50 protein-coding genes and 6 pseudogenes (2 of these 56 only partly in view) are annotated in these 56,963 nt (G+C 60.5%); 31 read left to right on the top strand and 25 right to left on the bottom strand.

Annotated elements, in window-relative coordinates; all coding sequences use genetic code 11:
- The 8 genes from C9E81_RS04475 to C9E81_RS04440 form a co-directional block, all read right to left on the bottom strand.
- A protein-coding gene (locus C9E81_RS04475) for an aldehyde dehydrogenase family protein (protein WP_208021087.1) crosses the window boundary here: on the bottom strand, window positions 1-780 show its 5' portion. The gene continues 771 nt to the left of window position 1, outside the view; the window shows 780 of its 1,551 coding nt (coding positions 1-780); it begins with the start codon at window positions 778-780; its stop codon lies beyond the left edge, outside the window.
- The gene (locus C9E81_RS04470) at window positions 773-1,717 is read right to left on the bottom strand and encodes an NAD(P)-dependent oxidoreductase (protein WP_279432702.1); all 945 of its coding nucleotides are present in this window, start codon (window positions 1,715-1,717) and stop codon (window positions 773-775) included. Before C9E81_RS04470 ends, C9E81_RS04475 begins: the two co-directional genes overlap by 8 nt.
- Before the next feature lie 67 nt (window positions 1,718-1,784).
- A complete protein-coding gene (locus tag C9E81_RS04465) occupies window positions 1,785-2,693 on the bottom strand; it encodes a LysR family transcriptional regulator (protein WP_122111057.1) in 909 nt (302 codons plus the stop codon).
- Window positions 2,693-3,832, bottom strand: coding sequence for a M20 aminoacylase family protein (locus C9E81_RS04460; RefSeq protein ID WP_122111056.1), 1,140 nt, complete (start codon window positions 3,830-3,832; stop codon window positions 2,693-2,695). The genes C9E81_RS04465 and C9E81_RS04460 overlap by 1 nt, the downstream gene beginning before the upstream one ends.
- 4 nt (window positions 3,833-3,836) lie before the next feature.
- Window positions 3,837-4,721: a VOC family protein gene (locus C9E81_RS04455; RefSeq protein WP_122111176.1), complete on the bottom strand. Its 885-nt coding sequence runs from the start codon at window positions 4,719-4,721 to the stop codon at window positions 3,837-3,839.
- Window positions 4,721-5,503, bottom strand: a complete 783-nt coding sequence (locus C9E81_RS23520) for a serine acetyltransferase domain-containing protein (protein WP_122111055.1) — start codon at window positions 5,501-5,503, stop codon at window positions 4,721-4,723. The genes C9E81_RS04455 and C9E81_RS23520 overlap by 1 nt, the downstream gene beginning before the upstream one ends.
- A gap of 113 nt (window positions 5,504-5,616) precedes the next feature.
- Window positions 5,617-6,324, bottom strand: a complete 708-nt coding sequence (locus C9E81_RS04445; RefSeq protein WP_208021085.1) for a DUF899 family protein — start codon at window positions 6,322-6,324, stop codon at window positions 5,617-5,619.
- A gap of 120 nt (window positions 6,325-6,444) precedes the next feature.
- Entirely contained in the window at window positions 6,445-6,885 is a 441-nt protein-coding gene (locus tag C9E81_RS04440; RefSeq protein WP_122111054.1) for a VOC family protein, read from the bottom strand.
- Window positions 6,886-6,992: 107 nt separating this feature from the next.
- Between C9E81_RS04440 and C9E81_RS04435 the strand changes: the two genes are divergently transcribed.
- Window positions 6,993-7,640 carry a winged helix-turn-helix transcriptional regulator gene (locus C9E81_RS04435; RefSeq protein WP_208021084.1) on the top strand — a complete coding sequence of 216 codons (648 nt, stop codon included), beginning with the start codon at window positions 6,993-6,995 and terminating at the stop codon, window positions 7,638-7,640.
- A 393-nt stretch (window positions 7,641-8,033) separates the two neighbouring features.
- Here C9E81_RS04435 and C9E81_RS04430 read toward each other — a convergent pair.
- From C9E81_RS04430 to C9E81_RS04420, 3 genes and pseudogenes are all read right to left on the bottom strand, one after another.
- Window positions 8,034-8,239 (bottom strand): annotated as a pseudogene (locus tag C9E81_RS04430) (transposase); the annotation flags it as partial.
- Between the two features lie 319 nt (window positions 8,240-8,558).
- Window positions 8,559-8,942: pseudogene (locus C9E81_RS04425) on the bottom strand (transposase); the annotation flags it as partial.
- A gap of 248 nt (window positions 8,943-9,190) precedes the next feature.
- The gene (locus C9E81_RS04420) at window positions 9,191-10,165 is read right to left on the bottom strand and encodes a sugar-binding transcriptional regulator (RefSeq protein WP_122111053.1); all 975 of its coding nucleotides are present in this window, start codon (window positions 10,163-10,165) and stop codon (window positions 9,191-9,193) included.
- A gap of 164 nt (window positions 10,166-10,329) precedes the next feature.
- Here C9E81_RS04420 and C9E81_RS04415 point away from each other — a divergent pair, with 164 nt between their 5' ends.
- The 10 genes from C9E81_RS04415 (at window position 10,330) to C9E81_RS04375 (ending at window position 20,482) form a co-directional block, all read left to right on the top strand.
- The gene (locus C9E81_RS04415) at window positions 10,330-11,271 is read left to right on the top strand and encodes a sugar ABC transporter substrate-binding protein (protein ID WP_122111052.1); all 942 of its coding nucleotides are present in this window, start codon (window positions 10,330-10,332) and stop codon (window positions 11,269-11,271) included.
- Window positions 11,272-11,338: 67 nt separating this feature from the next.
- Window positions 11,339-12,850, top strand: coding sequence for a sugar ABC transporter ATP-binding protein (locus C9E81_RS04410; RefSeq protein ID WP_122111051.1), 1,512 nt, complete (start codon window positions 11,339-11,341; stop codon window positions 12,848-12,850).
- A complete protein-coding gene (locus tag C9E81_RS04405) occupies window positions 12,847-13,830 on the top strand; it encodes an ABC transporter permease (RefSeq protein WP_122111050.1) in 984 nt (327 codons plus the stop codon). The genes C9E81_RS04410 and C9E81_RS04405 overlap by 4 nt, the downstream gene beginning before the upstream one ends.
- 8 nt (window positions 13,831-13,838) lie before the next feature.
- Window positions 13,839-14,894 carry a thiamine pyrophosphate-dependent dehydrogenase E1 component subunit alpha gene (locus C9E81_RS23105; protein ID WP_243698488.1) on the top strand — a complete coding sequence of 352 codons (1,056 nt, stop codon included), beginning with the start codon at window positions 13,839-13,841 and terminating at the stop codon, window positions 14,892-14,894.
- A 3-nt stretch (window positions 14,895-14,897) separates the two neighbouring features.
- Window positions 14,898-15,887 carry an alpha-ketoacid dehydrogenase subunit beta gene (locus C9E81_RS23100; RefSeq protein WP_208021083.1) on the top strand — a complete coding sequence of 330 codons (990 nt, stop codon included), beginning with the start codon at window positions 14,898-14,900 and terminating at the stop codon, window positions 15,885-15,887.
- The gene (locus tag C9E81_RS04395) at window positions 15,884-17,131 is read left to right on the top strand and encodes an alpha/beta fold hydrolase (RefSeq protein ID WP_122111049.1); all 1,248 of its coding nucleotides are present in this window, start codon (window positions 15,884-15,886) and stop codon (window positions 17,129-17,131) included. Before C9E81_RS23100 ends, C9E81_RS04395 begins: the two co-directional genes overlap by 4 nt.
- Window positions 17,124-17,456 carry a carboxymuconolactone decarboxylase family protein gene (locus C9E81_RS04390; protein WP_122111048.1) on the top strand — a complete coding sequence of 111 codons (333 nt, stop codon included), beginning with the start codon at window positions 17,124-17,126 and terminating at the stop codon, window positions 17,454-17,456. The genes C9E81_RS04395 and C9E81_RS04390 overlap by 8 nt, the downstream gene beginning before the upstream one ends.
- Before the next feature lie 36 nt (window positions 17,457-17,492).
- Window positions 17,493-18,980, top strand: coding sequence for an FGGY-family carbohydrate kinase (locus C9E81_RS04385; protein WP_122111047.1), 1,488 nt, complete (start codon window positions 17,493-17,495; stop codon window positions 18,978-18,980).
- Window positions 18,977-19,717, top strand: a complete 741-nt coding sequence (locus C9E81_RS04380) for an SDR family NAD(P)-dependent oxidoreductase (protein WP_122111046.1) — start codon at window positions 18,977-18,979, stop codon at window positions 19,715-19,717. The genes C9E81_RS04385 and C9E81_RS04380 overlap by 4 nt, the downstream gene beginning before the upstream one ends.
- A gap of 12 nt (window positions 19,718-19,729) precedes the next feature.
- Window positions 19,730-20,482, top strand: a complete 753-nt coding sequence (locus tag C9E81_RS04375) for an SDR family NAD(P)-dependent oxidoreductase (protein WP_122111045.1) — start codon at window positions 19,730-19,732, stop codon at window positions 20,480-20,482.
- Between the two features lie 234 nt (window positions 20,483-20,716).
- Here the strand turns inward: C9E81_RS04375 and C9E81_RS04370 are convergent, their stop codons facing one another.
- The 5 genes from C9E81_RS04370 to C9E81_RS04350 all read right to left on the bottom strand — a co-directional run bounded on the left by C9E81_RS04370 (window position 20,717) and on the right by C9E81_RS04350 (window position 26,294).
- Window positions 20,717-21,658, bottom strand: a complete 942-nt coding sequence (locus C9E81_RS04370) for a sugar-binding transcriptional regulator (RefSeq protein WP_243698487.1) — start codon at window positions 21,656-21,658, stop codon at window positions 20,717-20,719.
- A gap of 69 nt (window positions 21,659-21,727) precedes the next feature.
- The gene (locus C9E81_RS04365; RefSeq protein ID WP_122111044.1) at window positions 21,728-22,723 is read right to left on the bottom strand and encodes an ABC transporter permease; all 996 of its coding nucleotides are present in this window, start codon (window positions 22,721-22,723) and stop codon (window positions 21,728-21,730) included.
- Between the two features lie 14 nt (window positions 22,724-22,737).
- On the bottom strand, window positions 22,738-24,231 hold the full coding sequence (locus C9E81_RS04360; protein ID WP_122111043.1) for a sugar ABC transporter ATP-binding protein: 1,494 nt from the start codon (window positions 24,229-24,231) through the stop codon (window positions 22,738-22,740).
- A gap of 74 nt (window positions 24,232-24,305) precedes the next feature.
- Window positions 24,306-25,262, bottom strand: a complete 957-nt coding sequence (locus C9E81_RS04355; protein WP_243698486.1) for a substrate-binding domain-containing protein — start codon at window positions 25,260-25,262, stop codon at window positions 24,306-24,308.
- Between the two features lie 63 nt (window positions 25,263-25,325).
- Entirely contained in the window at window positions 25,326-26,294 is a 969-nt protein-coding gene (locus tag C9E81_RS04350; protein WP_122111042.1) for a carbohydrate kinase family protein, read from the bottom strand.
- Between the two features lie 210 nt (window positions 26,295-26,504).
- Here C9E81_RS04350 and C9E81_RS04345 point away from each other — a divergent pair, with 210 nt between their 5' ends.
- Together C9E81_RS04345 and C9E81_RS04340 are read left to right on the top strand one after the other, a co-directional pair.
- A complete protein-coding gene (locus C9E81_RS04345) occupies window positions 26,505-27,542 on the top strand; it encodes a zinc-dependent dehydrogenase (RefSeq protein ID WP_122111041.1) in 1,038 nt (345 codons plus the stop codon).
- Entirely contained in the window at window positions 27,535-29,199 is a 1,665-nt protein-coding gene (locus C9E81_RS04340) for a glycerol-3-phosphate dehydrogenase/oxidase (protein ID WP_122111040.1), read from the top strand. Before C9E81_RS04345 ends, C9E81_RS04340 begins: the two co-directional genes overlap by 8 nt.
- Here C9E81_RS04340 and C9E81_RS04335 read toward each other — a convergent pair.
- Together C9E81_RS04335 and C9E81_RS04330 are read right to left on the bottom strand one after the other, a co-directional pair.
- Window positions 29,141-29,758, bottom strand: a complete 618-nt coding sequence (locus C9E81_RS04335) for a hypothetical protein (protein WP_122111039.1) — start codon at window positions 29,756-29,758, stop codon at window positions 29,141-29,143. The two genes, C9E81_RS04340 and C9E81_RS04335, sit on opposite strands and share 59 nt — an antisense overlap.
- Window positions 29,751-30,428, bottom strand: coding sequence for a hypothetical protein (locus C9E81_RS04330; RefSeq protein ID WP_147457556.1), 678 nt, complete (start codon window positions 30,426-30,428; stop codon window positions 29,751-29,753). Before C9E81_RS04330 ends, C9E81_RS04335 begins: the two co-directional genes overlap by 8 nt.
- Before the next feature lie 227 nt (window positions 30,429-30,655).
- Here C9E81_RS04330 and C9E81_RS04325 point away from each other — a divergent pair, with 227 nt between their 5' ends.
- From C9E81_RS04325 to C9E81_RS04305, 5 genes are all read left to right on the top strand, one after another.
- Entirely contained in the window at window positions 30,656-31,981 is a 1,326-nt protein-coding gene (locus C9E81_RS04325) for an NAD(P)H-dependent oxidoreductase (RefSeq protein ID WP_122111037.1), read from the top strand.
- A 12-nt stretch (window positions 31,982-31,993) separates the two neighbouring features.
- A complete protein-coding gene (locus C9E81_RS04320; protein ID WP_122111036.1) occupies window positions 31,994-32,995 on the top strand; it encodes a thiamine pyrophosphate-dependent dehydrogenase E1 component subunit alpha in 1,002 nt (333 codons plus the stop codon).
- Window positions 32,992-34,011, top strand: coding sequence for an alpha-ketoacid dehydrogenase subunit beta (locus C9E81_RS04315; RefSeq protein WP_122111035.1), 1,020 nt, complete (start codon window positions 32,992-32,994; stop codon window positions 34,009-34,011). Before C9E81_RS04320 ends, C9E81_RS04315 begins: the two co-directional genes overlap by 4 nt.
- 1 nt (window position 34,012) lies before the next feature.
- Entirely contained in the window at window positions 34,013-35,404 is a 1,392-nt protein-coding gene (locus C9E81_RS04310; protein WP_122111034.1) for an acetoin dehydrogenase dihydrolipoyllysine-residue acetyltransferase subunit, read from the top strand.
- 104 nt (window positions 35,405-35,508) lie between these two features.
- Window positions 35,509-36,393: a sugar-binding transcriptional regulator gene (locus C9E81_RS04305; RefSeq protein ID WP_243698485.1), complete on the top strand. Its 885-nt coding sequence runs from the start codon at window positions 35,509-35,511 to the stop codon at window positions 36,391-36,393.
- Window position 36,394: 1 nt separating this feature from the next.
- Here the strand turns inward: C9E81_RS04305 and C9E81_RS04300 are convergent, their stop codons facing one another.
- Window positions 36,395-37,120: an HAD family hydrolase gene (locus C9E81_RS04300; RefSeq protein ID WP_208021082.1), complete on the bottom strand. Its 726-nt coding sequence runs from the start codon at window positions 37,118-37,120 to the stop codon at window positions 36,395-36,397.
- A 333-nt stretch (window positions 37,121-37,453) separates the two neighbouring features.
- Here C9E81_RS04300 and C9E81_RS04295 point away from each other — a divergent pair, with 333 nt between their 5' ends.
- The 5 genes from C9E81_RS04295 to ptsP all read left to right on the top strand — a co-directional run bounded on the left by C9E81_RS04295 (window position 37,454) and on the right by ptsP (window position 42,200).
- The gene (locus C9E81_RS04295) at window positions 37,454-37,870 is read left to right on the top strand and encodes a transcriptional regulator GutM (RefSeq protein ID WP_122111171.1); all 417 of its coding nucleotides are present in this window, start codon (window positions 37,454-37,456) and stop codon (window positions 37,868-37,870) included.
- 40 nt (window positions 37,871-37,910) lie between these two features.
- The gene (srlA, locus tag C9E81_RS04290; protein ID WP_243698484.1) at window positions 37,911-38,687 is read left to right on the top strand and encodes a PTS glucitol/sorbitol transporter subunit IIC; all 777 of its coding nucleotides are present in this window, start codon (window positions 37,911-37,913) and stop codon (window positions 38,685-38,687) included.
- 22 nt (window positions 38,688-38,709) lie between these two features.
- Window positions 38,710-39,723, top strand: a complete 1,014-nt coding sequence (gene srlE / locus C9E81_RS04285; RefSeq protein ID WP_122111031.1) for a PTS glucitol/sorbitol transporter subunit IIB — start codon at window positions 38,710-38,712, stop codon at window positions 39,721-39,723.
- Between the two features lie 103 nt (window positions 39,724-39,826).
- Window positions 39,827-40,207, top strand: coding sequence for a PTS glucitol/sorbitol transporter subunit IIA (locus tag C9E81_RS04280; protein WP_122111030.1), 381 nt, complete (start codon window positions 39,827-39,829; stop codon window positions 40,205-40,207).
- A 43-nt stretch (window positions 40,208-40,250) separates the two neighbouring features.
- Window positions 40,251-42,200, top strand: coding sequence for a phosphoenolpyruvate--protein phosphotransferase (ptsP, locus tag C9E81_RS04275; protein ID WP_208021081.1), 1,950 nt, complete (start codon window positions 40,251-40,253; stop codon window positions 42,198-42,200).
- A 438-nt stretch (window positions 42,201-42,638) separates the two neighbouring features.
- Here ptsP and C9E81_RS22655 read toward each other — a convergent pair whose 3' ends face one another.
- Window positions 42,639-42,851, bottom strand: coding sequence for a hypothetical protein (locus C9E81_RS22655; protein ID WP_147457555.1), 213 nt, complete (start codon window positions 42,849-42,851; stop codon window positions 42,639-42,641).
- A gap of 74 nt (window positions 42,852-42,925) precedes the next feature.
- Here C9E81_RS22655 and C9E81_RS04270 point away from each other — a divergent pair.
- Window positions 42,926-43,734, top strand: a pseudogene (locus tag C9E81_RS04270) (IS5 family transposase).
- A gap of 6 nt (window positions 43,735-43,740) precedes the next feature.
- On the opposite strand, the gene chrA reads toward C9E81_RS04270, so the two are convergent.
- The gene (gene chrA, locus C9E81_RS04265; protein WP_208021080.1) at window positions 43,741-45,114 is read right to left on the bottom strand and encodes a chromate efflux transporter; all 1,374 of its coding nucleotides are present in this window, start codon (window positions 45,112-45,114) and stop codon (window positions 43,741-43,743) included.
- Between the two features lies 1 nt (window position 45,115).
- The gene (locus tag C9E81_RS04260) at window positions 45,116-45,934 is read right to left on the bottom strand and encodes a chromate resistance protein ChrB domain-containing protein (RefSeq protein ID WP_122111027.1); all 819 of its coding nucleotides are present in this window, start codon (window positions 45,932-45,934) and stop codon (window positions 45,116-45,118) included.
- 388 nt (window positions 45,935-46,322) lie between these two features.
- Here C9E81_RS04260 and C9E81_RS23095 point away from each other — a divergent pair.
- Both C9E81_RS23095 and C9E81_RS04245 read left to right on the top strand, forming a co-directional pair.
- Window positions 46,323-46,582 (top strand): annotated as a pseudogene (locus C9E81_RS23095) (metal-sensing transcriptional repressor).
- 7 nt (window positions 46,583-46,589) lie between these two features.
- Window positions 46,590-47,909 (top strand): MFS transporter, encoded by a 1,320-nt coding sequence (locus C9E81_RS04245; protein WP_122111024.1) that lies wholly within the window; start codon window positions 46,590-46,592, stop codon window positions 47,907-47,909.
- Window positions 47,910-48,092: 183 nt separating this feature from the next.
- Here C9E81_RS04245 and C9E81_RS04240 read toward each other — a convergent pair.
- A pseudogene (locus C9E81_RS04240) lies at window positions 48,093-48,269 on the bottom strand (GntR family transcriptional regulator); the annotation flags it as partial.
- A 328-nt stretch (window positions 48,270-48,597) separates the two neighbouring features.
- Here C9E81_RS04240 and C9E81_RS04235 point away from each other — a divergent pair.
- The gene (locus tag C9E81_RS04235; protein ID WP_122111022.1) at window positions 48,598-49,626 is read left to right on the top strand and encodes a TerC family protein; all 1,029 of its coding nucleotides are present in this window, start codon (window positions 48,598-48,600) and stop codon (window positions 49,624-49,626) included.
- 357 nt (window positions 49,627-49,983) lie between these two features.
- A complete protein-coding gene (locus C9E81_RS04230) occupies window positions 49,984-52,197 on the top strand; it encodes a TonB-dependent receptor (RefSeq protein WP_122111021.1) in 2,214 nt (737 codons plus the stop codon).
- Window positions 52,198-52,246: 49 nt separating this feature from the next.
- Here C9E81_RS04230 and C9E81_RS04225 read toward each other — a convergent pair whose 3' ends face one another.
- A complete protein-coding gene (locus C9E81_RS04225) occupies window positions 52,247-53,161 on the bottom strand; it encodes an ABC transporter substrate-binding protein (RefSeq protein WP_243698483.1) in 915 nt (304 codons plus the stop codon).
- A gap of 139 nt (window positions 53,162-53,300) precedes the next feature.
- Here C9E81_RS04225 and C9E81_RS04220 point away from each other — a divergent pair, with 139 nt between their 5' ends.
- The 3 genes from C9E81_RS04220 to C9E81_RS04210 are packed head-to-tail and all read left to right on the top strand — an operon-like array spanning window position 53,301 to window position 56,105.
- Window positions 53,301-54,290: a FecCD family ABC transporter permease gene (locus C9E81_RS04220; protein ID WP_122111020.1), complete on the top strand. Its 990-nt coding sequence runs from the start codon at window positions 53,301-53,303 to the stop codon at window positions 54,288-54,290.
- A 5-nt stretch (window positions 54,291-54,295) separates the two neighbouring features.
- Window positions 54,296-55,309, top strand: a complete 1,014-nt coding sequence (locus C9E81_RS04215) for a FecCD family ABC transporter permease (protein ID WP_122111019.1) — start codon at window positions 54,296-54,298, stop codon at window positions 55,307-55,309.
- A complete protein-coding gene (locus C9E81_RS04210; RefSeq protein ID WP_122111018.1) occupies window positions 55,302-56,105 on the top strand; it encodes an ABC transporter ATP-binding protein in 804 nt (267 codons plus the stop codon). The genes C9E81_RS04215 and C9E81_RS04210 overlap by 8 nt, the downstream gene beginning before the upstream one ends.
- Before the next feature lie 245 nt (window positions 56,106-56,350).
- Here C9E81_RS04210 and C9E81_RS04205 read toward each other — a convergent pair.
- Window positions 56,351-56,963: pseudogene (locus C9E81_RS04205) on the bottom strand (IS21 family transposase) (its annotated part continues 102 nt past the right edge of the window); the annotation flags it as partial.

Below are 56,963 nucleotides of genomic sequence, written 5' to 3'. Positions count from 1 at the left end.
AGCGGCGGCAATCGCGGCTCCGCCCTGCGCCGAGCCGACAAAGACCACCAGCCCGGTGGCGGGATGGTCGATCATCTTCTGCCCGGCGGTCGGTCCGCGACCGGCAATCACGTTGACCAGCCCGGCAGGCACCCCGGCCTTTTCGCATAGCGCCGCGATCACCAGCGATGTCAGCGGCGTCAGTTCGGAGGGTTTCAGCATCACCGCGTTGCCTGCGCAGATTGCCGGGGCGACCTGCCAGCAGCAGGTGAACAGCGGGGCGTTCCAGGGCGTGATCTGGGTGACGACGCCGATGGGCTCGTGCCGCGTATAGTTCAGGTGGCTGCTGGGCACGGGGATCACATCTCCGGTGATCTTGTCGCACCAGCCCGCGTAATATTCGAACATCTCGGCCATGCGGGCCGGCTCTCCGCCGGTATCCCGGATCGGGCGTCCGGACGAGATCGCCTCCAGCCGCGCCAGCGGCTCGGCATGGGCGCGGATCTGACGGCCAATCTCGATCATGATCCGACCGCGTTCCGAGGCGGTTTTGGCCCACCATTGCCGCTGCGCGGTTTTCGCGGCATCGGCGGCCGCATCGACAACGGCTTGCCCGGCATCCGGGAATTCGGCAAACACCTTGCCCGTGGCTGGATCGGTCAGAGCCAGCATCTCGCCATCACCGGCCATCAGCCGGCCGCCGACATGGTTTTGGACCTGAGTCGAACCCAGCAGTTCCGTCAGCAGCCGGACAATCTCGGCCCTGGTGTCGATATGGACATGCGGCATGTCGTCAGCCATTGGTTTCCTCCTTCGGACGGGCATCGGGATCGCCCATCAGCATGAAATCGTCCGTGTCGCCCAGCCCCGAGCGGGCCTTTGACCACAGCTCCACCACCAGTTCCGAGACCGGCATCGCGCAGCCGGCATCTGTGGCCAGTTCAAGCGCAAGGCGGATATCCTTGCGCATCAATCCGGCGCTGAAGCCGCTGTCGAAACTGCGGGTCAGCACCCAGTTCGGGAAATGCACCTCGCTCAGCGCGCTGCGACCGGTGGCGCTGTTGATGACCCGTAAGGCGTCCCCGGCAGGTAGCCCCGCCGCTTCGGAAAGGCGCAGTGCCTCGGCGGTGGTCAGCATGTGGCAGGCGACCAGCATGTTGTTGACCAGCTTGGCAATATTGCCCGCGCCGCTGTCGCCGACATGGATCACCTTTGCGGCCATGGCATCCAGCACCGGCTGCGCCTTTGTAACCGAATTGGTATCGCCGCCGATCATCATCGACAGCGCCCCGTTCGCCGCCCCTTGCGGGCCGCCGCTGACCGGCGCATCCAGAAAACCGTGCCCAGCCTCGGCCAGTCGTGCTGCCAACCGCCGGCTGACCGCCGCCTCGGAGGTAGAGGTGTCGATAACCACCATCCCTTGCCGGTTGGCGAACATGCCTGCCGCGAAGCCTGCCTCGATGGTTTCTTCGACATGTCGGGCAAGGGGCAGTGATAGCACGATCGCATCGGTGGCTTGCATCACCTCGACGGGCGAGGTGGTGACAGTGATACCGGAAGCGCGGGCGCGTGCCATCGCGTCATGCGAGAGATCATAGGCCGAAACCGTAAACCCGGCGCGGAGCAGGCTTTGCGCCATGCCCATTCCCATAGCCCCCAATCCAATGATACCGACCGACTGACCCATGATGCCTCCGCTGCCTAACCGCTGCGCTCCGTTTGGCGTGCCGTCCGACAGTCGGATAATCTGGTGTTCCTGAATAGCCGATAATTATCGCACGTAGTGTTGCCATATTGGCAACGCCTTAGCCGCGAAACGCTACCATATGCGCGGCGAGATATTCGGCGGTGAGCGCTGTCGATGAGGGCAGCCGCCGCCTTGCGCGGACCATCAGATGGGCGCTGACATGCTGAAGCGATTCCTCGTCCAGATCGACGATCGCCACCTCTCCGCGTGCCGCCTGTATCGAGGCCGAAAAGCGCGGTAGAAAGGTTCCTCCCATCCCCGCGCCGACATAACGGATCAGCGCTGCGATCGAAGATGTCTCGACCTGCGGGCGCAGCGCCAGCCCCTGATCGCTTGCCGCGCGACCCACCAACGTCCTGATGGCGTGGCGGGTGTCCAGCATCGCGATTGGCCGCGCCAGCATCTCGGCCAGTGGGATTCGGTCATGCCGGGCCAAGGGCGACCCGGCTGGAACGATGGCGCAAAGCGGCTGCCGCGAGATGGCGAGCGAAGCCGTTCTTTCGGTAGGCACGGGGTTGTAGGCGATGCCGATATCCGCTTCGCCGTCGATCACCCGCCGTTGGATTTCCTCGGTTCCGGCAAGATCGGCGCGAAAGCGCAGTTGCGGCTGCGCAAGGCCCAAGGGCGCCAACCCGTTCTGCATCAGATCGGCGGCAAAGCCCTCGCCGACTGCGATGCGCACCGCATGGCCGCCGCTTTCCCGGAACCTGCCCAATTGATCCAGCAAGAAGGTCTGTTCGTCCTGCATATGCAGCGCGTGCTCACGGACCAGCCGCCCGGCATCGGTCAGGGTGATCCCCTGTGCACTGCGTTCCAGCAGCGTGACGCCCAGCCGCGCTTCGGCATCGGTCAGCTTTCGGCTGACCGCAGATGGCGCGATGTTCAGCCGCTCTGCCGCCCGGCGGATCGAGCCTTCCTGCGCCACGACCAGGAATTCCCGCAGGAACCGGTTGCTCAGCCCCTCCATCAATCGCCGGTGGCTTGGCGCGCCAGCCTGACCCAGAATTCCGCACCGGTAGGCAGAATCGCGTCGTTGAAATCGAACTTCGCCGAATGCAGCCCGGGATTGTCGCCGTCGCGCCCGGCACCCAGCCAGATATAGGCCCCGCGCCGCTCGTTCAACATGAAGGCGAAATCCTCGGACGCCATGCTGGGACCGGCCTCGGCAGTGTTCAGTCCCATCGTTCCGCCCAGTTGCCGGGCAAGTGCTGCCTCGGGGGCGCTGTTGATCGTCGCTGGATAGCGGCGCTGATAGTCGACCGTTGCCCGGCATCCATGCGCCGCCGCAATGCCCTGCGCCACCTCGGCCAGCCGCGCCTCCAGAACATCGCCCGCCTCTTGCGAGAACCACCGCGCGGTGCCCCGCAGGACGGCCCGGTCAGGGCAGATATTCCATGCCGACCCGGTATGGATCTGCGTCACCGAGACCACGCCGGGCACCAGTGGCGAGAGCCGCCGCGCCGGTAGTTCCTGCAATGCTCCAGTCATTCGGGAGGCCGCTGCGACCACACCATCGCTTTGCTCGGGCATCGCGGCATGGCCACCGCGCCCCTCGATAACGATTTCGAAGACGGCAAAGGCCGCCATCATCTCGGAATCGCGGGCGACCAGCCGGCCCGGAGGCAACCCCGGCCAGTTATGGATGCCGTAGACTACGTCGCAGGAGAATTCGCGGAACAGTCCTTCTTCTACCATCACCCGTGCACCGCCGTCGTTTTCCTCGGCGGGCTGAAAGATCAGCGTGACGGTTCCGCTCCGAACCCCGTCCGCCGCGATCTTCCGGGCGGCCAGCAGCAGCATCGCGGTATGCCCGTCATGGCCGCAGGCATGCATTTTTCCGGGATGGATCGAGGCGTAATCGAGCCCCGTCGCCTCTTCGATGGGCAGCGCATCGATATCGGCGCGCAACGCGATGAAGGGTCTGCCTTCGCCTAGCCGCGCCACGACTCCGGTCCGGGCGAGGCCTCGGTGGACCTGCCATCCCCAGCCTTCCAGCAACCCGGCAATCAGTTCGGATGTCCGGTTTTCCTGAAAGCCCAGCTCGGGATGGCGATGCAGGTCGTGCCGCCACGCGATGGCTTCGGAGATGTGCTCGTTGTCGAACATGCACTTATCCTTCCTGAAAACTCAGCAGAATGCCGCCCAGCCGGTCCACTTCGGTCAGCACCAGATAGCGACCGATCTCTCTATAGGCGAAATCGCCCGACTGCAGGAAGGGGTGGAGGCGGTTCAGATCGGTGACGCGCAGATCCAGCGACGCGACCGAGGGTGCGCCGTCCGGGGCCAGCATTTCGGGCACTGGCCCGAACAGCGCCTCGGCATCGCAGCGGCTGGCCACCCTCCACCAGCCGTTACCGGTGCGAACCCGAAAACCCCATGCGGCCGGCTCTGCCGTGACGCCATGCAGGCATTGCAGCCAGTCGCGGACCTGGTCCTGATCCTTTGGTTCGGCAAGGATGGTGGCCGAGGCAAAGCCGGTCGCGCCATTCGGATGGTCCATCCATTCCGGAAACTCGATCAGGTCGCGGCGGAATTGCTGGCAGGCGAACATCGACAGGCGCGGTAACCCCGGATGGGTAAAAACCTTCAGAACGGTCGAGGTGCGGTCGGCCGTGCCATCGGCCAGCATCACGTCGCGACCGAAGCGGATCGTCCCTTCGCAATGACCGCCCCGCGAAACCACCGCCGCCGCGTCGGCCTCGGCATCGTCGCTGTAAAGCGCGCTCAGCGCCACGCCCTCGCGCTGGGCCAGATGCGAGGCGACATGCCGACCAAAGCGGAACTCTCCGGCGGGATAGCTGTCCAGCAGCCCGTTGTTCCAGATACCGACAAGCTCCAGCAACTGCCGCCGGAAGATCACCAAAGCGGTCGAGGTGCCCCATGGATGCCGTCCCGGCGGCTTCATTGCGAAGCCCAGCGACCGGTAGGTTTCACGTGCCGTTTCCAGATCGCGAACGGTAACTAACGGGTGGTCGATGCCCAATGCCCCGGTCATCATTCTCTCCCGATCCGGTCTGCAGGTGCGAAGCCCTGAAACCCGCCGGGCCGCCTTTCGCGTGGTTCGGCCCTTGGTCCCGAGACCAGCCCGCCGGGGGGCACCGGGCGGGTGACGACCGCCCCGGCGGCGACAACGGCACCCGCACCGATCTCGATGCCGCCAAGGATCACCGCGCCCGCGCCAATGGTGGCGCCCCGGCGAAGCCACGGATGCCGCTGCTCGCCGCGATCGGCCAGGGTGGAACCGAGCGTGACCCCGTGCCAGAGGCTCACATCATCCTCGATCACTGCCGTCTGGCCGATCACCACGCCCAGCCCGTGATCCAGCCAGACTCCACGGCCGATCCGCGCCTGCGGCATGATATCGGCCCCAAGAGCGCGGGTGAACTGGCCCTTGACCGCCAGCGACAGGGAATGCCGTCCCCGCCGCCACAGCGCGTTGGTCAGGCGATAGGCCAGCAGGACATGATAACCATGGGCGAAATGCAGCGCTCCCGCCATGCCTCGGGGATCGATGTCGCGGGCAGTCGTCGCCGCCAGATCAGTCAGGGCGGCATCAACCGCCTGCGTATCGTCTCGAAACGCTTCTTCCGCCAATTTTCGAACCGACTGGCGGGCGGTGCCTTCGGGCAGGCAGGCAGACAGGACAGACGCGAACAGCCGGGGTATGTCGGACACGGAGGAGGGGTCATAGCCGAATAGCGGGGACAGGGCGGGTTCGGCGGCAAAGAGTTCCGCCGTGTCGTGGATCAATCGGGTGGATGTCTCAGTCGCTGTCATGGTTCATATGCCGCCTGTCGTGCCGACTGTCAGCATGAACCAATCGGCGATCCGATCAAGCCAGGATTTCAGCTCACTATGTTGCCGAAATGAGAACGCGCGGCTGCCGATGTTCAGTCGTCATATGCAAGTTTCGGATACCAATCGGTGCCCCGGCCTTCGGGAGTGGTGTCGAGCAGGATCCATAGCGGGTTCATATCGGGGGCATTATGCGGGTCCTGGCCGGGATCGGCCATTTTCGAACTACCCTCGGCGCTGTAGAAATGACGGATCCTGCCATTGTCGCGTTGAAAGACTGTGTAGGCAGGCATGTCGGCGTCTCGACCACCGACGAAATCCTCGGTGAAATCTCCGCTCGGATCGGAATAGAGCCTGAGATGCTTCCAGCCGCGTTCGCGCCCATAGGCGGCGATCCGTTCATAAGGCGAGCGCGCGACGACCGCGAGCGCGATCCGCTGTTCCAGATGCGGAACCTCCGGGTCCCACGAGCTTAGCTGTGCAGTGCACATCGGGCAGCCTTGCTTGCGTTGGGGGCCATACATCATGCTGTAGATGACGAGCGTATCGTGTGTGCGGAACAGGGCGTCGAGGCCAACCTCGCCATCCGGTCCGACAAAGCGATAATCCGTCGTGACCTCCCCGCCCGGCGGAAGCGCGCGCCGCATTTCCCCGACGCGCCAGATATGGCGACGAAGTTCGATCTCTTCGGCAAGCAATGCGTTGCGCGCCTTGCGATATTCGGCGGTTTCATTGGGGAAGCTGGCTTCGTTCAATCGCGCAAGCTCCGCTGCGGGTACGAGTTTTCCGGTATCGGTCATCATCCTGTCTCCTTCCCTTGTTGGCCGTCGAGCGGTCCTGCCGGATGCCCGGCGGCACTGATCAGTTCGTGAAAGACATCGTGTGTCTTGCCCTGTCGTTTCGATGACAGAGCTGGCAGGGCGTTACTGCGCCGCCGCCCCTTCGCTCCATGCCGCCATCGCCTTGTCGACATCCATCCACACCAATTCGAAGATGTGGCCGTCGGGATCCTCGAAGCTACGGCCATACATGTAATCGCCCATCTCCTGACGGGGCGTTGGATCGGCCTTTGCCCCCGCCGCGATAGCCTTTGCCAGAGTGGCATCGACTGCCTCGCGACTATCTTCGCTGAGACAGATCAGGGCTTCGGCCTGCGTCTTGGCGTCAACGATCTGCTTTGATGTGAAATCGGCAAAACGTCCGTGGCTCAGCAGCATGATTGTGATCGTTTCCGAGAAGACCATCATGGCCGCGGTGGCTTCGTGGCAAAAGCGCTCATCCTTGGTGGCGCCGATTGCCTGATAAAAGGCGGTGGATTTTTCTACATCGGCGACGGGCAAGTTTACAAAGATCATCCTGGGCATCTCGGCTCTCCCTGAATTTCGAGATTCGGTATTTGACGAGGATTCTCCATCAAGTTATAAAATACAACACAAAAGTTAATAATAATAACTAAAATGGTGAAGCAGCAATGAAACGCTGGTATGACGACGCATGTGGCACCGCATTCGCGATGGAACTGATCGGGGAGCGTTGGGCGCTGCTGGTGGTGCGTGAACTCATGTTCGGACCGCGCCGTTTTGGCGATCTTCGGGCCAGTCTCAACGGGATCAGCGCCAATGTGCTGACCCAGAGGCTGGCAGGGCTGGAGCAGGCCGGGATCGTGATCCGGCGCAAGCTACCGCCGCCTGCATCGGTGTGGGTCTACGAACTGACGCCCTGGGGTTATGAAAGCGAAGAAGCGATCAAGGCGCTTGGCCGATGGGCGACCAGATCGCCCGCGCATGACCCGACATTACCCCTGTCGGCGACGTCCTTGATGCTGTCCTTCCGGACGATGTATGCGGGTGGGATCGAGGCGGTGATCGGTTTCCGGCTGGAGGGGGAGGGGTTCGTCGCGTGTGCCACCCGAGACGAGATCGCCATTCGCCGGGACCAGCCGGAGGCAGTCGATGTGACATTCAGCGGATCCCCCATGGCGATTGCCTCAATCGTCTATGGCGGCCGTCCGATCGGCGCGGCACAAGACTCTGGCGATCTGCGGTTGGAGGGGAACCGTAGATTGGCAGAAGATTTCGTGAAGCTATTTCCTCTGCCGCAAAAAACAGACATGATGTGACCACCTGTTATATGGTCTGCACATGCGTCGGCGCTTCGAGATGATTGTAGGGAAGATGCTTGGATTGACGAGATGACCGAGAGCTGAAGTCACGCGGGGTGGGTAATGTCGCATACCGGTTCTGAAAGCGGCTTGACGGATACCAAATCTTGAAAAACTGCTCTCTGAAACTCGTTGGAAGTTCACCTCGCTTTTTTATACAGCTACTTGCAGGGAATGTCGGTATTGGTGGTTGCGAATTCCTCCGCAACCAAAATTTCCAGAACAAGGAACTCGCTAAACCGGTCGGTCGGCGGGATTTTGTTTTGAATTCCTTTTTATAATAATAAAAATCAATGACTTATGCCTAAGTGTTCGGATCGGGAGGCGTGTGCCTCGCAACCACACACATGCTGGAAGACCGGTCAGCAGCTTGATCATCAGGCAGATCTGGATGGCGGCATCCGAAAATACCGCTGGCCGCCCCGGATGATCTGCTTTGGCTGCAAGCCAGTGCATGTTCCTGTCCAGCCAGATCAGCAGAGAGCCGCGCTTGGGAAACGTAGCATTGTCGTAGACCAGTTCGTCCTGCGGTCGCGGGTGGGACAGAGCTTGAGTATACTCCACCTCTAAGATCATGGGGGCGCAATGTGAATCCCGGACCAGTTCGAGTTTTGCAACATATGTAACCGCCCCTGGCGCTGGAGGATTTTGAAGCTACTTTAACGCATCGTCGGGTGCTGACATATGTCCGGCCTCTTGATGTGGCGTCACATATCGCAGGGCCAGTATGATGTTTGCGGATCGGCTCCAAATCAACGCCGCGTGTTCGATGGCACTTAGTTACAGGCTGGTTTTTCCGATCCCGTCTCATGACCGCTGCTCCAGTCTGCTCTTTGCCCTCTTTATGCTCCGACGTCCTCGCGGCCGATGGCGGGCTTATCCTGTCACGGCCGGAGCTTGGTATTCTTCGCCTTTTGCCGTCAACGCCCAAACGATACTCGCCATCTTGTTGGCGAGTGCCACACGCACCAACATCGGTGGTTTGCGCGACAGCATTCCCGCCAGCCATGTTTCCGGCAAGACATGTTGCTTGATAATGGTACTGTTGGCGCCGATGATCGGCAATCGTCGCAAGGATCGTTCGCCCATCTTCGCCGTGGCTCCGAGCCGCTATTCGCCGCCCGTCGAATGCTGGCAGGGTGTGAGGCCCGGCCAGATTGCAAAATTCCGGGTCTTGCGGAACGCCTCGGGCGGCGGTGCAAGGGTGGCAATGGCCGTGACGATAAGGGGACCGATGCCCGACACGGTCATCAGGTGCCGAAAGCCGTGAGAGTATGCAAATGCCGGTTAAATGAAGTGTCGGCGCGACAAGCCTGACAGGTTTCAGCCAGCCCAAGTTGGCGAGGCAAGTTTGAGGACGGGGAGAGATTTGGTAAAGCTAATAAAATGAGCTGTTGCAAGTGGCTGTCGTTGGCGTTCGCAAGATTGCTGCCCGGCCCTCGTGGTTCAATGGTTTGCTGAGAGCTGTGGCAAAAACTGCCCACTTGCTTGCGTCCCATGGCACCAACTTACTCGTTGTCGCAGATCCGGCAGGCAGTGTCTCCGTCGATGACAAGCGTCTTGACTATGCCGCTGTTCAGAAGCGCCAGCGTTGCTTCTGCCTTTTCTACCCCACCGGACAGGAGCACCGTATGACTTTCGCGCAACTCGTCGAAGCCCACGGCAATTGTACGGTTGTTGAGCTCATGCTCGACTGGTCTGCCGATGTTGTCGAAGAATATGCCGTTTGTATCGCCAACCGCTCCTGCGCGATGAAGTTCGGCCAATTCCTGATCGTCGAGCATGCCGGTGCTGTGCAGCAGCGAGGTTTCGGTAAGCTCGCCCACGGAGATCAGCGCCATATCCGGCTTTCGGGCCATCTGGAGGACTTCTGACACGATCTTCTGTGAAATCAGTACCTCGCGGGCTTCGGGGCTGTCTGCAATGAAGGGAACGGGAAGGAAATAGCCTTCCCCACCGGTGATGCGCGATAGAGCCTGCACAACCTCGAAAGGATTGAAGGCGCTGTTTGCAGTCAGCGAGCCCATGAGGCTGACAAACCGAGCCTTGGGCGCGTTGAGTCCGGCGATCTGCCTGGTCATCTGATCCAAAGTCCTGCCCCAGCCGGTGCCAATTGTGGCTTCTGGGGCGGCTGCCAGGAAATCGCGCAATAGCCGCGCGGCGATAGAGCCTACGGCGCGGCGGGAAAACGCGCCGATTTCGGGAAGGCGTTCCGAAGCCGGGCCGAGGTCGAGGGCGGGCGAACAAATGCATCTCTCGAGGCCGAAGCGGCCGGCGATTCGGTCCTCGACCTCCATCAGGCCGTTATGCTTCGTGTCGATCGTAATGGAAACGATTCCCTCTTCGCGGGCAAGCTGAAGCAGCTTGTTTACCCGTGCGCGGGTCGTGCCAAGGCGCTCCGCCGTTTCCTCCTGGTTGAAGCCTCCGAGGTAGTAAAGCCAAGCAGCCCGGCTCATGAGCTGTGTTTCCGAGAATTCCGTCATGAAGGTGATTTAATCCTGTTCCGAAGCGGTTGGCGAGCACCAAAATCAGGCTGATTACACCAAGGATATTACAAATGTAATTCAACTTGACAATAGTAATTTTGCTGGTGATTATAGCGCCAGAGATGCCGGAGGATGCATCTGGGAATGACTGGGAGGTTTACATGAAAGCTGTATTTACAGCCGCTGCGGTTGTTGGGCTCGGTCTGGCCGCGACGACGGCATCCGCGCAAGAAGCGCTGAATATCGCCTGGGTTCACTCGAACGCGGCGGCGCAATCCGAACAGCGCGTTCGCGCGGGGTTCGAGGAATGGCTAGAGGCCGGGGGGTATGGCTGGAATGTCAGTTTCCTGGATTCCGGCGGCTCGGGTGAGGCGACGGCCAGCAACCTCCAGGATGCTGTTGCCCGTGGCGTCGACGCAATCATCATCACCATGTCCGATCTGAGGGCTTCGAAAGCCGCGATCGATGTCGCCATCGAGGCGGGCGTGCCGATTTTCTCGGTAGATAGCGGTTTCGTGGACGGCGTCATGGTGGATGTCACCACCAACAACTGGGCGATGTCCGCCGATGTCTCGCCTTATCTTCTGGATAGTCTAGGCGGCGAGGGCAATCTGATCTTCTTCCGCATGGCTGAACACCACGGCACGCGCAAGCGCGGCGATGTCATGGCACAGGTTCTCAAGGAATATGGTGACGTCAAGGTGCTGGCCGAGCACAATATCGACTACACTGCCTTTTTCGAAGATACGACGTCGAGCATGCAGGATTACGTCGCCCGCTTCGGCGAGGATATCGATGCAGTCTGGGCGCCGTGGGACGAACCGGCACAAGCGACCATCAACGTGATGAAGGCGGCGGGGCTTACGGATGTCAAGGTCATCGGCATCGACGGCCACCCGCAGGCGATCCAGGAGGTTTGCAAACCCGACAGCATGATGATCGCCACAGTCAGCCAGCCCTTCGAGGGCATGGGTGAGCAGGTCGGTGAATGGATCAACGCTATCGTCGTCGAAGGCAAGCCGCGCGAAGAGGTGATCCCCAGCGATATCGTCTATATGGATGCACCGCTGGTCACCAAGCAAAACTGCAAGGATTTCATGTAATTCATTGTTGGCGGCACGGATGCGCCGTGCCGCCTGTTCCTGAAACGGGTTTGACAGGAGGATACGCATGGCCGTAACCCTCTCGGATATCGTCATGGATTTTCCCGGCACCCGTGCGCTCGATCATGTCAGCGCCGAGTTCCGTTTTGATGAAGTGCACGGGCTGGTGGGCGAGAATGGTGCGGGCAAGAGCACCTTCGTCAACGTCCTCGGCGGCTCGTTGCGATCGACCGAAGGCCAGCTTGCCCTCGACGGGCAGCAGATACGGCTGGACAGCCCACATGACGCATTGTTGCGCGGCATTGCACATGTCAGCCAGGAGGGCAGCCTGGTCCCCACTTTGACCGGGGCGGAAAATATCATGCTGGGGGCCGAGCCACGCCTGCCCGGCGGGATCATGCGTCGCCGGGCCCTGCGCAGCTCTGCGCAGGAGGTCGCGAAAAAATGGTTCCCGCAGCTTGACCTGCCGCTTGATCGTCCGGTGATCGACCTGCCCATGGCCGAGCGTAAGGTGATCGAGATCCTGCGCGCCCTTCGCGGCAATATCCGCTTGCTTATCTTGGACGAACCCACCGCGACATTGGAGGCTCGGGAGAAGCGGCAGTTATGGGAGATTATCCGTAGCTTGCCGCAAAACGGGGTTGGCGTGGTCCTGATATCGCATTTCCTGTCGGAGGTGGTGGAACTGTCGGACCGTATCACCGTGTTGCGCGATGGACGTCAGGTCGCAACGCTGGACAGATCCGAGGTCAGCGAAGCGAAGCTGACCGATCTCATGCTGCGGCGCGAGGCAGGCATGGCTGCGAGTGATCAGCGGCCTGTGGCAGCGCCTGCAGAGACGGGTGAATGTGTTCTATCGTTGCGGAATTGGCAAGCCGGATCGGTCGTCATGCCGGAGTTCGATCTGCACTCCGGAGAGATCGTCGGGCTCATCGGGTTGACCGGTGCGGGGCATTTTGGCTTTGCGCGCTCGCTTTATACCCATCAGGGCGTGGCATCGGGCAGCATTTTCGTCGGCGGGCAGGCAGTTGCCGGCAAGGGAATCCGTGTCATGCAGCGGGCCGGAGTGGCCCTGGTTCCCGATCACAGGATGGAGAACGCGCTTGCGGGCGACGGATCCGTTGTCGAGAACCTGTCGATGGTGCATCCACAATTTGCTGCCAGTCGAGGGGTGATCAACCGGCGCCGCGAAAGGGCCGAAGCTGCACGGATCATTGGGCAGCTCAACGTCAAGACGCCGTCGCAAAACCAGTTGATCCGCAATCTTTCGGGCGGAAACAAGCAAAAGGTCTCGATCGGGAAATGGCTTTACGGAGCCGGGGATCGTTATCGCGTACTGATCTTCATTGAGCCGACCGAGGGTGTGGACATCGGGGCGAAACGAGAGATCTACACGCTAATGCGCCAACTCGCGGCCCGGGGGGCGGCGATTCTGATCGCCTCGTCGGATCTGGGTGAAATCGCTCAGGTCTGCCACCGCGCCATTCCATTTGTCCACGGCTCTCCGCAACCCGGCATTTCTGCCGGCGAGTTTTCCGAGAGCAGGTTCATTTCCGCCATATCAGGGGAAGCCGCATGACCGTCAATTCCGCAGCCCGGATTGGAGAAAGCAGCACCGGCAAGCGCTCGGATTTCCTGCAGCGCTATTCGACGCTTGTCGTTCTGGTGTTGATGTTTCTGGGGTTCTCAATCTTTGTCGACCGTTTTCTGACGCCGTTCAACCTGTCGAACATCTTTCAGCAGATCGCTATCCTGACCATCGTAGGTGCAGGGCTGACTTTCGGTTTCGCCGCTAAGGAGATCGACCTGTCGGTGGGTTATACCGTCGGTCTGGCAGGAATTCTGGCGCCCGTCCTGCTGGTCGATGGCTGGCCGCTGGCCGTGGTGCTGGTAGCGGTTCTGGCATCAGGAGTGCTGGTCGGGCTGGTCAACGGCTTTCTGGTGACGCGCATCGGTATTCCGTCGCTGATCGCCACGCTTGCCACCGGCTCGATTCTTTTCGGCATCAATTTCCTGCTGACCGAGGGGCGCGCGATCTATGGCGGGATACCCGCGTCTTACCTGGCGCTTGGGCAGGGGCGCATCGCCGGGATTCCGAACCTGGCCTTCTTCATGCTGGCCGCGGTCCTGATTGCCTGGTTCGTGATGGAGCGGACGGTGTTCGGACGTTACATCTATGCCGTCGGCGGCAACCAGAAAGCCGCCGAGCTCTCGGGTGTCCGGATCACATTCTACCGGATGGCAGCACTGGTTCTGGTATCGGTTTTCGCCGTTGTCGCCGGTGCCCTGCTAGCCGCGCGACTGGGGTCGGGTCAACCGAATGTGGGCGAGCGTTACCTGCTGGACGGGCTGGCCACGGTTTTCATCGGCATGACCATGTTCCGGCCCGGCACCGCCACGATTTTGGGTACGTTCTGCGGTGCGCTGTTTATTGGCGTCATCAATAACGGCCTCAACCTGATCGGAATGGACACTTACGTCCAGAATATCGTCAAGGGCGTCATCATCCTGATTGCCGTCGCCATTGTGTCGCGCACAACGAAACTCAACCTATTGTGAGAACAGCTATGACTCAGGACGTGAACATGGCCGCGCCCGCCGCAGCGGCGTCCGGATCGAATACCGAACTTCTGCCTATGTATCGGGATATGCGCCGGGTGCGCAGCTTTGAAGAGCGTGTGGGCGAGTTGTTCGTGCGCGGACAGTCGGCGGGCTCGATGTTGCACCTGTCGATTGGCGAGGAAAGTGCGGCGGTGGGCGTGGCGAGCCTGATGCGGAAGGGCGATACCTTCACCACCCATCACCGAGGGCATGGCATCTTCCTGGCGCGCGGAGCGGATCCCAATCGGATGATGGCCGAGATCGCTGGCAAGGAGAGCGGCTATTGTCATGGCAAGGGCGGCTCGATGCATATCGCGGATATGGGGCTTGGCCATCTTGGCGCCAATGCCATCGTTGGCGGCGGCATTCCTGCGGTGGTCGGCGCGGGGCTGGCTTCGAAACGCGCCGGGCGGGGGGATGTCTCGATTGCTTTTTTTGGCGACGGGGCGATGCAGCAGGGAATCCTTTACGAGAGCATGAATATGGCTGCCCTGTGGGATCTGCCGGTGATGTTTGTCTGCATCAACAACCAATACGGCATGGGCACGCGGATCGAACAGGCAACCAGGGGTGTCGAGTTGCATCAGCGAGCCCGTGCGCTCGGCCTGCGCGGCGAGACTGTGGACGGGCTGGATGTGCGAGACGTGCGGGAGGTCGCTCAGGACCTGATCGACGGAGGCCGGGCGGGAAATCCAGCGTTTCTTGCCATCGATTGCTACCGCTTTTTCGGCCATGCCCGCATGGATAAAAGCCCCTATCGCAGCGAAGAGGACGAGACACAGGGCCGGGCCAAGGATCCGGTGAAATTCGCGAGGCAGGCATTGCTCGATGGTGGTGCGGATGAGGCTGAACTCGCGGCTCTGGACGGCGAGATTTCCGCCGAAATGGATGCGACCATCGATTTCGCTGTCGCGGCGACGCCACCACCCCTGACATCGATGTTCCGCGACGTCTATGCGTCGGACCAGCCGGAACCCGAACCGGTTCGCACTCGCATCGACCGTATTCTGGCAGTGGAGTGAAGCATGGCCGAGATGACCTATAGAGATGCCCTGAAACAGGCATTGCGTGATGCCATGACCGAGGATGACAGCATCTTCGTAATGGGTGAGGAAGTCGGCCGTTATGGCGGAGCTTATGGTGTGACCAAGGGTCTCTACGAAGAATTTGGGGCTGACCGGCTTCTGGATACGCCGATTTCCGAACCGGCCATCGTCGGCGCGGCGGTTGGTGCGGCGATGTCCGGCATGCGCCCGGTCGCCGAACTCATGTATGTCGATTTTATCGGTATGACCATGGATCAGCTTGGCAATCAGGCTGCCAAAATCCGCTACATGTTCGGTGGCCAGATCGGCGTGCCGATGGTGTTGCGCACGCAGGGTGGTACGGGGCGTTCGGCCGGGGCGCAGCATTCGCAGTCGCTCGAAGCCTATGTGATGCACACGCCCGGTTTGCGCCTTGCCATGCCCGCCACGGTGGCGGATGCCTATCATCTGCTGCGCGCCGCCCTGCGCCAGCCCGACCCGGTGGTGTTTATCGAGCACAAGTCGCTTTACGCGATGAAGGAAGAGGTTAATCTGTCCGCTCCGGTTCCCGAATGGGGGAAAGCGGCGGTTCGTCGTGAGGGTGGCGATCTGGTGATCGTGACCTATTCGCGACAGGTTCATTACGCCATGCAGGCGGCGCAGGAGTTGTCTAAAAAGGGTGTCGAAGCGGCAGTGATCGACCTGCGCACGCTCAATCCGCTCGATTTCGAAACTATCCGCAGACATGTCGAGAAAACCGGCCGGGTCATGGTTGTGTCCGAAGCTGCGATGACAGCAGGGGTCGCGGCCGAACTCTCGGCCAGGATTCACGAGGAATGTTTCGACTACCTGGCCGAACCGGTCGTTCGGGTTGCCGGAGAGGATATCCCGATCTCGGTTTCCGTCGATCTCGAGGCGAACTCGGTTCCCACGCCGGGCCTGATCCGGGATGTGGCTGAACGGATGGTCGCAGTGAGGAGCGCGGCATGACCGTTACCCTGACCATGCCCCGACTGGGCGAGACGATGGAGGAAGGCACGGTCGCATCGTGGCTGATCGAACCGGGACAACGGTTCAAGCGGGGCGATGCCCTCGTCGAGTTCGAGACCGACAAGACGGCAGTCGAATATCCCGCACTCGGTCCCGGCCTGCTGGTCGAGGTTCTGGCGCAGCCGGGCGATGTCGTGCAACTGGGTGCTCCGATCGCGCGAATTGATCTTGAAGGAGCGGATGACTGGGTTACGGAAACTGTGCCGGAGGAGGGTGTCGCAGACGGCGAAACACCGGTCGCGGATGCAGAGAACGATCTTGCCGTATCTGTGGGCAACAGCGACGTCGTGGCGAAGGAGGCGGAAGGCGGTCCCGTCAGGGCGACGCCGCTGGCTCGACGGGCTGCGCGCAGGGCGGGGCTGGATATTACCCGGCTGCGTGGCACCGGTCGTCGCGGCCGGATTGAACTTTCCGACATTCAGGCGGCAGAGGGTCGGACCTCTGGTGGGTTGGCATCAAGCTATTGGGGGCCGGAGGGCGGCACTCCGGTGCTGCTCGTGCATGGTTTCGCGGGGGATCGCATAACCTTTGAACAGCTTGGGAAAGGGTTGGGACGGGCCGGGTTGCGTGCGAGGGCCGTTGACTTGCCTGGCCATGGCGAAACCGTTGACGAGGCCGCGGGATTCGACGATCTGGTTGCCGCCTTGCTGGCAGAGCTTACACCGGCCCGACCTGTGCATCTGATCGGGCATTCGCTGGGTGCGGCAGTTGCAGTTAGGGCAGCGAGGCAGGGCGGGGCGGCGTCACTGACGTTAATCGCGCCCGCCGGCTTGGGTCTTGGCATCGACCACGAATTCATAACCGGCATGGCCGAAGCTGCCAGTCCTGGGACCGTGAGTCATTTGCTGCGCCGGCTTTCTAACCGCGCTGCCGGTTTTTCCGAAGACATGATTTCCCGTATTCACGTTGATCTGTCTCGTGGAAGGCTGCGGGAACTGGCCGCGAATATCGCTCCGGAAGGCAGGCAGGGTGTCGATGTCGTGCCCGATCTGGCAGCACTGGCCGCTGAACTGCCTGTCCGGATCATTATCGGTCATCGCGATGCCATTCTGGACTGGCGCGATGCCGTGCAGGTATCGCCGCGTATTGCGGTTCATCACCTGCCTGCCGCCGGACATATGCCGCATTGGGATTCTCCGGCCGAGGTTCTGGATATTATCGTGAAGGGAGTGAGAGATGGTTGATACCGCCGCGCAACTGACATCCGCCAGGCGACGGATGGAAGAGTTCGCCAAATCCGCACCGGGATTGATGCAAGGGTTTGCGGCGGTCTCGAAAGCCGCGACCGCTTCGCACGGTCTTGATTCCGCCACACGCGAGCTGATCGCGGTGTCCATTGCCGTGGCGAAAGGCTGCGACGATTGCATCCTTTATCACATTGACGCTGCTAGAAAGCATGGCGCGTCGGAAGATGCCGTTATCGCCGCATTGGAGGTTGCCGTTGAAATGGGTGGGGGCCCCGCGGTGATGTATGCCGCAAAGGCGCTGGAGGCTTGGCGGGCCGCCTGATCCGGAGGCGGGAGGACGACGAAGGAGGAGGATCGGATGGCCTATTTTCTGACAGCCGATGGCGGCACCGAGAGTTTGCGCGCCCGGGTCTATGACGGGAATGGGAATTGCCTGGGCACCAAGGCGGTGCCTTACAGGACTCATTTCACGCCGGGCAGGGCTGAACAGGATCCGGTGGATTGGTGGCGCAATTTCGTCACTGCCTCGCGTGGAGCCATTACCGACGCGGGAGTGGAGCCGGCGCAGATTGAAGCGATTGCCTACGCCACCACTTGCTGCACGGTCGTGGCGCTGGACGAAAACGGCGGTGCGCTTCGTCCAGCGATCATGTGGATGGATGTGCGCGCCCATGAAGAGGCCGAAGAAGTTCTGGCCACGGGTGACGACGCCCTGAAACTGAACGGAGCCGGGCAGGGGCCGGTCTCTGCCGAGTGGATGATTCCGAAATCGCTGTGGCTGAAGCGAAACGAGCCTGAAATCTTTGGCCGGGCGCATCGCATCTGCGAATATCAGGATTTCCTGACCTTCAAACTGACCGGTGAATGGGCGGCGAGCCTCGATAATGCGGGGCTGAGATGGCACTACCGCTCGCGTGAAGGGGGGTGGGCGCGGGATATGCTGGCGGCGCTCGACCTGTCCGAACTGGAAGGCAAATGGCCGCAGCGCATGGTTCCCCCGGGCGAGGTTATCGGGACATTATGCCCCCGTGCGGCTGATGAACTGGGCTTGCTGCGCAGCGTCAGGGTCGTTCAGGGCGGCGCGGATGCGCTGATCGGAATGATCGGGCTTGGCGTGCATAAGCCGGGGCAGCTTGCGATGATCACCGGATCGTCGCACCTGCAGTTCGGCGTGACCGAAGCGCCGTTGAATGCGCCCGGGGTCTGGGGCAGCTATGCCGATATCGTTTATCCCGACCGCTGGATTGTCGAGGGTGGGCAGACATCCACCGGTTCGATCATTAACTGGCTGTCGAGGCTGACGGGCGGTCCGCTGGATTACGATATGCTGAACGCCCGTGCCGCGGAACTGCCGCCGGGCTCCGAAGGGCTGCTTGTGCAGGATCACTTCCAGGGCAATCGCACGCCGCATACCGACCCCCTGTCGCGCGGAGCGATTGTGGGGCTGACACTGGCGCATGAACCGCATCATATCTTTCGCGCCATCATGGAGGCGATTGGCTTTGGTACAAGAGCAATCCTCGATGCTTTCGCGCAGGCGGGATACCAGAGCAGCGAGATGACGGTTGGCGGGGGCGCCTCCGCCTCGCAGCTTTGGTTACAGATTCATGCCGACACGGCGGGGATCCCGGTCCGGGTTCCGGCCTCACCCGATGCACCTTCGACCGGATCGGCGGTGCTTGCCGGCGTCGGCGCCGGATATTTCGCCAGTATCGACGAGGGGATAGGTGCAATGGTGCATCCGGGCCGGGTGATCGAACCGATTGCAGATAATGTGCGGCGGTATCAGGAGATTTATCCCCGGTACGCCGCGCTTTATCCGGCATTGAAAGAGGTGCTGGCATGAGCCTGGAACGCTTTTCCCTTTCCGGTCGTACCGCCTTGGTCACGGGTGGAGCCAAGGGCATCGGTTTTGCCATCTGCGAGGCGTTACGGGATGCCGGGGCCGATCTGGTGATCGCGGATTACGATGCCGCCGCCGGAGCCGATGCTGCGGCAAGGCTGGGTGCGGGATTTGAGCAACTGGATGTCACCGACCATGCCGCCTGCATGAGGTTGGCCGAGCGGATTGCTCCGGAAATCGTCGTTGCCAATGCCGGAATCGTGCATAATGCCGAAACCGTCGTGCTCGATCCGGCAGACTGGCAGCGGGTGATCGATGTCAACTTGACGGGGGTGTTCAACACCATGCGCGCCTTCGGGCCGGAAATGGTGCGGCGGGGCAGGGGGGCAGCTGTCTGCACCTCATCCATCTGTGGCGAGGTTCCGGTCGTTCCACAGCCTCAGGTTGCCTATAACGCGGCCAAGGCCGGAGTAAACCTGATCGTCAAATCACTGGCGGTGGAGTGGGCGCAATCGGGCGTGCGGATCAACGCGGTTGCGCCGGGTTATACTGCGACCGAGCTGACTCTTGCCGGGCGTTCGAAGCCCGAATGGTTCGATGTCTGGATGGATCGCACCCCGATGGGCCGTCTGGGGGAGCCGCGCGAGATCGCGGATGCGGTGCATTTCCTTGTCTCCGACGCCGCGAGCTACATTACCGGAACGGTCCTGGCGGTGGATGGTGGATATACAGCAGTCTGAAAAGGATAGGTCATGAGCAGAAATCGCACAGTTCTCGTTACCGGTGCCAGCCGTGGCATAGGTGCCGCCATCGCCATCGGCATGGCAGAGCGTGGCTACGACGTCGCCCTGAACGATATCGAGCGGCAGAAAACCGATCTGGAAGATGTTGCGGCGAAGATCGCCGCCACCGGACAGCGAGCCGAGATTTTTTATTGCGATGTCAGCGACAAGGCATCAATCGAGGTCATGGCTCAAGCTGTGCTGACCGCGTTCGATGAACTCGACGCGGTTGTGAACAATGCCGGCATCCTGATTGCCGGAGAAGTCGATGGCTTGCCCGAACAGGTCTGGGACAAGGTCATGGATGTGAATGCCAAGGGCTCATTCATGGTCATTCAGGCGTTCTTGCCCGCCATGAAGCGCCGCAAATACGGCCGCATCGTCAATATCGCCTCGATCGGCGGCAAACACGGTGCACCGGAGCAGGCGCATTACTCGGCCTCGAAGGCCGCAGTCATGGGGTTTTCTCGCGTGCTGGCACAGGAGGTCGGCCCGCAAGGCATCACCGTGAACTGCATCTGCCCTGGGATCATCCTGACCGAGATGGGGCGGGTTAACCTCGAAGACCCCGAGATACGTAACGCCTGGCAGGCCAAAACCGCCATGGCTCGTATCGGCACCCCCGAGGATGTCGTGGGACCGGTTGCTTTCCTCGCGTCGGACGATGCGGCATTCGTTACGGGCCAGACATTGAACGTCGATGGCGGGATTGTTTTCTCGTAATTTCTCGAGGGTCGTCAGTTTCGGCATCCAGGTGGTGGAGCCAGGAGATCGCGATCGTGCTTGAAGTTATGTGCCAACACGTCGCCCGACCGCTTCCTGGATATGCTCCTGCACGTAAGCACAGGTAATCCACTCTCTTCTGATCACTTCCGCGACGATCGCATCTGGCCCTTGTTCAGGGTAGTGTAATTGAGAATACAGACAGTGCCACGACATATCGGAGCATTGCGATCCCTATCCGGCTGCAAGCCGTTCGGCGACAGTTTCGTCGGTGATCAGCACCGAGGGCGAAAGCATCTTCAATGCGGCGCGGATGATCGTGACTTTCTGCCAGCCGCCGGAGGCCAATACGGTTCGGCGTGCGGCGCGGAGATCGTCGGGATGGGCGGCGAGAACTCTGCGATTGACCGGGTGATCCACGATCTCGCCCTCGGCGTTGATAAAGCGGCATAGCACATCCCCCACCGCGCCCGCCTGTTCGAGCGAGGCGATTTCCTCGGTGCTCAGCAGCCCGTAGCGGACAAAGATGGAATGCGGCGTCAGGTCTCCGACCGAGAGGATCGCCATGTCGAGCCTGCCTGCCCGATGGAGGACCTCGGCGATACCGCTATGGGCGAGGAGCGCGTCACGTGTTGTCTCGTCGGGTGCGTAAACCGGGGCGGCCATCAGGTAGCATTCCGCCGAGAGACGATCGGCCACACGCCACGCGAATTCCGACGGGTTGACCAGGCTGACCTTCGTCAACCCGCCAAGCAGCGATATCACCTTCAGCCCGTTTTCGCTGCGCGGCTCGATGGCGGTGACGCCTGCTGTCAGCGTGCCGCCCCAGCCCAGGCCGATGCTCATGTCGGGGCCGACCGATTGCGAGAGAAATGTTCCCAGCTCACGCCCGATGATCCGGGGGATCATCGACTGATCCTTCGGGCGGGGGATGACGATGGCGCGTTGAAGGCCCCAGCGCTCTTCCAGGCGCCGTTCGAGCTCGACGCAACTGGAAATGCGGCTCGTGACCCGGATCTGGACGGTGCCGTCATTGCGGGCTGCCGCCAGAATTCGCAACACGCGGGTGCGGCTAAGGCCGACGACTTCGGCGACCTCGTCCTGGGTCATGCCCTCGACATGATAGAGCCATGCGATTCTCGTTTTCAGATCGTCTGTGATATCGGTCCCGTTCAAGGTCCAGCCCTTTTTGGCCTGCGGCTTTGGCGCATATGCCTGCGCCAAAGCACGATGTCTGTGCAGAGTTCAGGATTTTCTGCGCAGAAGGTCAACCAATACGGCGACGAGGACAACACCACCGACGATAACGCGTTGCCAGAAGCCGGACACATTCATCAGGACGGTTCCGTTCGCCAGGACTGCCAGCAACAAGGCGCCCATCACGGTTCCGATAATCGAGCCCTGCCCGCCGCGTAGCGACGTTCCGCCCAGGATGGCGGCGGTGATCGCGCCCATGAGCCAGCCTTCTCCGACCGAGGGCTGTCCCGAATCCATACGGCTCGCATACAGGATGCCGGCAAGTGCCGCGAACATGCCAGCCATGCCGAAAGCCAGGAATTCGATGGCCTTCACACGGATCCCGGCGAGAATGGCGGCGTCACGATTTCCCCCGACCGCGAATATGTTTCGGCCCAGCCGTGTCTGGCTCAGCATCCAGACGAGGAATATCGCGGCAAAGGCGAAGAACAGGACGGGCAGGGGGATGCCGAAGAACTCTCCCTGGCCGAATACGGTAAAAGCTTCGCCAAGCGGCCGGATGGGATAGCCCTTGGTGATGACCAGCGTCAGCCCGGCGAATATTTCCCATGTGGCAAGAGTGACGATGAACGGGTTCAGGCGTAAACCGGCCACGAAAACCCCGTTCAACGCGCCAAGTCCAAAGCCGAAAAGCATGGTGAAAGGGATGATCATCCAAGGGTGGATGCCCCATTGAGTCAGGGCAATCGAGCCGATGATCGCGGAAAGCCCCGCCGCGGCGCCGACCGAAAGATCGATACCGCCAACCAGCAGCACCAGCGTTTGCCCGAGTGCGACCAGCCCGACGAACGCGGCCTGCCGCGCGACGACGGACATGTTGTAGGACGACAGGAAATTATCGGTAGCCAGGGAAAGTGCCAGACCCAGAACGATCAGCGCCACGAGAATGCCGCTGGCCTCCCATTTCCAGAAGCGCGCCAGAATTGCCGTGACGCCATGATTGCCGCGATTATCTGCGGCGACGGTTTGGATATTGTTGGTCATTGGGCTTTCTCCCGTTAGCTCATCGCTAGTTCCAGCAGTTGTTCCTGTGTTGTGTCTTTGCGGTCCACGCATCCCTTTACCTCGCCCTCATGCATGACCAGGATCCGATCGGCGACATCCAGAAGCTCTTCCATTTCCGAGGAAATCAGGATGATGGACAGCCCGCGTTCTTCGGTGAGGCGGCGCAGGACGGTCTGGATTTCCAGCTTGGCGTTGACGTCGATGCCGCGCGTCGGCTCGTCCATAATCAGGACCTTTGCGTCACGCATCAGCCATCGGGCAATGATGAATTTCTGCTGATTGCCGCCCGACAGCGAGGTGATCGGATCGTCGAGGCGGCCGAATTTCGCTTTCATCTGGCGCGCGAGCGCGCCGACCTCGTCCAGCATTTCGCGATTGCGGATGCGCAGCCAGCCGCTGAACCGGTCGAGCGTTGGCAGCGCCGTGTTCTCGGCGATCGACAGCAGCGGGAAGATACCTTCCTGCTTGCGTTCCTCGGGAAGATAGATCAACCCCGCGCTGATGGCCTCCAGAGGTGTCCGAAAACGGGCCTGGCGTCCTTCCAGTTCGATTGTTCCGCTATCCGCCCTGGTGGCGCCGAAAAGGCATTTCGCCATTTCGCTGCGCCCCGATCCGATCAGGCCAGAGACGCCGAGTATCTCGCCCTTGCGAAGCGTGAACGAGATATTGCGGAACTCATTCCTGCGGCTCATATTCCGGACATCCAGAATGACCTGCGTGTCATCCAACTGCCGGATCGGCTGTTGGGCAGCTTTCGGGGGACGGCCCGCCATCAGCGAAACCATGCGTTCGCGTGTTGCCTCGTGAGGCGCGATGACTCCAACATTCACACCGTCGCGCAGGGCGGTGATTTGGTGCGACAATTCGCGCACCTCGTCCAGGCGGTGCGATATATAGAAAGCTGATCGGCCCTCGCCCGTGATCTTGCGGATATAGCGCATCAGTTTTTCGGTCTCGCGCCATGTCAGTGCTGCGGTTGGCTCGTCGAATATGATGATGCGCGCGCGCGTTGCCGCTGCCCGGGCGATCTGGATCAGTTGCTGTTGCGCTTTCGAAAGCTCGCGGACCGGCAGGCGCGGATCGATGCTGTCATCGACCTCGTGCAGATAGAACGACGCATCCTTACGCGTGGCTCGCCAGTCGATTGCCGCTGCGCGTCCACGATGCGCGCCGAGCAGGATGTTCTCTGCCACCGACAGGTGCGGTACCAGATTGATTTCCTGCGGAGCAATGGCAATGCCATGCATTTGGGCGTCCAGCGGTGAATGGAACACAACCGGCTGCCCATCGACGTGGATACTGCCGGAAGATGGCCTTATCTTGCCGCAGATGATGTTCATCAGCGTCGATTTACCGGCACCGTTCTCTCCGATGACCGAATGAACCTCGCCTTTCTCCAGAGTCATCGACACACCATTCAGCGCCTGAACAGGACCGAAGCTGCGCGAGATGCCGCGCACTTCGAAAAAGGGTGCTGCCTGTGTCATATTGCTTTGCCTTTACTGTCTGACGCTCATGGGGAGGCGGCGCGCAAGGCGTGGGAGGCCTGCACGCCTCGCGCTTACTTGCCGCAATCATCCTTGGTGATGAAGCGCGACCCGGTGTTGTGATCCATCGGCCAGGTGTGGTTCTGGTTCATCGCGACCATGTATTTGACCGCCCAGTAACCGATATCCCACTGCCGCTGCGCCTTCAGCGCGGTAATCGTGCCGTCGCAGACGAAATCCACGGCTTCGGGCAGGTCATCCATCCCGACAATCGCCACCTCGCCCGACTTCCCGGCATTTTTGACGGCCCTTGCCGCGCCGATGGGATTCGAGGCATTCGATCCGAAGAAACCGGCGATATCGGGATGCGCCTGAAGTGCGTTCTCGGTCAGGGCGACGGCTTCCTCGAGGATATCGTTGTCAGGCTGCTCGAAAACCACTTCCATTTCCGGATAGTCCTTCAGCGCGTCCTTGAAGCCCTTGATCCGTTCGACGTGATCCGTCGCCGTCAGCGACCCGGCCAGGATGCCGACCTTGCCTTTACCGCCCAGATGTTCGGCGAGATATTTGCCAAGGTCATAGCCGTCGCCATAGCTGTCGCGCTGACCGACAAAGGGAAATTCCTCGTCACAGAAGCTGTTGAAAGTATAGACGTTGATTCCCGCCTCTTTCGCTTCGCGCAGCAGTTGTGAATTGGTGGCCTGATCCAGACAGGCGACCGCGAGCCCGTCAGGTTGCCGTCCGATATTGGTTTCGATGCGCCGGTTCTGGTCGGCGACATCGGCCATGGGAGGTTGATCCCAGATCATCTCGACCTGGATGCCCGATTTGGCAAGCTCATCCACTGCGAATTGCCCGCCTTCACGAACGACGTCGTACCAGGGATGTATCACCTTGGGGATGAAGACGAATGTCAGTTTATCCTCAATCGGCTTGATCAGATCCGCCTGAGACTGGGCAGTTGCCGGAAGTGCCAGGCATAAGGTCGTCAGGGCAGCAATCATCGCCCCCTTGCATGAATGGGTGGTCATGTTTCTCTCCCTTTTGAGATATACCCGAAGGAAACCGGGCCGTTTGCGCCGTGGGTCGCTTGCCTAGCTTGCCCCGACGAGCCGTTCCGACGGTCGGGTCGGACGGGAACTCATGAATTGCTGCACTTGGGCGAGATCCCGGATACCCGCCTGAGAGCCCAGCCCCGTGGCGTTCAATGCCGAGCTGGCCTGGGCCAGCCTGACGGAGTCGCGGGCGTTCAGGCCATTCAGCAGACCTGTGGCGAAACCCGCATTGAATACGTCGCCGCAGCCGCAAGTGCATTTCACGTCGATCTCGAACGCGGGAACCGAGAAGGCCGTGCCGTCCCGATGGTGATAATATGCTCCGTGCTCACCCAGGGTAATGACACAGCATGCGGCTCCACGGTCGTGGAAAAACTTCACCATGCTGCGCAGATCCGAAACCCCGCTCAGGGCTTCGGCCTCTTCTACAGAGGGAATGAAGTAATCGGTGTAGGGCAGGACGGCCTCGACATCGGGCAGGTCGTCCTGGCTTCCCGCGAACACATCCACGGTCGTAATGCAGCCGCGTTCTTTCGCATGCTTCATTAGCGCCGCGTTCCGCTGGCCATCCATTGCGTCCATCAGGCCGACACCGCCCAGATGGAATACCTTGGCGTCGGTGACATGATCGAACCTGTCCTGGTCGACGATGAATGCGCCGGTCGCACCCTTGAGATGTAGTGCCGGTCGCGAACCATCCGCACGGGTCAGCACCAGAGAGCTTGAAGTCGGGACGCCGGGGCAGCGCTGCAGGCCGCCGGTATCAATGCCATAGGATGCTATCCGGTCGAGCACCCAATCTCCCATCATGTCTTCTCCGACGCCGCCGACTGCCAATGTGTCGAGGCCCATTTTCGCGCCGGCGATCGCAGCGGTGCCGGCTGCGCCGGAAACCGCCATCGTGATTTCGTCCACAAGGTAGGTGCCGCCACCCGGAGGGATGGCCGATACAGGCCAGCCAAGGCAATCGAACGTGTAGAATCCCATCGAAGAATAATCGTGCGGCATGGCTTCTCCTCCTCATCCTCGGCAGATTGAAGCGCACATTATTTATATAGTCAACACATATGTTAATAGAAATTCTCCAAAGTGATCGAGGAGCCATGGCTTCATGTGGCGTAACTGTATGGAATATAACAATAAAAATTTTTTGTTGATAACTTAAGGGCAGATGTTAGATCTATTTGTGTGAACAAATGATATAATGGAGAGACGATTGTGAAAGCCGCCCTTCTTACTGCTCCCAATGATCTCGTGCTGGCCGAACTACCTGTTCCGGCGCTCGAATCGGGGGATCTGCTGATTCGTGTGCGCGCGGCAACAATCTGTGGCACGGACATCAGGATATTCCGCGGTCGCAAGACGGCCGGCGTTCGGTATCCCTCTATCCTGGGGCATGAATTTGCGGGAGAGGTTGTTGATACGGGCGGCTGCTCGGGTTTGAGTTCGGGCGATCGGGTTGCGCTATGCCCTGCGATTTCGTGCGGTCACTGTCACCTGTGCAAGACCGGCCGCGAAAACCTGTGCACGAACGGACAGGCTGTGGGGTACGAGATCGACGGCGCCTTCGCAGAGTTCATCCGTATTCCCGCACAGGCCGTCGCGGCCGGTAATATCCGCAAGCTGCCCGACGGGACCGGTTTCGACGAGGCGGCACTGGCCGAACCGCTTGCCTGTGTGCTGAACGGGCAGGAAAAGGTCGGGGTATCCGCCGGGGACGTTGTTTTGATTCTGGGGGCGGGGCCGATTGGCCTCCTGCATGTATATCTTGCGCGGCTGAGGGGAGCGGCAAGGATCATCGTTTCCGATCCCAATGCCCATCGCAGGGAAGCGGCCATGACAGGAGGGGCAGACGCCACGATTGATCCGCGAAACGAAGATATTACGGTGCGCGTCCGCGAAGAGACGGCAGGGATGGGGGCGACGGTGGTGATCTGTGCCATCGGGGTTCCGGCGCTTGCGCGGCAGGCGAGCGATCTGACCGCGCATGGTGGACGGATCAGCCTGTTTGCGGGGTTTTCGAAGGGCGAGATGGCCGAGATGGATGTGAATGCCATTCATTACAATGAAATCACGGTGACGGGCGCTTTTGGTCTGTCGCGGCGTGATTATGACCGGGCTTTCGATATGATTGCCGGTCGCAGGATGGATGTGAGGGGACTGATCACACATCGATACGGGCTAGATTCGACTCTGGAGGCATTCGAGACCGCAGAGAGCGGCGAAGCGATCAAGGTGGCGATTCTCAATGACTGACGTTCAGGAAACGGAAGTGCTGATTCTTGGCGGCGGCATTAACGGATGCGGCGTGTTTCGTGATCTCTGTGTGCAAGGTGTCAGCTGCCTTCTGCTTGAGCGCAATGACTTCTGCGCGGGTGCCTCGGCTGCTTCGTCGCGGCTGATGCATGGCGGGCTGAAATACCTGGAAACCGGAGAGTTCAGGCTTGTTCGCGAGAGTGCCGAAGAGAGAAACCGGCTGCTCCGCAATGCTCCGCATTATGTCAGCCCGCTGCCATCGCTGGTGCCGGTTCGCAGCAGGTTCGGGGGGCTTTGGGCTGCGGCGGCAAGATTTGTCGGCGCGGATGCGAAAATGAACGATCGGGGCGGGCTGATTCTCGGTCTTGGGCTGATACTGTATGATCTTTATGGGCGGCGTTTCCGAGCGATGCCGCGGCATCGTATGCTGGGCCGCAAAAGGCTTGATGCCCTCGTGGCGGGGCTGTCGGGCGAGATCATCGGCGCCGGGCTGTATTACGAAGGACAGATCAGCCATGCCGAGAGGCTGGGCCTGGAATTGCTTTTGGACGGGGAGGAGATGCATCCCCGGTCGCGAGCGCTAAACCATGCTGAAATTCAGAGGGTCGAAGGCGGGGTGATCTCATTCATGCAGGGCGGTTCCGTGCATCGCGTCAAGCCGAAGGTCATCGTCAATGCGGGCGGGGCCTGGATCGACGAGGTGAATGATGTGCTGGGTATCCCGTCGCGGCTCATGGGCGGGTCGAAAGGGGCGCATCTGGTGGTGGAAAACCCGAAGCTGCTAAAGGCCCTGAACGGACATATGATTTACTTCGGTACTGCCGATGGCCGTGTGAATCTGTTGTATCCGTTCATGGGCCGGGTTCTCATCGGCTCGACCGATCATCGGATCGAACACCCCGACGATGCGATTTGTTCGGATGAGGAGGCGGAATATCTTTGCGCGGTGGTCGGCGAGATATTTCCCGGCATTCCGGTAACGCCATCGCAGATCCGCCATCGCTTCAGCGGGGTGCGTCCATTGCCCCGCGCGGATGGTGATATAGGGATGGTGACGCGCGATCACTCGATCGTGGAGCTTGAGCTGGGTTCCGGGACGCCGGTCCTGTGCCTGATCGGGGGCAAGTGGACGACGTTTCGCGGTTTTTCCGAGCAGGCGGCGGATCGTCTGCTTGATTTGCTGGGCAAGCGGCGGGTTCGAAAGACCGACGAAATGCAGATTGGTGGTGGGCGGGATTACCCGAGGGGTGACGCGCGCGAGACGTGGATTGGCGAGAGGGCGGAAAACTGCTCGCTCACGCCCGCACGGATCGGGGCGCTTCTTTCCCGATATGGCACCCGGCTGGACAGGATACTGCCCCAACTGAGGGGCGGCGAGACGCCACTGGTTCATTTGCCCGGCTATAGCAGGGAAGAGCTTGAGTGGTTGTGCCGGAACGAGCGGGTGGTCACCTTGGCGGATCTGTTGCAGCGCCGGACGGCCATTGCCATTTCAGGTGATCTGACCCCGGAGGTTGCGTGCGAGGTGGCCGAGATCCCGGCGCGGGTGTTCGAATGGGATGCTGCGAGAAAGCGGGCCGAAATCGACGCACTTTCACTCAGTTCAGCCGGGGAGCCGATGACGTCGGAGAAAGAAGCGTCGCGTCATTCGGGTTGAAGCTGTCCGGCATTTGCCAGTTGGGGGTTCCGCCGGTGAACAGCTTGAAGAATGCCACCGCGGTTGCGCCATTCTTGGTGGTGTTCTCCCGAAATGACCACCAGGTGCGCAGGTCGTGGATTTCTTCTCCCGACGCGGCCACTTCCCCGTATTCCTGCTGAATGGCCGCTGCGCGGACATTCATGCAATAAATGGTATAGCAATATCCCTCGGGCCAGAAATGCGCCGGATCGGCGGGGTCCGGCTCGGCCGGCTGTGACACTATTCGGCAGGGCTGCGCGTTGATCAGCTCACGCAGCATGAGGCCGGCGGCATGGTCAAAAAATCCGCGCCGGGTTTTTTCGGAATGCGGATTGAGGTGTTCGACCTTGCGCAGCCACGAGACAAAGCATTGGGCGAGAGCTGCTTCGTCGGTTTCGATTGTTGCGCCGATTTCGCGACCGACGCGGTCGACGACGGTTGCGAATGAGGCGCGAAACCATCGCATGCGCCGGACGGCAACACGAATCGGGTCCGGGCTGTCGGGAAGCTCGACGGTAAGGAACGACGATTCAGACATGGTCGCGAAATTCTTTCAGCAATGCGGCAATCGCCTCGCGGTCGCCTTGAGCGTTCAGTATATCGTCTCGCAGCGCAAGTGACAGGGCCGTTGCCGCATCGAGTACTTCTTGCGCATCGTCGGACGATTTGTCGGCCAGCATCCACAACATGAGGCCGAAATACGCGAGCTGCGCAGCCTCTTGTCCGGCAAGCGGAACGCCAGCATCCATTCGCGCCTCGGCAATGGCGCCATGGTCCCGCATCGAGATGGCCAGGGCGGTGGCGCGCTCGATGTCGCCCGTGCCGCGAACCGATTCGAAGGCCCGGGCCGATTTGACCTCGGACACCAGCCAGCTATGCGCGCCCAGATTCCGCAGAATATGGCCGAGAGCGGCATATGCGGCATGGGCGAAGGCCGAAGCGTTCAATGCGCCGGCCTGCAGGGCGGTCGCGGGGAGGCAGACCTTGCCGCTTTCCCCGAGCATCAGATGCGCGACCTCCTCGGCGCCATGGGCAAAGCGATCGACCTGGGCAATCGCGGCGCCTGCTATCTGTTCTACGGGCCTGCCGGCCTTGCTGGTGTTGTGCTGGACGACATCGCGTCCCTCACGGGCGACATGTCTGACGATGCGCAGTGCATCGCGAAGCAATAACGCGCCGGGAAGTCCTGGGTCGGAGTGTCGTGGCAATGTCTTCTCCGTCTTGATCGGGGTCCTGGCAGAGTTGCCGATATTACCTCAGGCATGCTGCAAACATTAGAGGTAATTATATGACATTTGTTCTTGCTCTGGAAAGCGAAGAATCGCGTGTCACTAAGCTTTTAACACCGTTTGGCCATGTTGATAGGATTGAACATAAGTATTGACAAAATATCATAAGTGCAAATATACCGGCCAGGAACTCAGGAGGAAGCACCATGCCAACCAATGTCGCCTTGACCGGACTTGCCCGTGACCTGCAGGAGCGCGGGGACAGTGGGAAACCCATTCGCGTCGGCCTTGTCGGTTCGGGTGAGATGGGCACCGATATCGTTGCGCGTGTCGCGCATATGCCCGGAATCGAGATCGGCGCGATCTCGGAACTGAACATTTTCGCGGCGGACCGTGCCGTCGAGATTGCCTATCAGGATGCTGGTCATGCGCAGCAGGTGAGCAGCCTCGATCAGCTCAATTCGACCATGGAGGCCGGAAAGGTCGCGACAACGGACAAGGTTGATCTGCTTCTGGAATCGGGGCTGATCGATGTCGTGGTCGACGCGACGGGTGTCCCTGCCGTCGGTGCCGAAATTGGCCTTCGTGCAATGGAACACGGCAAGCATCTCGTCATGATGAATGTCGAGGCGGATGTCACCATCGGCGCCTATTTGCGCGCAGAGGCCGAACGTCTTGGCGTGGTTTATACCCTCGGGGCCGGGGACGAGCCGTCTTCCTGCATGGAACTAATAGAATTCGTGTCGGCAATGGGGCACCGAATCGTTTCAGCCGGGAAAGGCAAGAACAACCCGCTGAATATCGACGCGGTCCCGGCAGACTACGAGGCGGAGGCGAAGCGCCGCAACATGAACCCCCGGATGCTGGTGGAGTTTGTGGACGGCTCGAAAACCATGGTCGAGATGGCCGCCATCGCCAATGCCACAGGGCTGATCCCCGACAAGCCGGGAATGCACGGTCCGGCCTGTTCGCGCGATGAATTGTCGAAGGTGCTCGTGCCCGAAAGCGACGGTGGACTGCTGTCTTCGGGGGCAGGGCGTGTGGACTACACCATCGGCAAGGGCGTGGCCCCCGGTGTGTTCGTGGTTGCCGAGATGGGGCATCCGCGCATTCGCGAGCGCATGGAAGATCTGAAGATGGGCGAGGGTCCCTATTTCACCTTTTTCCGCCCCTATCACCTGACATCGCTCGAGGTGCCGCTCAGCTGTGCCCGCGCAGTGCTCTACGGCAAGGCCGACATGGTGCCGATGGCGCGCCCGGTGGCCGAGGTCTGCGCCGTGGCCAAGCGGGATCTGCAACCCGGAGAGGCGCTCGACCAGATCGGCGAATATTGCTACCGCGCCTGGATCATGACCTCCGAGGACGCCCGCAAGGAGCAGGCAATTCCCTGTGGTCTGCTGACCGGCGCGGCCGTGACGGCGCCGATCCGCAAGGGCGAGCTGATTGCCTATGCCAACGCATCGGTCCCGGCCGGCAGCCGCATCGCGGCATTGCGCGCGCGCCAGGACGAGATGCTGCTGGCCACAGCCTGAGGATTTTGTCCAATGACCGATGATAATCGCCCCTTTGCGATCCGTAACTATGATCCGGCCAGGCTGCGCGACGCCTTGCGCAAGATGTATCTGATCCGGTTTTTCGAGGAAGGGGCCGAAGACAGCTACATGCGCGGCCTTATTCACGGCACCATGCACCTGTCCATCGGACAGGAGGCATCGGCGGTCGCGTCCTGCATGGGCCTGACCGACGAGGACAAGATCACCTCGACCCATCGGGGACATGGGCACTGCATTGCCAAGGGGGCCGAGGTTCGACGCATGTTCGCGGAGTTCTTCGGCAAGGAAGAGGGTTACTGCCACGGGCGCGGCGGTTCAATGCATATCGCCGATGTGACCAGGGGCAATCTTGGGGCGAATGGTATCGTCGGGGGCGGGCTGCCGATCGCAGTCGGGGCCGGGCTGACGGCCAAACGGCTGAACACGGGTGCGGTGGCCATATGCTTTTTCGGCGATGGAGCGAATAACGAAGGCGCGTTTCACGAGGCGCTGAACATGGCGGCGATCTGGAAGCTGCCGGTGGTGTTCATCTGCGAGAACAACAAATACGGCATGTCCACCTCGACCGAGCGCTCGACTGCCGTGAAGAATATTGCCGAACGCGCGGTGGCCTATGCGATGCCGGGTCATACCGTGGATGGCAATGATTTTTCCGCGGTGGCCGAAACCGTAGAGGCGGCGATTGCCCGTGCCCGCGCGGGAGAAGGGCCGAGCCTGATCGAGAACCTGACCTATCGCTGGCGCGGTCATTCGAAATCGGATCGCAACCGGTATCGCACCAAGCAGGAAATCGATGAATGGATGGCCAGAGACCCTATCCAGCGGTTCCGGGCGGAACTCATCGAGCATGGTGTCCTTGACGAAAGCGAGGCGGAAAAGGTCATCGCCGAGGCGCGACAGGAAGTTGAGGCCGGGATCGAGTTCGCCAAATCGGGCACCGCCCCGCGCATCTCCGACCTCGCCAAATATGTCTATGCGGAGGAGAACGCATGAACGCCCCAGCCAAACAGCTAGATGCAGATACCCGCGAAATCAGCTACTCCGAAGCGATCCGCGAAGCCATGGGGCTTGCCCTCGAACGCGACGAAAGGGTCGTGCTGATGGGCGAGGATATCGGCGTCTACGGGGGTGCCTTTCAGGTGACCGGCGATCTGGTCGAACGCTTTGGCACCGACCGGGTGATGGATACGCCCATCTCGGAACTGGGTGGGGCCGGCGTGGCTGTGGGGGCTGCGCTGACGGGCCTTCGCCCGATCTTCGAATTCCAGTTTTCGGATTTCGCCGCTTTGGCCATGGAGCAGATCGTCAATCAGGCCGCGAAGATGCGCTATATGCTGGGCGGCGAGGCATCCGTTCCGGTGGTATTCCGGATGCCCGCCGGCTCTGGCACCGGCGCGGCAGCGCAGCACAGCCAAAGCTTCGAGGCGTGGTTCGGCCATGTGCCGGGGCTGAAGGTCGTCCAGCCCTCGACTCCCGAGGATGCCAAGGGGCTGTTGCTGGCGGCGCTGGAGGACCCGGATCCGGTCGTCATGTTCGAGCACAAGCTACTTTACAAGATGAAAGGCCATGTGCCCGAAGGTTGGTATACGACGCCCATCGGCAAGGCCGCGATCCGGCGCGACGGCAAGGATGTGACGATCGTCGCTTCGGCGATCATGGTCCACCGGGCATTGGCCGCAGCAGAGAAGCTTGCCGAAGAAGGCATCGAAGCGGAAGTCATTGACCTGCGCTCGGTCCGCCCAATCGACCGCGACACGATCATCGGCAGCGTCAGGAAAACCGGCAAGCTGCTTTGTGTGTACGAAGGCGTGCGCACGCTCGGAGTCGGGGCCGAGATTTCCGCCATGATCGCCGAAAGCGAGGCCTTCGATTATCTGGATGCGCCGATTCAACGGCTTGGCGGGGCGGAGGCGCCGATCCCCTACAATCCCGATCTCGAAAAGGCCGCTGTTCCCCAGACACCTGACATCGAGGTCGCTGCCCGCCGTCTTGCCCGTCGGGAGGTCTGATATGCCTGTAGAAGTCATCCTGCCCAAAGTGGACATGGATATGGAAGCCGGCTTGCTGGCGCAGTGGCATGTCTCGGTGGGCGATAAGGTCGACAAAGGGGCGGCCCTTTTCGATATCGAGACCGACAAGGCCGCGATGGAGGTTGAGGCACCGGCCTCGGGAATCGTCGGTCACATCGTGGCAGAGGCGGGAAGCCGGATTCCCGTCGGTCAGGTCGTGGCCTGGATCTATACGGGAAACGAAGACATTCCCGGGACGCCTCCGGGCGCGGCATTTATCGGAAATGGGGATACCGCCGAGACGGAAGACGAGGGCAGGGAGGTCGTGGACGAGGCGCGGCCGGTGGTGGCCACCACCGGGCAAGCTAATGAGCTTGTTTTGGCTGAAAGTTCCGAACCTTCGCGCCCTCGGGCAACTCCGGCGGCGAGGGCTTTCGCACGAAAGAATGGGATAGATCTTGGTTCCGTGACCGGTTCTGGGCCCAACGGGCGCATACAGGCCGATGACGTGTCGCGATGGCAGGGGGAGCAGCAGACATTTGTTGCTGAACCTGCCGTGGCCGAAGCGAACCTTGCCACGCCGGCGCCGACGGACTGGCAGGAAGATCATCGCCCGCTCTCGCTGACCCGCAGGAAGGGTAGGGGGGGCGGACTACCGGTTCTGCTGATCCACGGTTTCGCGGCCGATGCCGCCGGATGGGTTCCGCTTGAAAAGGCGCTGGGGAACGAACGGGAGATCATCCGCATAGAGTTGCCCTGTCACGGGCGCTCACCACGTGTCAGGGTCGACTCGTTCCGCGAGTTTACGCGTATGGTCGTCAAGACTTTCGACGATCTGGATGCCGAACGCCTGCACCTGGTCGGCCATTCACTGGGTGGCGCGGTCGCCACTGCGATTGCGGATATCCGGCCGCGTCGGATCGCCAGCCTTTCGCTGATTTCGCCAGCAGGACTTGGACCGGAAATAGACGCCGCCGCGCTGTACGGCATTGCCCGCGCGTCAAGGACCGACAGTCTTGTCCCGTGGCTCAAGCGTTTGGGCGCGCGGTCTGATGCAATCAGCCATGATTTCGCGAAGGCTGCGATGATGTCCCGGATGGAGCCGGAACTGCGGGCTGCACAATTGGAGCTGGCCGAAATTCTATTCCCCGATGGAACACAGTCCTTCGATCTTTCGGCAGCGATGGAGCGTGTCGAAGCTCCTTTCAAGATCGTTTGGGGCAGGCAGGACCGGATACTGCCGTGGGAGCATGCCTTGCGCGCACCCGATGCCGCGGGGCTGCATTTGCTGGACAAGGCGGGGCATATTCCGCATATAGAACGCCCAGAAGCCGTTGCCCTTCCGTTGCTGGAGAACTTTCGGACGGGAGAGATTTCAGCGTATCAGAGATGAGAATGGCACAGAACAGAACCGCGCGCGCAGCTCAGACGGCAGGAAGGACATCCGAACTTGACCGGCTGCGCTCGCGGGCGGTCTGGCTCTACTACGCCGAGGGGATGAAGCAGTCCGAAATCGCAGATGTTCTTGGCCTCACGCGTGTGAGCATTGTCAGGCTGCTTGCCGATGCCCGGCGTCGAAACGAAGTGCGTATCACCATATCCTCGCCGCTGGCCGAGTTCGCCCAGGCCGAAATGGAGTTGCGGGAACGTTACAGTATTGGGGAGGTCATTCTTGCGCCGGTTCACGAGGAAGATGCCGATCCGACACTGGCGATTGCCGCGACTGCGGGCGCATTCATTTCGTCTCGCGTAGGCGACGGTATGTCCGTGGGCGTTGGCTGGGGGCGGACCCTGCACTCCACCTTGCCATTCATCGAGGGACGCACGGTCGAGAATCTCAAGGTGATTTCGCTTCTGGGCGGAATTTCACAGGCCCGGCGCTTCAATCCTGCCGAATTTGCCTGGCAGTTTGCCGAACTGTTTCAGGGGGAAGGCTACCTGATTCCTGCACCGGCCCTGGTTGATAGCCCTGAGACGCGCCATGCGCTGCTGGAGCGTTGCGGTCTGGCATCGATATTCGAGATGGCCGACAAGCTTGATCTCGCGTTGCTGTCAACCGGAGGTATTGCGCAACTGGAGACATCTTACCGGACCGGGCATTTGTCCGAAGCCGACCGTCAAAGTCTGATCGAGCACGGCGCGGTTGGCGATGTGCTGTACAATTTTATCGATAGTGACGGAAACACCATCGATCATCCGGTCAACAACCGCGCGATATCCGCCAAGGTGGAAAGGCTGAGAAATGCGCGCGAGCGGGTTTTGCTTTCCGGCGGTCGCGACAAGTATCGGGTCATGAGAGCGGCGATCAAGGCGCTGAACCCAACTGTTCTCATCACGGATGAATTCACTGCGCAATCGCTTCTTTCCGATCCGGCTGACTAGATTACGACTGCGGCCGTGTTTCGCGCTTCAGGAATTGACCGGCTGCGCGCCAATCCGGAACGATATCCGCAGCGCCTGCGGCGCGCAGTTTGGCTTCGTGCTCAGGTGGTAAATGATCTCCGCCAATATAGCCGACAGGCGTCATTCCGGCGGCCACTGCCGCTGTGACTCCGGCAGCCGAATCCTCGAATACAATGCAGTCGCAGGGTTCGACGCCCAGTTTTTCCGCTGCCAGCAGAAACAGGTCGGGTGCGGGTTTTCCGTTGGCGACCATGCTGGACGAGAAGATGCGGCCTTCGAACCGGTCGAGAATTCCCGCGGTATCGAGTGACAGTCGAATCCTCGGCACATCCGAGGATGATGCAACACAATAGGGCTGATCCAGCTGATCGAGGAACTGCGGTAAACCGGGTGTGTGTCGGACCAGTTGCCCGAGCAGGGAAAGGATTTCACTGGTCAACTCGCCTTCGGCTTCAGCAGGAAGAAGTTCACCTTCCACGCCGCGTAGAGACGCCAGAATATCGGCTTGTTTCATCCCGAGCATTGCCGAAAAGGCCTCGGGAGTGATTGTGAGACCGTATCGCGCATAAACGTTTTTATATGCAATTGCAGAAAGAGTCTCACTGTTAACCAAAACCCCGTCGCAATCGAAAATTACGGCTTTCATAAGATATTTATAGCCTTTCTGGTGCGGGTTCGTTCTTGTGCCAAAGATGGCATGAGTCATTCGCAGCACGAGCTAAAAATCGCGCAAGGCGATCGGATGAATGAACTTATGATTAATCAATATATCATATGTTAGCCCCATGGCAATACCTATCGTGTTGTTTCATGCCCTGGCGCATGTTCCCTGAACGATGAGGTAATACCGAAACTACGGAAAATCTTCCAAATCAAGTGCCTATGGCCGCGAATGGCTCAGACGGGATCATCCCTGGCTACAGTTCGACAGATGAGATGCAATGTCGGGCTGCGGGATGTTTTGGCTGATTCAATGATCAGAACTTATTGACTTTATAAATTACATATGTTCAGCTGTGCCGAAATGGAGGAGGTGCAAGTGGAAATCTGGAAGATAGCTCTGGTTTTGCTGGTCGTCGTTTGGGGGCTTCAATCGGTGGGAATGTGGTTCCAAATGCGGCACTACCGATCTGTGATGGCTGCGATTACCGACAAATGGTCCGATGGTCATCTAGGTGCCGGAAACGCGCGGGGTCGATTTGGTAAAGGCGTCATCGCGATGGTCGTGGTCGACGAGAATGCCGTGATCCGCAAACTGATGGTGATGGAAGGGCGAAGTGTATTCGCGAAGTTTCGTCCCATAAGCGAATATGAGGGGCGTCGGCTTTCCGAGATCAAGACGGAGTTCGCAGAGCTCTCGGCGCAGGGTGGGCGCGCCCGCGCGATCTCGCAGGCAATTGATCAGCTTGAGCGGGTGAGAGAGCCGGCAGCGCAGAACTTCGCGCAAGCGGCCTGAAGCATCAACAAGATACTCAATATCAGGAGGAGGGGGAAAGTTGGCTTACTCCGAATTGACGATACATGCGACCGAGCTTGCGCCACAGTATTTCGACTGGGTTGCCGCTCACGCCGAAGGATTACTGGTTGCGGTAAAGGCGACTGCCGAAAGCGGTGCCGGTGCAGATGGCCAAGAACTGGTACGTTTTGCCCAAGCGGCGACGGGCACAGCGACAGATGCATCCAGCTATGCCGAACAGGTGCAGAACGTCGCTCAGGAAGAGCAGCTTTCGTGGCTGACCACGCTTGGGAAGCACTTCATCGGTGTGTTCCAGAAAGGCGGCGAGACCTTCGCCGGATTCGTCACGGGGATCATCCCGACGCTGATCGTGCTCATGACCGCTTTCTATGCGCTGACCGAACTGGTCGGCGAGCAGCGGGTGCATGGTTTTGCGCGGTTCGCCGGCCGTGTCGCGCTGACCCGTTACACGGTGCTACCGGTGCTGGCGATGTTTTTTCTGACAAACCCGATGGCCTATACTTTCGGCACTTTCCTCGAGGAAAAGCACAAGCCGGCATTCTACGACTCGGCCGTCTCTTTCTGCCATCCGATCCTCGGCCTGTTTCCTCACGCCAATCCGGGCGAGTATTTTGTCTGGGGCGGGATTCTGGTCGCCCTGCAGGAACTGGAGCGTAACGGCACCCTCCCACCCAACTACCATATCCGGCTGGCGATTTTCTATTTCGGGGTTGGCGTGGTGGTGATCCTTCTCCGCGGCATGCTGACCGAACGCATCACGCGTTTCATGGCAACTCGCCAGAAAGTCGAACTTTGATCGCGGGCCGGGAGGAACAGTAATGAGCGATAAATTCAAGGCGGTTCGTATCGAACGCGGTTCCAACGGTTGGGGTGGACCGCTGGTCATCAAGCCTACCGCGCAGCGCGACAAGATCGTCGCCGTCACTGGTGGGGGAATCCCGCCATTGGCAAAGAAGATCGCCGAGATGACCGGCGGAACGGCTGTCGACGGGTTTCGTTCTCCGCCTGTTGAGGGCGAGATAGCCGCGGTGGTCATCGATTGCGGTGGAACGGCGCGCTGTGGGGTTTATCCACGCAAGCGCATCCCGACAATCAACCTGACGCCTGTCGGCCAGTCCGGTCCGCTGGCGCAGTTCATTACCGAAGATATCTATGTCTCGGATGTGAAACCGGATTGCCTGTCGTTTGCAGATGGGGAAGCGGTGCAGCCTGCCCAGGCGGCAGGCGCAGCGGTGCCGCAGAATGCTTCGAATGCCAGGGCTGCAGCGGCAACGCTTGATGACCAGGACGAGGAACAGGGAGGCTTCATAAACGCGATCACCTCCGTCGGTCGAGTCATGGGCAAGGCGGTTGGCGTGTTTTTCAACGCGGGCCGGCGTAGTATCGATCAGGTCATCCGTAACGTTCTGCCCTTCATGGCCTTCGTTACCATGTTGATAGGGATTATCCTCTATACCGGGATCGGTGACCTGCTGGCTGCTCCGATGGGGCCTTTGGCCAACAATATCCTCGGTCTTCTGGTGATATCGGGCATATGTTCGCTACCATTCCTGTCTCCGATTCTTGGTCCGGGCGCGGTCATCGCGCAAGTGATCGGCATGGCGATCATCGGCCCCCAGATCGCGAATGGAACGATTTCACCCGCAATGGCGCTACCGGCGCTGTTCGCCTATGATTCCCAAGTCGGATGCGATTTCGTGCCTGTCGGCCTTGCCTTGGGAGAGGCCAAGCCGAAGACGATCGAGATCGGAGTCCCGGCCGTGCTCTTGAGCCGGCAGATCATGGGGCCTGTCGCCGTGCTCATTGCCTGGGTGGCCAGCTTCGCGCTCTGAACCTCGTCGGGGCGGAGTTATTCCGCCCGGCACCCCCTGCCGGCTCGGTCCCTCTATTCGGCACCGGGGCAGGATAATGCAGCATACCGCATGGAGAGAAAGCATGAAAACCTATCTGCGCACGGAGATTACCGCGGTTGGTAACGATGCCCCGGATTTGATCGAGGGGGGCGTTCTGATCCTCTTTGCCGAAGGAGCGCCGGAGGAATTGGCAGAGGTGTCGGTCCTGCATCGCGTGGCCGAGGGGCCGCTGGACGAGGCGCCGGCGCCGGGGGCGGAAATCCTGGTCGGCGAAGTGTCGGCTATTTTGACTGGCATGGGTGAGTTGGCCTGGAACAAGATCCGGGACATCGGCCATGTCGTCATCAATTTCAACGACAGCGATACGCCCGACAGACCGGGCGAAATCTGCGCCAGCGCGGTGAATTCCGAGGCTTTGGTGCAAGCCATATCTGCGGGCAAGGAAATCGTGATCCGCTCCTGAACCGGATCGGAGAATATCGGACAATTCGGGGGAGAAGAAACCGATGATGGAACGGACCTTCGCGGTCAGGGTTCGGGACGGGTTGCATGCCCGTCCGGCGACGCAATTCGTGAAGCTGGCAAAAAGCTTCGCCTCGGACATCACGATCATTTGCAACGGGCAAACGGCAAGCGCCAAGAGTGCGGTCAAGCTGATGTTGCTGGGGATCAAGGAAAATGACGAAGCGACGCTGCGGGTAAATGGGGACGACGCGCCGGATGCGCTTTCGGCGTTGTCCACCTTCCTGCAGAACCCGAGCGCCGGCGAGGTGGTTCTACCAAAGGCGGAAGCGGCTGCTGCGCCCGCGCCTCCGGGTGCTCCCAAGGCGTCCGATCAGAAAGCAGATGACGGTGTGACCGGCATCGCCGCGAGCGAGGGAACCGGGCTTGGCCCATCCTTTGCATTCTTTCCGCCTGTTCTGAAAATCGAGCGTCAGGTTGCTTCCGATACCGAAGCCGAGATATCACGCTATCGGGACGCCGTGTCGAGCGTCACGACCGCCTTTGCCCGAAACAAGGAACGTTCCGGGGCCGAAAGCGATACGATCGCCATCATCGATGCGCTGATCGATGTCGCGCAGGATGCGGAGTTCGCGGAGGAGATCGAGGCCGCAATTCGCGGAGGGCAGGATGCCGCCAGTGCGACCATGTCGGTGGGAACGCGTCTGACCGAGAATTTCGAGGCCATGGATGATCCTTATATTCGCGCTCGCGGCGAGGATATGCGCAGTGTTACCCGGCAGATCGTCCTGGCGCTGATCGGGCAATCGGACGTCTCGCTTGCGGACGTGACGTCGGGTTCGGTCGTTGTCGCCGATGAGGTCACGGCCTGGGATCTGGCAAAGGCCAATATGTCGGATATTGCTGGGATCGTTTGCCGTAAGGGTGCCGCGACTTCGCATGTCGCGATCATGGCGCGCGCCTACGGCATTCCTGCGGTTCTCGGGGTGCCGGTTTCGGCCGAACAACTGGCGGCATCGAAAGCGGTCGGGCTGGATGGTGCGACGGGGCGGGTTTTCCTTGATCCCGACGGGGTGGTTCGTTCGCGTCTCGAAGAAGCGATCACGCGAGAGAACCAAGAAAGCAAGGCGCTAGAGGCGTATCGCAAGGTCGAGCCCGTCACTTCAGCAGGTGTCCGTGTCGAAGTTGCGGCAAATCTGGGTAGCCTCGCCGAAATTCCGTCGGCACTGGAAGCCGGAGCAATGGGAGTCGGCCTGTTCCGGACCGAATTTCTGTTCATGGAACGCAAGACGCTGCCGAGCGAGGATGAGCAGGCCGATGTATATACGCGCCTCGCCGAGGCTTTCGCCCCCTATCCGGTCGTGATCCGCACCCTGGATATCGGTGGCGACAAGCCGATCTCGGGCGTGGATTTCGAACATGAGGACAACCCGTTCCTGGGATGGCGCGGGGTTCGCATGTGCCTGGAGCGCCCGGATATCTTCAAGCCGCAACTCCGCGCCTTGCTGCGCGCCTCGGTCATCGGCAATGTCAAAGTGCTTGTTCCGATGATTGCGGACGGTTCGGAGGTTCAGGAGGTTCGCAATCTATTCGCGGAATGCCAGGATGAATTGCAACAGGAAGGCGTTGCCTTCGGTACGTTCGAGCTTGGCGTGATGATCGAAACGCCCGCAGCGGTTTTTCTTGCCGCCGAACTGGCGCGGCAGGTCGATTTCTTTTCGATCGGCACCAATGATCTGACGCAATATGTGATGGCCGCGGACCGTCTGAATCCGAAGGTTGCCAGCCTCAATCGTACCGAACATCCCGCCGTGCTGAATGCTATTGCATCCGCTTGCAATGCCGCGACCGCCGCGGGGATCTGGATAGGTGTCTGTGGTGAAGCCGCTGCGCGTCAGGATCTCATAGGGTTTTTCATTAAGAATGGGGTGACCGAGTTATCCATGAGTCCTACATCGATCCCCCGCGCCAAGCGGGCGATTACAGAACTCTAGCGAGGCGCTGAATGGTCGTGGTAATTGTCCAGATATAGCAAGGGCTTGTGTGGATGCCTGACTTATCTGAACCGATTGCGGTTCTGGTTCGAAGTAAGCGTTACATCCGCATTTTTATTGCTGCCCCTGCAAGGCTATTCCATGACATGTTAGCTGTGCTACCAAGTAAGGGCGGGAGATCGGCATGTCAGAGTACGAGATCTGAGGATGCACAATAGAAACCTCTCTGCCGAGCAAATGGCTCTGGCGGAAGAAACTCAAATTTGAAGCCACCCGGCGTATTCGCGAAGATGGCATATCGCCCGCGGAATCGCCGCTGAACTCTGCGCCCATTGAATGCCCGATCCAAGAAATGGTGCCATTCGCTCAGTTCGCCCGGAAGATGGGGAACGGGACAGAGCGGACGTTCCCTACGGATACGAGGATGCGCAAATGTAGTCATCCTCCGGTGATATGGCATAGCGGCGGGCGCGGCTTACCCTTGCCTGAGAGGCTTGCGCCTTTATATCCGTATACCGCCATTGCTATGGTTGCTCGAACCAATGGTGAAATCATGGCTCGATCCATGTCGTCTTCTTCATCGATGTCTTCGCCCACAAGGCGGCTGGCCGGCGGGGGTACGACCTCGACGACAGCCATCTTCTGGCTCAATGTTCCGTTCCTGGGTCATGTTGACAAAATGGGTTCACATGGGACGGCAGCCATGATTCAAGCTGGTATCCGCGATGCAGACCAGCTTGGCACGAGACTTGATGTCGGACGTGGAGTGGGCTCTCTGAGCGTTTCATCCTAGCTGTCCGCGCCCAGAATGGACGCAAATCTACCAGCCACTGCCTTGTTTTGGATGGAATTTTCTGGAGTGAGGCACGAGCCGCCGCCGGTTCAAGGGGACCGGGGCTCCATGGCGTGACCTGCCATAAGAGTTCGGCAAATGGTCAAGTGTTTATCGCCGGTTCCGGCGATGGACACCGGCCGGGCTGTGGGAGGAAATCCTGGACATGCTCAACCAAGCCGAGGCCGTTCCGGACAGGCTCCAGATGATCGGCAGCACCGGGATCAGAGCCCATCACCATGCGGCTGGCGCAAAAGGGGGACTCCGAACGAGGCTCCCGGCCGTTCAAGAGGTGGTTTTACGACCAGGATCCATCTCCGCCTCAATGGTGCCGGCCTCCCGATGAGGACCGATATCACGCCGGGACAGGATTGAGACTATACCGGCTACGATTTGGTAATGGATGACAATCTTCCACAGCCGGGCGTTCTAGTCCCCCACAAGAGCTATGACTCTGGTGAAATCAGGAAAAATGTCGAAAGCCGCAACGCCATTTCGATGATTTCCATGCGCAAGAACCGTAAGGTTCGAAAAACCGTGGATCTGACTGTCTACACCCTGCGTAACATGGTCGAGCGCTCCTTCAGCAAGCTCAAGAACACCCGCAGGATCACCACGCGTTTCGACTAGATCGCCAGCAGTTTCCTGGGCTTTGTCGACATCGCAAGCATCAGGCTATGGCTACGACATTTGTCAACATAACCTAATTCAGATGCCGCCGAAGCCGAACAGGTAAAGCAGGATTCCGACAGCAGCACTGCCGATCAGCACCTTGAACATGCCGACCCGGAAACGGAGCATCGCCACCAGGGCCGCGAGCGTCAGCAAGGCCGATGCGGGGTTGATCGTGCCAAGGATCGGGATGTTGATTTGCATGCCAAGCCCAGTGAAAACGCGCACCTCCCCGAAGACCACATGCAGCCCGAACCAGACCGCAAGGTTCAGGATCACGCCGACGACTGCGGCGGTGATCGCCGTCAGGGCGGCGGTCAGCTGGTGATTGTCCCGCAGCCGCTCGATGAAGGGCGCGCCAAGGAAGATCCACAGGAAACACGGGGTGAAGGTGACCCAGGTGGTCAGAAGCCCGCCCAGGGTTCCGGCCAGCAGCGGCGGCAAGCCGCCCGCCTCGCGCAGGGCGCCCATGAAGCCCACGAATTGCGTGACCATGATCAGCGGTCCCGGCGTGGTTTCGGCCATGCCCAGCCCGTCCAGCATCTCTCCCGGGGCCAGCCAGCCATAGTGCTGCACCGCTTCCTGCGCCACATAGGCCAGAACCGCATAGGCGCCGCCGAAGGTCACCACCGCCATGGTGCTGAAGAAGCCCGCGATCTGGCTGAACACATTCGCGGGACCAAGCACAAGAAAGAGCAATGCGACCGGGACAAGCCACATGCCGAGCAGCACGGCCGAGACGCGCAACGCCCAGCCCCGGTTGACACGGGTATGTTCCGGCGATTCCTCGCCCAGCAGCGTATCTGCATCGGCGACTTGTACCGAGCCGACCTTTCCATGTCCGCCGCCCTCGCGAAACGCCGGAATATCCGCGCGCGCCCCGGCAAACCCGATCAACCCGGCGACAAGGATGATCAGTGGAAAGGGCACCCCGAAGGCAAAGATCGCGATGAATGCCGCCGCGGCGATGGCCAGCATCGCTGCATTCTTTAGCGCCCGCCTGCCGATGCGGATCACCGCCTGCACCACGATGGCAAGAACCGCAGCCTTCAGGCCGAAAAACAGGGCCTCGACGGCTCCGACATTGCCCCAGATGGCATAGATCCAGCTTAAGCCCATGATCGCGACGACACCGGGCAGGACGAACAGTACGCCGGCGATGATCCCGCCAAGCGTGCGATGCATCAGCCAGCCGATATAGACCGCCAATTGCTGCGCCTCCGGTCCCGGCAGTAGCATGCAGTAGTTCAGCGCGTGCAGGAACCGTTTCTCGCCCAGCCATTTCTGCTCTTCGACAAGGATGCGGTGCATCATCGCGATCTGTCCGGCAGGACCGCCGAAACTCAGCAGGCCGACGCGCGCCCAGATCCGGGCTGCCTCCATTAATGTCGGGTAACCGGGCTTGTTCATCTCACACCTTCGGTTTGTTGGTCGGCCAGTTATGGGTCTCGTCGCTCGCATCCCGTGCCCAACGATAAAAGGCGTCATATAGCAGCATGCCGGCCTCGAGCTGTTCCAGATCGTCGGAATACATGCGCGACAGGCCAAGCGAGGCGGCCAGCAGTCCCGCCGCCTCGGGTGCGAGATCTAGCCGCGCCGTATCCGCACCGCGGATCATGTTGGCAAGCCGGTCAAGCGCCGGGACCGACAGGCCGAACTCGGCCAGCATGACGTCGAAAGTGCACAGCTCCCCTCGATGGCTCCAGAACACGTTCTCGATATCAAAGGGGGCCGCGTCATACCGCTCGGCCACGCCGAGCACCTCGGAAGGCGCGACGAACAGGATCACGGTGCGCGGATCGACAAAGCGGCGGATCAGCCAGGGGCAGGCGATACGGTCGATCTTGGGACGCGACCGTGTCACCCAGACCGTGCGGCCCCGCGCATCACGCGGTGGTAGCTTGTCCGGACTGATCAGCGGCAGGTCAGCAGCTTTCCAAGCCTCGAAACCGCCTTCCAGATATTCCGCCGGGCAGCCGTCGGCCCGCAGCCAGGCCGCCGCTCCTTGGCTGCGCTTGTGACCGGCCTGGCAGATCACAACGGCGGTGCTGCCGGTCAGATGCGGCACAAGTTCTGACAAAGCCTGATCATCTATTCTGCTTGCCCCCGGTATGAGCCGGGAATCGGCCGCAAAATCTTCCGTGGAGCGGACATCCAGAAGCAGTGGCACACGCGGGGTGCCGATGATCTTTGCAAGCTTGTCGCTGGAAATGGAATTGGGCGCAGGCATATGCGTTCCTCCCTTGACAGGATCTTGTGTTGGAACGCGAACTTCAGCTGGCGCCTCGTGGGGAGCTCGCCATCCCCATGCATTGAGATAACGACAATGCGGCGCGGTGGTCAAGGGTGGCGCAGGATTGCCCGAAACACGAAATCGGGTGACTTATATAAATGCGGCACGTTTCCGTTTTGGCCCCGAACGATTTTCCGTTGCGGTGATATAGCCTTGAAGAGCACAGATTGCCCTGCCTTGACGAACCGCATGGCCAGTGAAAGCGATTGGTCCATTTTCCGCAGTGCCTGCATGGTTTCCTGAAACGCTGCACTGTGATCTGACGTCGGCAGGGAGTTCGAACGGTTTTATTGTATTATCCTCCCGGGGAGGATACCTCATTCACATGACAAATCAGCATCGTCATGCAACTCACCCAAGCTCGTTGCCCGGCTGAAACGCGCCGAGGGACATCTGCGCTCGGTGATCGGGATGATCGAGGCGGAACACCCTTGTCTTGATATTGCGCAGCAGCTTCAGGCTGTCGAAAGTGCGATCAGGAATGCGAAGCAGGCGTTGATCCACGATCATATGGACCATTGCCTGGATGCGAAGGGTTCCGAACAGGACCGGGTCGAACTGAAGGCAATCGCTCGCTATCTCTGAGGCCGCCATGCTGGATATCCTCGCCGACCGCACCTATCGACATCTCTTCCTGGCCCAGATCACCGCTCTTCTGGGGACCGGGCTCGCGACTGTCGCGCTCGGATTGCTGGCCTATGATCTGGCCGGAGACGGGGCCGCAATGGTGTTGGGAACCGTGTTCACCATCAAGATGGTCGCCTATGTCGGGATCGCGCCGATCGCGGGCGCCTTCGCCGAACGGGTGAACCGTCGCCGCCTTCTGGTTTCGCTTGATCTTGTGCGGGCAGTATCGGCACTGGCACTACCTCTCGTAACCGAGATCTGGCAGGTCTATGTGCTGATCTTCCTGCTGCAATCGGCCTCGGCGGGGTTCACGCCGACCTTTCAGGCGACGATCCCGGATGTGCTGCCCGAGGAGGATCGCTATACCCGTGCATTGTCGCTTTCGCGGTTGGCCTACGATCTGGAGAACATCGTCAGCCCGACACTCGCGGCGCTCCTGCTGGCGGTGATGAGCTACAACTCGTTGTTTCTGGGCACGGTCGCAGGGTTCCTCGGTTCTGCACTGCTCGTTCTCTCTGTGCTGCTGCCAAGCCCGAAAGCACCCAAGCCACGCGGGATTTATGATCGGACCACACGTGGAATCCGCATTTACATGGCAACCCCACGTCTGCGCGGCCTTCTGGCGCTCAACCTCTCAGTATCGGCGGCGGGGGCGATGGTTCTGGTCAATTCCGTGGTTGCCGTGCGGGGGCTTCTGGGCCTCTCTGACAGCGCTCTTGCCTGGACGATGTTTGCCTTCGGTGCGGGTTCCATGATGGCCGCGCTCTTGCTACCGCGATTGTTGGACAGGATTCCGGACCGCCCCGTCATGCTCGCGGGAGCGATGCTGATGGTTGTCACCCTGCTTGGCCTGGCCGGGGTGACAGCAATCACAGGATTGCATTGGAACATACTGCTCACTGCATGGTTTCTCGTCGGCCTCGGCTATTCGTCGGTGCTCACGCCCTCGGGGCGCCTGCTGCGCCGCTCGGCCCATCCGGAGGATCGGCCAGCACTCTTCGCTGCGCAATTCGCCCTGAGCCATGCCTGCTGGTTGATTACCTACCCGCTCTCGGGCTGGCTGATGACGCGGTTCGGTATAATCCCGGCTCTGTTGGCACTTGCCGGCCTTTCCGGGATTGGTATCGCGATCAGCCGGGTGCAATGGCCCGCCAGGGAAAGCGGGGAGATCGAACATACCCATGAGAATCTACCGCTGGATCACCCGCATCTGAAAGGGTGCCGGACACATAGCCATGAGCTTGTGATCGACGACCTCCACCCCCGTTGGGCGAACCAGTTTTGACGGTCGAAAAAGTTGAAGCGGATGACAACAATGGCCCGAAGCTGCTGATTTCCGTATCCGCACGATGCCATGGTGGATCGTCGGCATTATGTCGATGATGCGGAGGGCGCGGAGGAACCGCCATGACCGTCGATAATGCCCGCCATCCCCGGCCAATTGCATGTCGAATCATCTGTCTTGGGGCCCCCGCGTCTGTAACTCGCGAAATGCCTCGCACACCGGCACATGGCTGGTTCCGAATTCGCTGGCGATATGGTTCTGCCGCAAGTGCAGACCGGGAGATATCTCGCCCGAAATGATACAGTCGGCCAGAATGCACGCAATGCGCTCCAATTGGGTTTCCTCATTAGCGGCTCTCATGAATTATGGATAGTTCATGAGATACGATCTATGGCTCATGAAAATTGAGGCGGGAGCGAATGGCTGTATGTGGCGGGAAGCGGAACGGCGGCTTTCTGTGAGATGGTCCACGGAAACTGATCTCTTAGCCGACATGAAAACCAAGTGGAGCAGTTGAACTTGCCACACTCGCTTGCTATTTGACATTCGCGGACCGGGCCCCTCTGGCGGGATGATTTACCCGTGATGTCGGCCGCATCGGAGCGATCCGATGCCGTAATGGTCCTACACTTGTAGCCATTTCCGGGTCGTTCCGATCGATATCAGTGATCGAGAGGAGCACATACCCATGGAATTTCTCTTTGCCGACTGGCTCGGCACCCCTGCTTGGTTCTGGCTGGCTTTCATCGGGCTGGTCGTTGCACTAACCGCCTTTGACCTTGGTATCCTCCACAAGGAGGATCGCGAGATGGGAATCGCGGAAAGCCTGAAGCTTTCCGCCTTCTACATCGGCATTGCGCTGCTGTTTGGCATGTGGATCTGGCTTGCCCGCGGGTCCGAGCCCGCCATGCAGTATTATACAGGCTTCTTCATCGAAAAGGCGCTGTCGATCGACAACGTATTCGTGATCAGCCTCATCTTCTCGTATTTCGCAATTCCTGCAAAATACCAGTACAGGGCGTTGCTCTGGGGCATCATGGCGGTCATCGTTCTGCGCGGTATCATGATCGCCGGCGGTGCCGCGCTCGTGAATGAAGCCTATTGGGTGCTCTATCTCTTCGCGGCCTTCCTTATCTACACGGGCGTGAAGATGTTCTTTGCCGGTGATGAGCCGATGGACGTGGCCAACAACCCGGCTGTCCGCTTCATTTCGCGGCACATGCCGGTGACGCCCGAGCAGCATGGCCAACGCTTCTTCGTGCGGACAACCAATCCCAAAACAGGCAAGCTGGTGATGGCGGCTACTCCGCTGTTTCTGGCTCTCGTGGTGATCAATGTGGCTGATCTGGTTTTCGCAATAGACAGCGTGCCGGCCATCTTCGCGATCACGACGGACACGTTCATTGTCTACACGTCTAACATCATGGCGATCCTGGGGTTGCGCGCGCTCTACTTCGCGCTTGCGGCCATGGTTCACCGCTTCCACTACTTGAAATATGCGCTTGCCGCTGTGCTGGTGTTCATCGGCACGAAAATCTTCGTCGCGGATTTCCTGCTGGGCGGCGGCAAGTTTCCACCCGCGTTGAGTCTCGGCGTCACCTTCGGGTTGATAACAGCCGGCATAGTCTACTCGCTGTGGAAGACCACAGGTGCCGGAGAGGCCAATTCGCCTGCGGGCACGGACGAAGCCGACCCGGCCCGCAACAACCCGGACTGATTGTCCTCAAGCGGCTCTTGGAAAAGCAGGAATGAGCACCGGAAGGATGTGACGGCCTGACTTGTTTGGCGGGTTGCCCGCAGGTGGCAACCCGCAGTCTGCATAGTGACGTCGAGGCGTGGTGCCAAGCGTCGGCCTGCGCGGCAGGCGAGCGGATCTGCTGCCGGGAATGACCCCCGGCCCCATATACTATTTCAACAGCTTGTAGCGCCTATCGACGTCTGGACCTCGCGCTAATTCCCTCACTGTGGGCTTTGCGTAACACAATGGGATTGACGTAAGGTCATCCTGTTGATCGGAGTGATCTCCCCGTTTATCCGATTTAAACACTCGGAATTATTCACTCGAAAGATCAGCATGAAACACGCAAAGCCCGCATTTTCCATGTTCAACACCTCCCAAGGCAATTTCGGGCGGGCGGTCATGCATGGTCTGTTTGCTTCCGCCTCAATCTGGGCCCTGTCGACCGGCATGGCCGCCGCACAAGATGCGGGCGCCCCGATCGTTCTTGACCCGATCATTCTGACCGCGTCACGCGAAGGGGCGTTGGACACGATGTCCCGATATGTCACGGTCATCGAGCGCGATGAAATCAGCCGGCAACAGGAAACGGTCGGCTCGACCGCCGAACTGCTTGAGCGCATGGTTCCGGGGATGGCGACGGCCAGCCAGACGCTGACGAATTACGGCCAGACATTGCGTGGCCGGAATGTGCAGGTGATCATCGATGGCGTGCCGATGGGAACAAGCCGCGACGTGTCGCGCGATCTGTTCAACATCTCGCCCTCGGATATCGAGAGCATCGAGGTCGTGCATGGCGGCAGCGCCATCTATGGCGGCGGCGCGGCTGGCGGGATCATCTATATCAATACCCTGCAGGCCAGCGACAAGCCCCTGGAGTTCGAGACGACAATCGGTGCCGCGACCAGCCTGTCGAATTTCGGAAGCGACGCGCTGTCGGGGCGGATCACCCAGAAGGTCAGCGGGACGCGGGGCAACATGGATTACGTCCTGTCCTTCTCGCGCGAGCAGACGCGGGGCTTTTTCGACGGCGACGGGGACCGGATCCCGCCCGAGCCAAGCCAAGGCGATCTGTCGGATACCGGGACAGTCGATCTGATGGGCAAGCTCGGCTATAATTTCGGCGATCAGCGGCTGCAGTTTTCGGTCAATTACCTGGATGCCGAGCAGGATACGGATTTCATCTCGGACCCGGCCGTGGATGCTCTGCCGCCGGGCGACGCCAAGGCGCGCGCGCTCGAAGGGCTGGAACTGGCCGACCAGACCAGCCGCGAGAACCTGGTTCTCAACCTGAGCTACAGCAAGGAAGACCTATGGGGCAGCAAGGTCGATGCGAGGCTTTACTATCGCGATTACAGCACCCGTTTCGCGCCATTCGACGGACGACCCTATGGCGGTTGGAACGCGCTTGCCCAGACTTTCCTTGAATCCGAAACCTATGGCGGTCAGGTCACGTTCAATACCCCTCTCAACGGGCTGGCGGCACATGGTGCCAATCTCATCTGGGGCGCCGATATCAGGAACGAAAAGACCAGCATGCCGGTGACTGTCTTTGACGGTGCGGCTTACGATGCCTCGGGCGGCAGGCGGTTCGTGGTCCTCGATCCCGAACGCACCTTCATGCCCGAGCTTACGACGAAATCCGCGGGCATCTTCGGCCAGATGGAGCTGTTCCCGACCGAGAAACTAACCCTGCGGGCGGGGGTCCGGCATGACTGGGCGACCGCCTCTTACGGTGATTTCACCACATTGGGTCAGGGTGACGCCATCGAAGGTGGAGAGATCGATTATTCCGAGACGACCTTCAACCTTGGTGCGGTTTACGCTGCCACGCAGAATGTCGATCTTTACGCAAGCTATTCGCAGGCCTTCGAACTGCCCGATATTGGCGTGCAACTGCGCCAGGCAGAAGAGGGGTTCAATGTTGACGACTCCAACCTGGCGCCTCGAATAACCGATACCTATGAAATCGGTATGCGCGGCAACTGGAGCAAGCTGAGTGCCGATATCGCGGCATTTTACAGCAAATCCGACTTGGGAGGTGTTCTGGTCGAAAACTTCTCGCTTGTGCAGGACCGGACGAAAGAGAAAATCTATGGGATCGAGGGTGGATTGCATTATGCCGTCGATGATCGGCTGCGCCTCGGCGGCACCTTTACCCTGCAGGAAGGCACGAGCGAGGATCCCGAGACCGGCGACAGCATCGCGCTGAACAGTTATCGCATCTCTCCGCTCAAGCTGACGGCTTATGTGGAATACAGCCCGAAACCCTGGTGGGATATGCGGCTTCAGGCGCTCTATTCCGCCGGGCGGGATTCGGCCTTCGAGGATGGTGTTCCGTTTGGCGGCCGCGAGGTCGAGGATTACGCCGTTCTGGATCTCTACAATCGCTTCGAGCTGGAAAGAGGCACGCTCAGCGTCGGGATCGAGAACCTTCTCAACAACCAGTACCACACGGTATTCGGGCAGCTTCTGCGCAACAACGCCAATAGCAGCCATGTCGCCGCACAGGGCGCCATGGCGCGCGTGACTTACAGCGTCACCTGGTGAGTGCGATCGTCATCCCTGCCATGGACCGGCTCATGGCGGGAATGACCTGTTACTGATCCACCCCGTAGATCCGGGCGATATCCGCCAGCATGAGGCGGGCCGCCAGGATCCCTCCGGCAGTGTTCCAGATGGCATCGCTGACGGCATGGACCCGGCCCGAAGAGACCGCCGACAGGGACTGCCAGAGCGGGTTGGACATGATGTCCCGCGCCATGTCCGGCCCATCGCCGTTCCCGGTATCCCAGGTGAAGTGAAATATCCGGTCGCCATCCATGTCGGGAATGCTTTCCGTGCCGACCTGGATCGAGAATTCCTCGACATTCTGATTCTCGGGGCGCTGGAAGCCGAGTTGCTTCAACACGACGCCGGAAAAACTGTCCAGCTGATAGATGCGGATATGGCCCGGCATGAAGCGGATGACCGAGACCTTCTCTTGCAGATGATCGCCAAGGAGCTGGCGCAGATCGGCGACTTCGGCGTCATAATCACTGATCTCGCGCTGTGCCTTTTCGGTTTTCCCCAGTGCTTCGGCATAAAGGCGGAAATTCTCCTTCCAGTCGCCGCGCAGGCGTTCGGACACGACTGTCGGTGCGATAGCACTCAGCTGAGGGTAGATCGCCTCGTGCCGGAGCCGGGTTGCCAGGATGAGATCGGGTTGCAATGCGGCGACCATTTCCAGGTTGACCGCGCTTTCATTACCAAGTGGCGTGACATCGGTCATCCGATCCTCGATATGATCCCACCAGGGATCGCCATTCCAGGAATTCGCCGCGCCTATCGGGGTTACGCCCAGGGCAAGAAGTGCCTCTGTCCCCTCGTTGGTCAGAACGACGACCCGTCGGGGATCGTCCGGCACCTCAACCGTCCCCAAGCTATGGGTCACCTCGCGCGCCATGGCCATGTTCCCGATGGGCAAGATGCTCAGTGCGATCGCGCAGCAGAGCCATTTCACGGGTTTCATCATGCCTGTGCCCTTCATTGCTTGTGCCCATAAGTATCGCTTGCGAATCCAGCAACACTTGCAGTTGACAAAATAACTTGGTTATTGAGCCCGGCATCGGGCGAATGATCCCGAATGTCAACGGGGCCGGGATCACCACGGAATGACACGTTCGCTATTGCTTCTTATCGTGGCCCTGGTGGTGGCGCTGATCGCGAGCCTGCATCTGGGGCTGCGTCTCTATGGACCCGGGGAGGTGCTGGCGGCTCTTGCGGATCATGGTGAGGGCACGGATGCGGTCATCATCCGATCATTGCGCCTGCCCCGCACGCTGATCGCGGTGGTCGCGGGCGCGGCATTTGCGCTTTCCGGGCTGATGATCCAGATCGTTACCCGCAATCCGCTGGCAGAGCCGGGGCTGATTGGTATCAATGCGGGCGCCGGGCTGGCGGTCGCACTGGGGATCAGCGTATTCGGAGGCATCGGATTGCCGCAGATCGGCCTGCTGGCATTCACCGGCGCATTGGCAGCGACGGGGCTGGTCTTCGGCGTGACTGCCACCTCTGGCGGGGCGACCCGCAACGATACCACGCTACTGGCGGGGGTGACGATCGCCGCACTTCTGTCCTCAATGACCCAGGTCATTCTCCTGCTGGACGAAACAGCGCTTGAAACATTGCTGTTCTGGCTGTCAGGAGGGTTCGCGGATCGCGATCTCGGCCTTCTCGGGATCGGTCTTCCGGCATTGATCCTAGGATATGCAGCCTGCGCAGCCCTTGCGCAATCGCTGGATGCGCTGCGATTGAACGACCAGACAGCGGAAGCGCTTGGGGTTTCCGTGTCGCGCGTTCGCGCGGCCTCGCTTGTCACGGCCGCCGGCTTGGCGGCGGGAGCCGTGGCCATGTCCGGCCCGATCATATTCCTGGGGCTGATCGCGCCGCATCTGGCCAGGCGGCTGATCGGTGATGCGGCCCCGACCCTGCGCCTGGCGCTGTTCACCTGCTTGATCGGGGGCCTGATTGCCGTGCTTGCCGATATCGCCGCCCGGCTGATCGTGGCGCCCGGTGAAGCGCCGGTCGGCTCGGTGCTGGCACTGGTCGGTGTTCCGATCCTGATCGGCCTTCTGCGCCGCAAGCGGACATTGGCGCGATGAGGTATATGCGTCTTCATACGGGGCCGGTGCGGCTCGGGTTCGGATTGCTGATACTGGCCGTGGTCGCCACGGGCACCGGCTCGTCCTTTATCCCGCCCGTCCGGGTGCTTGCGGCATTGTTCGGACAGGGTAGCGGTCCGGATGCGATCATCATCACGACGCTGCGCCTGCCTCGTGTCCTGGTGGCAATGTTTGCCGGGATGGCTCTTGCCATTGCCGGGGCGATCCTGCAACGGGTCGCCCGCAATCCGATGGCATCGCCCTCCATCCTCGGGATCACCGACGGGGCGGCCTTGGGTGTGATGACCTTTCTGTGGCTGTTTTCGGATCCGGCCAGCAACCTGGCCGTGTCGATCCACTGGCAGCCTGCTGCTGCTGCGACAGGGGCATTGGCATTTGCCATTCTGGTCGCCCTGCTGACACGTCTCGATCCCAAGGGCACGCAGGAGCCCATACGGATGATCCTTTACGGCATCTCTCTTGCCGCACTGGCCAAGGCGGCTGTCGTGCTGATGATGATCCTTGGACCGGTCCATCGCGCGGCACAGGCTATGACCTGGCTGATCGGCAGCGTCAGTGCCGCGCATTGGAGCGATGTCGTCACGCTGTTTCTGGGACTATGCGCGATGGTTCCCGTGCTGATCCTGCTCCGTCTTCCGCTCAGGCAGCTTGCCCTTGACCCGCAGAGCGCCGCTTCAACCGGGCTGCATCTGGCCCGCGCGCAAGCCGTGCTGCTGGCAGTTGCGGTTCTGTTGACGGCGCTGGCGGTCTCGCATGTCGGCGCCATGGGATATGTCGGACTGATCGCCCCGCATATCGCGCGCAGGCTTTATGGGCAGTTCACGCCGGGATACCTGTTTGCTTCAGCCATTTGCGGGGCGATCCTGCTGGTTGGAGCGGATATGCTGTCCCGCCTGCTGGCCCAACCAGTGGAGATTCCCGCAGGTGCGGTAACGGCAACCATCGGAACGCCGCTTTTCCTGTATCTGCTGATGAAGGGACGGGGCGCACATGTCTGACATTCTGGCGCGGTTGCGTGGCCTGACAGCCGATTATGACGGGTATCCGGCATTGAACGGCATTGACCTGGAACTGCCCGAGGGCAAGATCATCGCCTTTTGCGGTCCCAATGGCAGCGGAAAATCGACGGCGCTTCGCGTGATGCGGGGGCTGCATCGCGTCGGCTCCGGCATGGCCGAGATCGCAGGCAGACCCGTCGCCTCCTGGTCGAAGAAAGACCTGGCGCGTGAAATCGCGATGCTCGGGCAATCCCCAAGCGCTCCGGATGCGCTGACGGTCCGGGAACTGGTGATGCTGGGCCGTTTCGCTTATCGGAACCGGTTTTCCGGCCCTTCCGCCGCAGATCACAAAGCCTGCGATCAGGCGCTCGATGCGACCGAGATCACCCATCTCGCCGATCACCCGATCGGGAACCTGTCGGGCGGACAGTCGCAACGCGCTTGGATCGCGATGACGCTGGCGCAGGACGCCCCGCGGATTTTCCTTGATGAGCCGACCAATCATCTGGACATCTCGCATGCGCTTGAACTCCTCGAACTCATTCATCGACTGAACCGGGAGAATGCCCGAAGCTTCGTGATCGTGCTGCATGATCTCAACCTGGTCATGCGCTATGCCGATCATGTGGTTCTCTTCGACAGGGGACGGGTTGTCGCGCAAGGAGAGAGAAGCGTCACCCTTACGCAGGAACGCATCGCGCAGGTATTCGGGGTTGAATGCAGGATGGTCACTATCGATGGCCTCGATAACCCGGTTATCGTGCCGTTGCCCGTGGCACGCGGATATGGAAGCTGATCACGCCCGATACGGCCCGACATGCTGTTTATGCCGATGGGAAATCTCTGTGGATTCGAGCGTTCCGGTAAAAGCCCGGTCGGTTCCGGCGTATGATAATCGGCGAGGAAATCACCGGGCGCAAGCAAAGGCGGGTGTTCAGCTACCAGCGTTATCTGGCGATCCTCGGCGAGGGAGCCGGTCCATTGCCTGGCCGCCACCTGAGATTTTCCATCGGCCGCCCCAACTCTCATTGGGTTTGTTTCCTACGCTGCTGTGCGAAATAATCTTCCAAGGAGCGCTGTATCCATCTGGAGCAGCATGGGGTGAGGCAACGTGAGCAGCTTGAGTGCCTTGAGGTGATGGGAGAGCAGGATTTCCGGGGGTGTCGCTCGTGCCGTATCTTCCGCCAGCAACTGCAAGTGAGAACGCGCCTCGGTCTTCTCGACCGTTGCCTTGGGCAGATAGGGATAGCAATCCAGATCCAGCCTGGGCGGTATGCACTCCACCCGGGACAACAGGAGCTGCTTCACGGCGTCGAAGCCGATTGCACCCACGTGGAACGCCTGCTTCACGGCGACCTGGAGCCCGGCCAGACTGCGTTGCAACTGCGCACCGACGGTATCGTTTTTGCCACGCAGGACATCAAGCTGGCGGCGCTCGCATTGCTCCCCCAGCCAGAGGTTGAATGCCTCCCAGGTTGCAAACCGGGGGCGGCACCATGAAGTAGCGCCGGGAATAGCCGACCTACCCCTCGATCTTCCCCTTGTCACTGCCCTTGCCTAGGCGGCCATAGCGATCCCGGATCGGGTAGCGCGACAGAAACCCGCTGAACAAGGACACGCGCTTGCATGCGCCGTCCAGCAGGATCCTCGCCGC

Source organism: Paracoccus alkanivorans, assembly GCF_003697785.1.
Classification (GTDB): domain Bacteria; phylum Pseudomonadota; class Alphaproteobacteria; order Rhodobacterales; family Rhodobacteraceae; genus Paracoccus; species Paracoccus alkanivorans.
The sequence above is the reverse complement of the archived record's forward strand: the minus strand, read 5'-3'. Positions and strand labels throughout refer to the sequence as shown.

Excerpts from the sequence above, each read along its gene's own strand:
- C9E81_RS04410 (WP_122111051.1), top strand. The coding sequence starts at position 11,339 with ATGGCCGTAACCCTCTCGGATATCGTCATGGATTTTCCCGGCACCCGT.
- C9E81_RS04280 (WP_122111030.1), top strand. The coding sequence starts at position 39,827 with ATGAAAACCTATCTGCGCACGGAGATTACCGCGGTTGGTAACGATGCC.
- C9E81_RS04390 (WP_122111048.1), top strand. The coding sequence starts at position 17,124 with ATGGTTGATACCGCCGCGCAACTGACATCCGCCAGGCGACGGATGGAA.
- C9E81_RS04375 (WP_122111045.1), top strand. The coding sequence starts at position 19,730 with ATGAGCAGAAATCGCACAGTTCTCGTTACCGGTGCCAGCCGTGGCATA.
- C9E81_RS04335 (WP_122111039.1), bottom strand. The coding sequence starts at position 29,758 with ATGTCTGAATCGTCGTTCCTTACCGTCGAGCTTCCCGACAGCCCGGAC.
- ptsP (WP_208021081.1), top strand. The coding sequence starts at position 40,251 with ATGATGGAACGGACCTTCGCGGTCAGGGTTCGGGACGGGTTGCATGCC.
- C9E81_RS04420 (WP_122111053.1), bottom strand. The coding sequence starts at position 10,165 with ATGACGGAATTCTCGGAAACACAGCTCATGAGCCGGGCTGCTTGGCTT.
- C9E81_RS04455 (WP_122111176.1), bottom strand. The coding sequence starts at position 4,721 with ATGACCGGGGCATTGGGCATCGACCACCCGTTAGTTACCGTTCGCGAT.
- C9E81_RS04440 (WP_122111054.1), bottom strand. The coding sequence starts at position 6,885 with ATGCCCAGGATGATCTTTGTAAACTTGCCCGTCGCCGATGTAGAAAAA.
- C9E81_RS04215 (WP_122111019.1), top strand. The coding sequence starts at position 54,296 with ATGCGTCTTCATACGGGGCCGGTGCGGCTCGGGTTCGGATTGCTGATA.
- C9E81_RS04300 (WP_208021082.1), bottom strand. The coding sequence starts at position 37,120 with ATGACTCATGCCATCTTTGGCACAAGAACGAACCCGCACCAGAAAGGC.
- C9E81_RS04405 (WP_122111050.1), top strand. The coding sequence starts at position 12,847 with ATGACCGTCAATTCCGCAGCCCGGATTGGAGAAAGCAGCACCGGCAAG.
- C9E81_RS04395 (WP_122111049.1), top strand. The coding sequence starts at position 15,884 with ATGACCGTTACCCTGACCATGCCCCGACTGGGCGAGACGATGGAGGAA.
- C9E81_RS04305 (WP_243698485.1), top strand. The coding sequence starts at position 35,509 with ATGAAGCAGTCCGAAATCGCAGATGTTCTTGGCCTCACGCGTGTGAGC.
- C9E81_RS04435 (WP_208021084.1), top strand. The coding sequence starts at position 6,993 with ATGAAACGCTGGTATGACGACGCATGTGGCACCGCATTCGCGATGGAA.
- C9E81_RS04380 (WP_122111046.1), top strand. The coding sequence starts at position 18,977 with ATGAGCCTGGAACGCTTTTCCCTTTCCGGTCGTACCGCCTTGGTCACG.
- C9E81_RS04415 (WP_122111052.1), top strand. The coding sequence starts at position 10,330 with ATGAAAGCTGTATTTACAGCCGCTGCGGTTGTTGGGCTCGGTCTGGCC.
- C9E81_RS04340 (WP_122111040.1), top strand. The coding sequence starts at position 27,535 with ATGACTGACGTTCAGGAAACGGAAGTGCTGATTCTTGGCGGCGGCATT.
- C9E81_RS04260 (WP_122111027.1), bottom strand. The coding sequence starts at position 45,934 with ATGCCTGCGCCCAATTCCATTTCCAGCGACAAGCTTGCAAAGATCATC.
- C9E81_RS04385 (WP_122111047.1), top strand. The coding sequence starts at position 17,493 with ATGGCCTATTTTCTGACAGCCGATGGCGGCACCGAGAGTTTGCGCGCC.
- C9E81_RS04310 (WP_122111034.1), top strand. The coding sequence starts at position 34,013 with ATGCCTGTAGAAGTCATCCTGCCCAAAGTGGACATGGATATGGAAGCC.
- C9E81_RS23100 (WP_208021083.1), top strand. The coding sequence starts at position 14,898 with ATGGCCGAGATGACCTATAGAGATGCCCTGAAACAGGCATTGCGTGAT.
- C9E81_RS04225 (WP_243698483.1), bottom strand. The coding sequence starts at position 53,161 with ATGATGAAACCCGTGAAATGGCTCTGCTGCGCGATCGCACTGAGCATC.
- C9E81_RS04365 (WP_122111044.1), bottom strand. The coding sequence starts at position 22,723 with ATGACCAACAATATCCAAACCGTCGCCGCAGATAATCGCGGCAATCAT.
- C9E81_RS04460 (WP_122111056.1), bottom strand. The coding sequence starts at position 3,832 with ATGTTCGACAACGAGCACATCTCCGAAGCCATCGCGTGGCGGCACGAC.
- C9E81_RS04210 (WP_122111018.1), top strand. The coding sequence starts at position 55,302 with ATGTCTGACATTCTGGCGCGGTTGCGTGGCCTGACAGCCGATTATGAC.
- C9E81_RS04360 (WP_122111043.1), bottom strand. The coding sequence starts at position 24,231 with ATGACACAGGCAGCACCCTTTTTCGAAGTGCGCGGCATCTCGCGCAGC.
- C9E81_RS04350 (WP_122111042.1), bottom strand. The coding sequence starts at position 26,294 with ATGCCGCACGATTATTCTTCGATGGGATTCTACACGTTCGATTGCCTT.
- C9E81_RS23105 (WP_243698488.1), top strand. The coding sequence starts at position 13,839 with ATGACTCAGGACGTGAACATGGCCGCGCCCGCCGCAGCGGCGTCCGGA.
- C9E81_RS04315 (WP_122111035.1), top strand. The coding sequence starts at position 32,992 with ATGAACGCCCCAGCCAAACAGCTAGATGCAGATACCCGCGAAATCAGC.
- srlE (WP_122111031.1), top strand. The coding sequence starts at position 38,710 with ATGAGCGATAAATTCAAGGCGGTTCGTATCGAACGCGGTTCCAACGGT.
- C9E81_RS23520 (WP_122111055.1), bottom strand. The coding sequence starts at position 5,503 with ATGACAGCGACTGAGACATCCACCCGATTGATCCACGACACGGCGGAA.
- C9E81_RS04445 (WP_208021085.1), bottom strand. The coding sequence starts at position 6,324 with ATGATGACCGATACCGGAAAACTCGTACCCGCAGCGGAGCTTGCGCGA.
- C9E81_RS04220 (WP_122111020.1), top strand. The coding sequence starts at position 53,301 with ATGACACGTTCGCTATTGCTTCTTATCGTGGCCCTGGTGGTGGCGCTG.
- C9E81_RS04355 (WP_243698486.1), bottom strand. The coding sequence starts at position 25,262 with ATGACCACCCATTCATGCAAGGGGGCGATGATTGCTGCCCTGACGACC.
- chrA (WP_208021080.1), bottom strand. The coding sequence starts at position 45,114 with ATGAACAAGCCCGGTTACCCGACATTAATGGAGGCAGCCCGGATCTGG.
- C9E81_RS04245 (WP_122111024.1), top strand. The coding sequence starts at position 46,590 with ATGCTGGATATCCTCGCCGACCGCACCTATCGACATCTCTTCCTGGCC.
- C9E81_RS04230 (WP_122111021.1), top strand. The coding sequence starts at position 49,984 with ATGAAACACGCAAAGCCCGCATTTTCCATGTTCAACACCTCCCAAGGC.
- C9E81_RS04465 (WP_122111057.1), bottom strand. The coding sequence starts at position 2,693 with ATGGAGGGGCTGAGCAACCGGTTCCTGCGGGAATTCCTGGTCGTGGCG.
- C9E81_RS04325 (WP_122111037.1), top strand. The coding sequence starts at position 30,656 with ATGCCAACCAATGTCGCCTTGACCGGACTTGCCCGTGACCTGCAGGAG.
- C9E81_RS04320 (WP_122111036.1), top strand. The coding sequence starts at position 31,994 with ATGACCGATGATAATCGCCCCTTTGCGATCCGTAACTATGATCCGGCC.
- C9E81_RS04235 (WP_122111022.1), top strand. The coding sequence starts at position 48,598 with ATGGAATTTCTCTTTGCCGACTGGCTCGGCACCCCTGCTTGGTTCTGG.